This is a genomic window from Pseudomonas sp. SWRI18 (assembly GCF_014268345.1).
Classification (GTDB): Bacteria; Pseudomonadota; Gammaproteobacteria; order Pseudomonadales; family Pseudomonadaceae; genus Aquipseudomonas; species Aquipseudomonas cedrina.
Genome location: NZ_JACCQQ010000002.1, coordinates 400,522 through 456,684 on the forward strand (window position 1 = coordinate 400,522; position 56,163 = coordinate 456,684).

49 protein-coding genes and 1 riboswitch (2 of these 50 cut by a window edge) are annotated in these 56,163 nt (G+C 62.2%); of the genes, 36 read left to right on the top strand and 13 right to left on the bottom strand.

The annotated features are described in order from the left end of the window. The 8 genes from glnE to H0Z09_RS04460 all read left to right on the top strand — a co-directional run. Window positions 1-577, top strand: the 3' portion of a protein-coding gene (gene glnE / locus H0Z09_RS04425) for a bifunctional [glutamate--ammonia ligase]-adenylyl-L-tyrosine phosphorylase/[glutamate--ammonia-ligase] adenylyltransferase (protein WP_076951798.1). The gene continues 2,363 nt to the left of window position 1, outside the view; only the last 577 of its 2,940 coding nucleotides appear in the window; its start codon lies beyond the left edge, outside the window; its stop codon occupies window positions 575-577. Between the two features lie 215 nt (window positions 578-792). Further along, a complete protein-coding gene (gene waaF / locus H0Z09_RS04430) occupies window positions 793-1,827 on the top strand; it encodes a lipopolysaccharide heptosyltransferase II (RefSeq protein ID WP_186687781.1) in 1,035 nt (344 codons plus the stop codon). Between the two features lies 1 nt (window position 1,828). Continuing rightward, a complete protein-coding gene (waaC, locus tag H0Z09_RS04435) occupies window positions 1,829-2,890 on the top strand; it encodes a lipopolysaccharide heptosyltransferase I (RefSeq protein WP_186687782.1) in 1,062 nt (353 codons plus the stop codon). Continuing rightward, window positions 2,890-4,014 (top strand): glycosyltransferase family 4 protein, encoded by a 1,125-nt coding sequence (locus H0Z09_RS04440; protein ID WP_186687783.1) that lies wholly within the window; start codon window positions 2,890-2,892, stop codon window positions 4,012-4,014. The genes waaC and H0Z09_RS04440 overlap by 1 nt, the downstream gene beginning before the upstream one ends. After that, a complete protein-coding gene (gene rfaP, locus H0Z09_RS04445; RefSeq protein ID WP_076951802.1) occupies window positions 4,011-4,817 on the top strand; it encodes a lipopolysaccharide core heptose(I) kinase RfaP in 807 nt (268 codons plus the stop codon). Before H0Z09_RS04440 ends, rfaP begins: the two co-directional genes overlap by 4 nt. Next, window positions 4,817-5,551 carry a lipopolysaccharide kinase InaA family protein gene (locus H0Z09_RS04450; RefSeq protein ID WP_076951803.1) on the top strand — a complete coding sequence of 245 codons (735 nt, stop codon included), beginning with the start codon at window positions 4,817-4,819 and terminating at the stop codon, window positions 5,549-5,551. The genes rfaP and H0Z09_RS04450 overlap by 1 nt, the downstream gene beginning before the upstream one ends. Further along, window positions 5,548-6,303, top strand: a complete 756-nt coding sequence (locus H0Z09_RS04455) for a lipopolysaccharide kinase InaA family protein (RefSeq protein ID WP_186687784.1) — start codon at window positions 5,548-5,550, stop codon at window positions 6,301-6,303. Before H0Z09_RS04450 ends, H0Z09_RS04455 begins: the two co-directional genes overlap by 4 nt. After that, window positions 6,303-7,745 (top strand): lipopolysaccharide kinase InaA family protein, encoded by a 1,443-nt coding sequence (locus H0Z09_RS04460; RefSeq protein ID WP_186687786.1) that lies wholly within the window; start codon window positions 6,303-6,305, stop codon window positions 7,743-7,745. The genes H0Z09_RS04455 and H0Z09_RS04460 overlap by 1 nt, the downstream gene beginning before the upstream one ends. 228 nt (window positions 7,746-7,973) lie before the next feature. Here H0Z09_RS04460 and H0Z09_RS04465 read toward each other — a convergent pair whose 3' ends face one another. Together H0Z09_RS04465 and H0Z09_RS04470 are read right to left on the bottom strand one after the other, a co-directional pair. After that, complete coding sequence (locus tag H0Z09_RS04465; protein ID WP_186687788.1) at window positions 7,974-9,350, bottom strand: surface-adhesin E family protein; 1,377 nt, start codon at window positions 9,348-9,350, stop codon at window positions 7,974-7,976. 75 nt (window positions 9,351-9,425) lie between these two features. Next, window positions 9,426-11,507, bottom strand: a complete 2,082-nt coding sequence (locus tag H0Z09_RS04470) for a TonB-dependent receptor (RefSeq protein WP_186687791.1) — start codon at window positions 11,505-11,507, stop codon at window positions 9,426-9,428. Between the two features lie 174 nt (window positions 11,508-11,681). Here H0Z09_RS04470 and H0Z09_RS04475 point away from each other — a divergent pair, with 174 nt between their 5' ends. The 8 genes from H0Z09_RS04475 to H0Z09_RS04510 all read left to right on the top strand — a co-directional run bounded on the left by H0Z09_RS04475 (window position 11,682) and on the right by H0Z09_RS04510 (window position 20,234). Next, a complete protein-coding gene (locus H0Z09_RS04475) occupies window positions 11,682-12,020 on the top strand; it encodes a YceK/YidQ family lipoprotein (protein WP_083735284.1) in 339 nt (112 codons plus the stop codon). A 133-nt stretch (window positions 12,021-12,153) separates the two neighbouring features. Continuing rightward, entirely contained in the window at window positions 12,154-13,911 is a 1,758-nt protein-coding gene (locus H0Z09_RS04480) for a carbamoyltransferase (protein WP_076951814.1), read from the top strand. After that, window positions 13,895-15,025, top strand: coding sequence for a glycosyltransferase (locus H0Z09_RS04485; RefSeq protein ID WP_186687794.1), 1,131 nt, complete (start codon window positions 13,895-13,897; stop codon window positions 15,023-15,025). The genes H0Z09_RS04480 and H0Z09_RS04485 overlap by 17 nt, the downstream gene beginning before the upstream one ends. Continuing rightward, window positions 15,025-15,921, top strand: a complete 897-nt coding sequence (locus H0Z09_RS04490; RefSeq protein WP_076951816.1) for an antimicrobial resistance protein Mig-14 — start codon at window positions 15,025-15,027, stop codon at window positions 15,919-15,921. Before H0Z09_RS04485 ends, H0Z09_RS04490 begins: the two co-directional genes overlap by 1 nt. Next, on the top strand, window positions 15,918-17,309 hold the full coding sequence (locus tag H0Z09_RS04495) for a PIG-L family deacetylase (protein ID WP_186687797.1): 1,392 nt from the start codon (window positions 15,918-15,920) through the stop codon (window positions 17,307-17,309). The genes H0Z09_RS04490 and H0Z09_RS04495 overlap by 4 nt, the downstream gene beginning before the upstream one ends. Window positions 17,310-17,332: 23 nt before the next feature. Further along, a complete protein-coding gene (locus H0Z09_RS04500; protein ID WP_186687800.1) occupies window positions 17,333-18,289 on the top strand; it encodes a glycosyltransferase in 957 nt (318 codons plus the stop codon). 51 nt (window positions 18,290-18,340) lie between these two features. Then, window positions 18,341-19,102 carry a glycosyltransferase family 2 protein gene (locus H0Z09_RS04505; protein ID WP_076951819.1) on the top strand — a complete coding sequence of 254 codons (762 nt, stop codon included), beginning with the start codon at window positions 18,341-18,343 and terminating at the stop codon, window positions 19,100-19,102. A 46-nt stretch (window positions 19,103-19,148) separates the two neighbouring features. After that, window positions 19,149-20,234 carry a glycosyltransferase gene (locus H0Z09_RS04510; protein WP_186687806.1) on the top strand — a complete coding sequence of 362 codons (1,086 nt, stop codon included), beginning with the start codon at window positions 19,149-19,151 and terminating at the stop codon, window positions 20,232-20,234. On the opposite strand, the gene H0Z09_RS04515 is transcribed toward H0Z09_RS04510, so the two are convergent. Further along, window positions 20,223-20,828 (bottom strand): toluene tolerance protein, encoded by a 606-nt coding sequence (locus H0Z09_RS04515; protein ID WP_076951821.1) that lies wholly within the window; start codon window positions 20,826-20,828, stop codon window positions 20,223-20,225. The two genes, H0Z09_RS04510 and H0Z09_RS04515, sit on opposite strands and share 12 nt — an antisense overlap. A 110-nt stretch (window positions 20,829-20,938) precedes the next feature. Between H0Z09_RS04515 and H0Z09_RS04520 the strand changes: the two genes are divergently transcribed. The 6 genes from H0Z09_RS04520 (at window position 20,939) to H0Z09_RS04545 (ending at window position 27,840) form a co-directional block, all read left to right on the top strand. Next, entirely contained in the window at window positions 20,939-22,117 is a 1,179-nt protein-coding gene (locus H0Z09_RS04520; RefSeq protein ID WP_186687808.1) for an O-antigen ligase family protein, read from the top strand. A 9-nt stretch (window positions 22,118-22,126) separates the two neighbouring features. After that, window positions 22,127-23,935 carry a lipid A export permease/ATP-binding protein MsbA gene (msbA, locus tag H0Z09_RS04525; RefSeq protein WP_076951823.1) on the top strand — a complete coding sequence of 603 codons (1,809 nt, stop codon included), beginning with the start codon at window positions 22,127-22,129 and terminating at the stop codon, window positions 23,933-23,935. A gap of 152 nt (window positions 23,936-24,087) precedes the next feature. Beyond that, window positions 24,088-24,792: a sulfotransferase family 2 domain-containing protein gene (locus H0Z09_RS04530; RefSeq protein ID WP_186687813.1), complete on the top strand. Its 705-nt coding sequence runs from the start codon at window positions 24,088-24,090 to the stop codon at window positions 24,790-24,792. Next, a complete protein-coding gene (cysC, locus tag H0Z09_RS04535; RefSeq protein ID WP_186687817.1) occupies window positions 24,785-25,393 on the top strand; it encodes an adenylyl-sulfate kinase in 609 nt (202 codons plus the stop codon). Before H0Z09_RS04530 ends, cysC begins: the two co-directional genes overlap by 8 nt. Window positions 25,394-25,496: 103 nt before the next feature. Next, window positions 25,497-26,921, top strand: a complete 1,425-nt coding sequence (hldE, locus tag H0Z09_RS04540; protein WP_186687820.1) for a bifunctional D-glycero-beta-D-manno-heptose-7-phosphate kinase/D-glycero-beta-D-manno-heptose 1-phosphate adenylyltransferase HldE — start codon at window positions 25,497-25,499, stop codon at window positions 26,919-26,921. Then, window positions 26,914-27,840: an NAD-dependent epimerase/dehydratase family protein gene (locus tag H0Z09_RS04545; RefSeq protein WP_186687823.1), complete on the top strand. Its 927-nt coding sequence runs from the start codon at window positions 26,914-26,916 to the stop codon at window positions 27,838-27,840. Before hldE ends, H0Z09_RS04545 begins: the two co-directional genes overlap by 8 nt. A 137-nt stretch (window positions 27,841-27,977) precedes the next feature. Here H0Z09_RS04545 and H0Z09_RS04550 read toward each other — a convergent pair whose 3' ends face one another. The 4 genes from H0Z09_RS04550 to H0Z09_RS04565 are packed head-to-tail and all read right to left on the bottom strand — an operon-like array spanning window position 27,978 to window position 31,354. Next, window positions 27,978-28,937 (bottom strand): metal ABC transporter ATPase, encoded by a 960-nt coding sequence (locus H0Z09_RS04550; protein WP_186687826.1) that lies wholly within the window; start codon window positions 28,935-28,937, stop codon window positions 27,978-27,980. A gap of 41 nt (window positions 28,938-28,978) precedes the next feature. Beyond that, entirely contained in the window at window positions 28,979-29,791 is an 813-nt protein-coding gene (locus H0Z09_RS04555) for an aldo/keto reductase (protein ID WP_186687829.1), read from the bottom strand. Next, complete coding sequence (locus tag H0Z09_RS04560) at window positions 29,788-30,963, bottom strand: FAD-dependent oxidoreductase (protein WP_186687831.1); 1,176 nt, start codon at window positions 30,961-30,963, stop codon at window positions 29,788-29,790. The genes H0Z09_RS04555 and H0Z09_RS04560 overlap by 4 nt, the downstream gene beginning before the upstream one ends. Window positions 30,964-31,018: 55 nt before the next feature. Further along, complete coding sequence (locus tag H0Z09_RS04565) at window positions 31,019-31,354, bottom strand: multidrug efflux SMR transporter (RefSeq protein WP_057724331.1); 336 nt, start codon at window positions 31,352-31,354, stop codon at window positions 31,019-31,021. Window positions 31,355-31,457: 103 nt separating this feature from the next. Here H0Z09_RS04565 and H0Z09_RS04570 point away from each other — a divergent pair, with 103 nt between their 5' ends. Together H0Z09_RS04570 and waaA are read left to right on the top strand one after the other, a co-directional pair. After that, window positions 31,458-32,348 carry a LysR family transcriptional regulator gene (locus H0Z09_RS04570; RefSeq protein WP_186687833.1) on the top strand — a complete coding sequence of 297 codons (891 nt, stop codon included), beginning with the start codon at window positions 31,458-31,460 and terminating at the stop codon, window positions 32,346-32,348. 23 nt (window positions 32,349-32,371) lie between these two features. Continuing rightward, entirely contained in the window at window positions 32,372-33,649 is a 1,278-nt protein-coding gene (gene waaA, locus H0Z09_RS04575) for a lipid IV(A) 3-deoxy-D-manno-octulosonic acid transferase (protein ID WP_186687835.1), read from the top strand. Window positions 33,650-33,770: 121 nt separating this feature from the next. Here the strand turns inward: waaA and H0Z09_RS04580 are convergent, their stop codons facing one another. Next, complete coding sequence (locus tag H0Z09_RS04580) at window positions 33,771-35,210, bottom strand: TolC family outer membrane protein (RefSeq protein ID WP_186687837.1); 1,440 nt, start codon at window positions 35,208-35,210, stop codon at window positions 33,771-33,773. A gap of 195 nt (window positions 35,211-35,405) precedes the next feature. After that, window positions 35,406-35,511: riboswitch (TPP riboswitch) on the top strand. A 148-nt stretch (window positions 35,512-35,659) separates the two neighbouring features. Between H0Z09_RS04580 and thiC the strand changes: the two genes are divergently transcribed. Beyond that, on the top strand, window positions 35,660-37,564 hold the full coding sequence (gene thiC, locus H0Z09_RS04585) for a phosphomethylpyrimidine synthase ThiC (protein WP_186687838.1): 1,905 nt from the start codon (window positions 35,660-35,662) through the stop codon (window positions 37,562-37,564). Window positions 37,565-37,702: 138 nt separating this feature from the next. After that, complete coding sequence (gene cytX, locus H0Z09_RS04590; protein WP_186687841.1) at window positions 37,703-38,992, top strand: putative hydroxymethylpyrimidine transporter CytX; 1,290 nt, start codon at window positions 37,703-37,705, stop codon at window positions 38,990-38,992. Here the strand turns inward: cytX and H0Z09_RS04595 are convergent. Next, entirely contained in the window at window positions 38,961-39,707 is a 747-nt protein-coding gene (locus H0Z09_RS04595) for an RsiV family protein (RefSeq protein ID WP_076951837.1), read from the bottom strand. The genes cytX and H0Z09_RS04595 overlap by 32 nt on opposite strands. Window positions 39,708-39,899: 192 nt before the next feature. Between H0Z09_RS04595 and H0Z09_RS04600 the strand changes: the two genes are divergently transcribed. The 8 genes from H0Z09_RS04600 (at window position 39,900) to H0Z09_RS04635 (ending at window position 48,855) form a co-directional block, all read left to right on the top strand. After that, the gene (locus tag H0Z09_RS04600; protein ID WP_186687843.1) at window positions 39,900-40,517 is read left to right on the top strand and encodes an NUDIX domain-containing protein; all 618 of its coding nucleotides are present in this window, start codon (window positions 39,900-39,902) and stop codon (window positions 40,515-40,517) included. Next, window positions 40,508-40,957 (top strand): DUF1249 domain-containing protein, encoded by a 450-nt coding sequence (locus H0Z09_RS04605; protein ID WP_012721893.1) that lies wholly within the window; start codon window positions 40,508-40,510, stop codon window positions 40,955-40,957. Before H0Z09_RS04600 ends, H0Z09_RS04605 begins: the two co-directional genes overlap by 10 nt. A gap of 97 nt (window positions 40,958-41,054) precedes the next feature. Continuing rightward, the gene (cpdA, locus tag H0Z09_RS04610) at window positions 41,055-41,870 is read left to right on the top strand and encodes a 3',5'-cyclic-AMP phosphodiesterase (protein WP_186687846.1); all 816 of its coding nucleotides are present in this window, start codon (window positions 41,055-41,057) and stop codon (window positions 41,868-41,870) included. A 205-nt stretch (window positions 41,871-42,075) separates the two neighbouring features. Continuing rightward, window positions 42,076-42,684 carry a YqiA/YcfP family alpha/beta fold hydrolase gene (locus tag H0Z09_RS04615; protein WP_186687848.1) on the top strand — a complete coding sequence of 203 codons (609 nt, stop codon included), beginning with the start codon at window positions 42,076-42,078 and terminating at the stop codon, window positions 42,682-42,684. A 45-nt stretch (window positions 42,685-42,729) separates the two neighbouring features. Further along, window positions 42,730-44,634: a DNA topoisomerase IV subunit B gene (gene parE / locus H0Z09_RS04620; protein WP_076951843.1), complete on the top strand. Its 1,905-nt coding sequence runs from the start codon at window positions 42,730-42,732 to the stop codon at window positions 44,632-44,634. After that, window positions 44,634-45,629, top strand: coding sequence for an esterase-like activity of phytase family protein (locus tag H0Z09_RS04625; RefSeq protein ID WP_186687851.1), 996 nt, complete (start codon window positions 44,634-44,636; stop codon window positions 45,627-45,629). The genes parE and H0Z09_RS04625 overlap by 1 nt, the downstream gene beginning before the upstream one ends. 73 nt (window positions 45,630-45,702) lie before the next feature. After that, entirely contained in the window at window positions 45,703-47,967 is a 2,265-nt protein-coding gene (gene parC / locus H0Z09_RS04630; RefSeq protein WP_076951845.1) for a DNA topoisomerase IV subunit A, read from the top strand. A gap of 177 nt (window positions 47,968-48,144) precedes the next feature. Beyond that, a complete protein-coding gene (locus tag H0Z09_RS04635) occupies window positions 48,145-48,855 on the top strand; it encodes an ABC-type transport auxiliary lipoprotein family protein (RefSeq protein ID WP_186687854.1) in 711 nt (236 codons plus the stop codon). A 205-nt stretch (window positions 48,856-49,060) separates the two neighbouring features. Here the strand turns inward: H0Z09_RS04635 and H0Z09_RS04640 are convergent, their stop codons facing one another. Next, a complete protein-coding gene (locus H0Z09_RS04640; RefSeq protein ID WP_186687856.1) occupies window positions 49,061-50,566 on the bottom strand; it encodes an AhpA/YtjB family protein in 1,506 nt (501 codons plus the stop codon). A gap of 133 nt (window positions 50,567-50,699) precedes the next feature. Between H0Z09_RS04640 and serB the strand changes: the two genes are divergently transcribed. Beyond that, on the top strand, window positions 50,700-51,914 hold the full coding sequence (gene serB, locus H0Z09_RS04645; protein WP_186687858.1) for a phosphoserine phosphatase SerB: 1,215 nt from the start codon (window positions 50,700-50,702) through the stop codon (window positions 51,912-51,914). Window positions 51,915-52,048: 134 nt separating this feature from the next. On the opposite strand, the gene asd is transcribed toward serB, so the two are convergent. The 3 genes from asd to H0Z09_RS04660 are packed head-to-tail and all read right to left on the bottom strand — an operon-like array spanning window position 52,049 to window position 55,334. Beyond that, window positions 52,049-52,909 carry an archaetidylserine decarboxylase gene (gene asd / locus H0Z09_RS04650; RefSeq protein WP_186687860.1) on the bottom strand — a complete coding sequence of 287 codons (861 nt, stop codon included), beginning with the start codon at window positions 52,907-52,909 and terminating at the stop codon, window positions 52,049-52,051. A 15-nt stretch (window positions 52,910-52,924) separates the two neighbouring features. Further along, on the bottom strand, window positions 52,925-53,740 hold the full coding sequence (locus tag H0Z09_RS04655; RefSeq protein WP_186687862.1) for a rhodanese-like domain-containing protein: 816 nt from the start codon (window positions 53,738-53,740) through the stop codon (window positions 52,925-52,927). Between the two features lie 58 nt (window positions 53,741-53,798). Then, the gene (locus tag H0Z09_RS04660; RefSeq protein ID WP_186687864.1) at window positions 53,799-55,334 is read right to left on the bottom strand and encodes an HDOD domain-containing protein; all 1,536 of its coding nucleotides are present in this window, start codon (window positions 55,332-55,334) and stop codon (window positions 53,799-53,801) included. 166 nt (window positions 55,335-55,500) lie between these two features. Between H0Z09_RS04660 and motA the strand changes: the two genes are divergently transcribed. Then, window positions 55,501-56,163 carry the 5' portion of a flagellar motor stator protein MotA gene (gene motA / locus H0Z09_RS04665; protein ID WP_016976894.1) on the top strand. It continues 189 nt past the right edge of the window, so only the first 663 of its 852 coding nucleotides appear in the window; its start codon is at window positions 55,501-55,503; its stop codon lies beyond the right edge, outside the window.

Genomic DNA, 56,163 nt, shown 5'->3' on the forward strand with positions numbered 1-56,163 from the left:
TTCGCTCGGGGCGTTTGACCGCTATCAAAAAAATGAAGCCTGGACCTGGGAACATCAGGCCTTGGTTCGCGCCCGGGTGCTGGTGGGCAGCCAGGATGTGGGCCAGGCGTTCGAGCAAGTGCGCGCCAACGTGCTGGGGCAGGAACGGGACCTGGCGAAGCTGCGCCAGGAGGTCAGCGAGATGCGCGCCAAGATGCGTGACAACCTGGGTACCAAGGGCACGGCGGCCGGTACCGGCGCCAATGCCTTCGAAGCCACGGCGGCGTTCGACCTCAAGCAGGACGCCGGAGGTATCGTCGATATTGAATTTATGGTGCAATACGCAGCTTTGGCGTGGTCTGCACAACATCCATCGTTGCTGCGCTACACCGACAATATCCGCATTCTTGAAGGCCTGGAGCAGGTGGGGTTGATGCCCGCCGCCGATGCCCATCTGCTGCGCGAGGTGTACAAGGCCTATCGATCCGCCGCGCACCGCCAGGCCCTGCAGAACGAGGCCGGTACGGTGACGGGGGATCAGTTTGCCGACGAGCGGCGGCAGGTGATGCGAATCTGGAAGGAACTGGGTTTAAGCTGAAACTTGATTGCAAGGGAAGTGGGCTTGTGTGGGAGCTGGGCTTGCCCGCGATGCAGACGCCTCGGCATTCAGTCGTACCGAGGTGATGCCATCGCAGGCAAGCCAGCTCCCTCACAAGCCTGCTCCCACATAGCCGGTATTCAAATAAGCCCGCTCCTACAGTAATCATCGAGGCGGGGAGGCATAAGCCTCCCCGCATCGTTTGTGGAAACTACATGAATATTCTGATCGTTGGGCCCAGTTGGGTCGGTGACATGGTAATGGCGCAAACACTGTTTCAGTGCCTGCGCATGCGCCACCCAGACTGCCAGATCGACGTGCTTGCCCCCGAGTGGAGCCGACCGATCCTTGAACGCATGCCCGAAGTTCGCCAGGCCTTGAGCTTCCCGCTCGGCCACGGTGCCCTCGAGCTGGCGACCCGCCGGCGCATCGGCAAATCCCTGGCCGGCCAGTACGACCAGGCGATCCTGTTGCCCAACTCGCTCAAGTCAGCGCTGGTGCCGTATTTTGCCGGCATCCCCAAGCGCACCGGCTGGCGTGGCGAGTTCCGCTACGTGCTGCTCAATGACGTGCGCACCCTGGACAAGGCCCGCTATCCGCTGATGATCGAGCGTTTCATGGCCCTGGCCTATGAGCCGGGCGCCGAGCTGCCCAAGCCATATCCACGCCCGAGCCTGCGGATCGACCCGGTCAGCCGCGACGCCGCGCTGGCCAAGTTTGGCCTGGCGCTCGACCGCCCGGTCCTGGCGCTGTGCCCGGGGGCTGAGTTCGGCGAGTCCAAGCGTTGGCCGGCGGAGCACTATGCCCAGGTGGCCGAGGCCAGGATCCGCGAAGGCTGGCAGGTGTGGTTGTTTGGTTCGAAGAAGGACCATCCGGTGGGTGAAGATATTCGTCAGCGCCTGATTCCCGGCCTGCGCGAAGAAGCGGTCAACCTCAGCGGCGATACGTCGCTTGCCGAGGCCATCGACCTGCTGTCCTGTGCCGATTCGGTGGTCTCCAACGACTCCGGCCTGATGCACGTCGCCGCTGCCCTGAACCGCCCATTGGTGGCGGTGTACGGCTCGACGTCGCCTGGGTTCACGCCGCCATTGGCCGACCAGGTCGAAGTGGTGCGCCTGGGCCTGGACTGCAGCCCGTGTTTCGATCGCACCTGCCGGTTCGGTCACTACAACTGCATGCGCCAGTTGCTGCCGCAGCCGGTGAACGAAGCCTTGCAGCGGTTGCAAGGCTCCGTGGTCGAGGTTCGTTAGTTTGCGCGTCCTGGTAATCAAGACCTCATCCCTGGGCGACGTGATCCATGCCTTGCCGGCACTGACCGATGCGGCGCGGGCGATCCCCGGCATTCAATTCGACTGGGTGGTGGAAGAGGGCTTCGCCGAAATCCCCACCTGGCACCCGGCGGTGGACAAGGTGATCCCGGTGGCGATCCGGCGCTGGCGCAAAAACCTTTGGCAAACCCTCAAGAGCGGCGAGTGGCGACGCTTCAAGCAGCGCATCCAGTCGACCAAATATGACTTGGTGATCGATGCCCAGGGCCTGCTGAAAAGCGCCTGGCTGACCCGCTATGTGCGTGCCCCCATCGCCGGTTTTGACAAAAGCTCGGCGCGTGAACCGATCGCCGCGCGTTTCTACTCGCGGCGCCTGGCCGTGGCGCGCGGGCAGCATGCGGTGGAGCGCTTGCGCCAACTGTTCGCCGTGGCGCTGGGTTATGACTTGCCCAAAGGCCTGGGCGACTACGGCCTGAGCGTCGAGAAGCTGCTCGGCCTGCCACCGAAGAAACCTTTCGTGCTGCTGCTGCACGGCACCACCTGGGACACCAAGCATTGGCCCGAAGCCTACTGGCGCGAGCTGGCCGAACGCATGGGGCGCCTGGGCGTGGAGGTGAAATTGCCATGGGGCAATGCCGACGAAAAAGCCCGCGCCGAACGCCTGGCCCTAGGCCTGCCACACGCCGAAGTGCTGCCCAAGCTGAACCTGGCCGGTGTCGCCCGTGTACTGGCCGGCGCCCGCGCTTGCGTGGCGGTGGACACCGGGCTTGGTCACCTGGCCGCGGCGCTGGATGTGCCGACCATTTCGCTGTTCGGCCCGACCAACCCCGGACTCACCGGTGCCTACGGCAAGGGCCAGATCCACCTGGCCAGCGACTGGCCCTGCGCGCCATGCCTGCAGAAACACTGTACCTATCAACCGACGGCCGACGACCTGCGTCGGTTCGACGTCAAGCGCGAGTCGCCCCTGTGCTTCACGCGCCTGAACCCTGAGCGTGTGGCAAGCCGACTGAGCACGTTGTTACTGGCTGAGGAGCTGCACTGATGCAACTGGCTTTCGTGTTGTACAAATACTTCCCCTTCGGTGGTCTGCAGCGTGACTTCATGCGCATCGCCCTGGAATGCCAGCAGCGCGGTCATCGGATTCGTGTCTATACGCTGATCTGGGAAGGCGACATCCCGCCCGGTTTCGAAGTGCTGGTGGCGCCGGTCAAGGCGTTCTTCAACCACCGGCGCAACGAGAAACTCAGCGCCTGGATGGAGGCTGACCTTGCCAAGCGCCCGGTGGACCGCCTGATCGGATTCAACAAAATGCCCGGCCTGGACGTGTATTACGCCGCCGACGGCTGTTTTGAAGACAAGGCGCAAAACCTGCGGCACTCGCTGTACAAAAGCTTTGGCCGCTATCGCCACTTTGCCGAGTACGAGCGCGCGGTTTTCGCCAAGGACGCCAAGACCGAAATCCTGATGATTTCCGAAGTGCAGCAGCCGCTGTTCATCAAGCACTACGACACACCGCTGCAACGCTTTCACCTGCTGCCGCCGGGCATTGCCCAGGACCGTCGCGCGCCGCCAAATGCGGCCGAGATTCGCCAGGGTTTCCGCAAGGAATTCAACCTCGGCGATGACGACCTGCTACTGGTGCAAATCGGCTCCGGCTTCAAGACCAAAGGCGTCGACCGCAGCCTCAAAGCCGTGGCGGCATTGCCGGCTGAACTCAAGAAACGCACGCGCTTGTTTGTAATCGGCCAGGACGACCCCAAGGTATTCCAATTGCAAAGCGCCACGCTGGGCCTGGGGGATAACGTGCAGTTCCTCAAGGGGCGCAGCGATATCCCGCGTTTCCTGTTGGGCGCCGACCTGTTGATCCACCCGGCGTATAACGAAAACACTGGCACCGTATTGCTCGAAGCCTTGGTGGCCGGGTTACCGGTGCTGGTCTCGGCCGTGTGTGGTTATGCCCATTACATCGCCGAGGCCGACAGTGGCCTGGTGCTGGATGAGCCGTTCGAACAAACGCAGCTCAACGAGTACCTGGCGAATATGCTCACCGACACTGCACAGCGCGCGGCCTGGAGCCGCAATGGGTTGGCCTTCGCCGAGACGGCCGACCTCTACAGCATGCCGCAGCACGCGGCGGATGTGATTCTGGCGGAGCCAAAACGATGAAGTTGATTCTTGCCGAACCGTTCAAGACGTTATGGGCCGGGCTTGATGCCTTTGCCGAAGTCGAGAAACTGCAAGGCCAGGTATTCCGCGAACTGGCGGCACGTCGCACGTTGCGCACCGAGGTCGCTGGTCGTCCGTATTTCGTGAAGATCCACCGCGGCATCGGTTGGGCGGAAATTTTCAAGAACCTGATCACCGCCAAGCTGCCGGTGCTGGGCGCCGGCCTCGAATGGGATGCCATCCACCGCTTGCAGGAACTGGGCGTGCCCACCATGACCGGCGTGGCCTTCGGCGAGAAGGGCAGCAACCCGGCGGACCAGCATTCGTTCATCATCACCGAAGAGCTGGCGCCGACCATCAGCCTGGAAGACCTGACCGTCAACTGGGTGGCCGAACCGCCTGCGCCCGCGCTGCGCCACGCCCTCACGGCCGAGTTGGCGCGCATGGTCGGCGACATGCACCGAGGTGGCGTGAACCACCGCGATTGCTACCTGTGCCACTTCCTGCTGGATACCGCCAAGCCCATCGACGCCAGCGACATCAAGCTGTCGGTGATCGACCTGCACCGTGCCCAATTGCGTGCGCATTTGCCGCTGCGCTGGCGCGACAAGGATCTCTCGGCGCTGTATTACTCGGCGCTGGATATCGGCCTGACCCGTCGCGACAAGCTACGTTTTCTCAAGGGCTACTTCCGCCAGCCACTGCGCCAGATCCTGGCTGAGCAGTCGGCGTCGTTGAGCCTGATGCAGCGCAAGGCCGACAAGCTCTACGCGCGCAAGCAACGCTACGGGGATGCGATCTGATGGCGGGTTGGAACCTGGAACCTGCGTACGCGAACCTGGCGGATGATTTTGGCAGTCTCGAGGCGGTCTTCGCCCTGCAAGGCGAGCGGCTGACCCGCGACCCGCTGTCGGAAGTGATCCGAGTGGAGCGCGGCGGGGTCAATTACTACGTCAAGCGCTACGTCGGCGCCGGCAAGGGCTTGCGGCGTTACCTGGGCAAGCCGCGGGTGAAGTCCGAATGGCAGAACCTCAAGCGGTTCGCCAAGTGGGGCATTCCCACGGCCGACGTGGTTGCCTGGGGCCTGGAACGCAAGGGCCTGGCCTACGACCGTGGCGCGATGATCACCCGCGAGTTGCCCAGGACAGAAGACCTTTCGGTGCTGGCCGAGCGTCACGATGCACGCCTGCGTGACCCCAAGTGGGTCAATGCGGTGAGCCGCCAGCTCGCCGAATACACGCGCACGATGCACGATCATCGCTTTACCCATAATGACTTGAAGTGGCGCAACCTGCTCATCGATGATCAGGCGACGCTGTACCTGATCGATTGCCCCAATGGCGATTTCTGGCGCGGTTTCTGGCTCAAGTACCGCATCACCAAAGACCTGGCTTGCCTGGACAAGGTGGCCAAGTATCACTTGTCCGCCACCCAGCGCCTGCGTTTCTACATGCAGTACCGTCAGCGCCGGCACCTCAGTGCAGCGGACAAACAGCGTATTCGCCATGTGGTGAAGTTTTTCGAGGGACGTGAATGAGTGATGATTTCCTGGCGTCTGAAGACCGTGCGCTGCTGGAGCGCAACGGTCTGGCGACGTTCGACGCCCTGTGGGCCAGGCAACTGGATGCGGTCGACGAGCCCAATACCAGTCGCGGCGGCTGGAGCAGTGTGTTTCGCCTGGAGCTCGACGGCCACGGTTACTACCTCAAGCGCCAGAGCAATTACCTGACGCGCAGCCTGCACCGGCCTTTTGGCGAGCCGAGTTTCTCCCGCGAATTTCGTAACATCAGCCGCTATCGCAAGCTCGGTGTCCCGGCGTTGCAAGCGGTGTTCTACGGCGAGCGCAAAGTCGCGGGTGAACACCGCGCGATGCTGCTCACGCGCGCGCTGGACGGCTGGAACGACCTGGATTCGCTGCTGGAACAATGGCCTGCGCTGAGCGATGCCCAGCACCGTGCGATCCTGCTGGCCTGCGGTCAACTTGCCCGTCGGTTGCACAGCGTCGGCCAGGTGCATGGCTGTTTTTACCCCAAGCATATTTTCCTGCAGGCGACCGGCGACGGTTATGCCGCGCAGTTGATCGACCTGGAAAAAACCCGCCCGCTGCTGTTCGGCTGGCGGGACCGGGTCAAGGATCTGGAGCCGTTGCTGCGTCGCGCGCCCCAATGGTCCGACGTGCAGGTACGCCAGCTGTTGGCGGCGTATCTGCAGCAGCCGGCGGACGGTACGCTGGTCGATATGTGGTTCCAGCGCCTGAATACCCGTCGTAGCCACAAGGAAAACCGCTGATGCGTTTGTCTGAGCTGAAAACCGCCGGTCGCACTCCGGATCTGCCCCTGACCCTTGAGCTGGCCGATGCGGCGGGCCCAGGTCAATTGCAACTGCTGAGCCTGCTGCGCGTACTGCCGGGCGAGCGCTACGTAGGCGCTGCGGTATGGCGCGGGCGTCCGGTGCTGGCCAAGTTGCTGGTGGGCAGCAGGGCGGCGAGACAGTTTCAGCGTGAGCTCAGCGGTGTGCGCCTGCTCGCCGAGCAAGGCCTGACCACGCCGTTGTTGTTGGCCGATGGCTTGCAAGAGGGCGAGGGCGGCTGGCTGCTGTTCGAATTTATCGAAGGCGCCGAAAGCCTGGCCGATGCCTGGCATGCCGTCGAAAATCTGCCGCCGCTGGCCGATGAGCAAACGGCGGTGCTTGCCGAAGCGCTGGGCGCGATTGCCCGGATGCACGCCAAAGGCCTGTGGCAGGAAGACCTGCACCTGGACAACTTGCTGCGTCAGGACGGCAAGCTGTACTTGATCGACGGCGCCGGAATTCGTGTGGAAGAGGCGGGCAAGCCACTGTCGCGCAACCGCGTGCTGGAAAACCTAGGGGTGTTTTTCGCCCAGTTGCCGAAGAACCTCGAACCGTTCAACGAGGAGCTGCTGGTGTATTACCTGCTTGGCAACGGCGAACATGCCCTGCCGATGCAAGCGTTGGAAAAGCAGGTGCGCAAAGTCAGTGCCTGGCGCCTGAAGGATTTTCTCAACAAGGTCGGCCGTGAATGCACCCTGTTCAGTGTGCTGCGCGGGCCGTTTGCACTGCGTGCCATCCGTCGCGAGGAAGAAGCCGCGATGCTGCCGGTGCTTGAGCAGGCTGACGCGTTGCTCAGCCAGGGCCATCTCTTCAAGACCGGTGGTGCCGCCACGGTGGCCAAGGCCGAAGTGGCAGGGCGCTCATTGGTGATCAAGCGCTACAACATCAAGGGGATCGCCCATTGGCTCAAACGCTTCTGGCGCCCGAGCCGCGCCTGGCATTCCTGGCGCGAAGGCAATCGCCTGATGTTTCTTGGCATCGCCACGCCCAAGCCACTGGCGGTGCTGGAAAAGCGCTTTTGCTGGCTGCGCGGCCGCGCCTATCTGGTAACCGAACTCATCACCGGGCCGGACATCATCGAGCGCTTTGCGCCCTATGTTGAAAAGGGTGATGCGCCGGAAGACGAACTGCTGGCCCTGGACCATCTGTTTGCCGAGCTGATCCGCGAACGCATCAGTCATGGTGATTTCAAGGGGCATAACCTGTTCTGGGACAAGGATCGCTGGTCGCTGATCGACCTCGACGCCATGCGCCAGCACAGCTCCGACGCCAGCTTCGCCCCGGCGTTTGCCAAGGACCGGGCGCGGTTCATGCGCAACTGGCCTGAAAGCAGCGCGTTGTATCAACTGATCGATCAGCGCCTGCCTAAACAGATCGCCTGAGCTTTGCCGGCTTGCACATTATGTAGTGAGCGGGCTCGCCCCGCGCTGGGCTGCGAAGCGGCCCCAATAAAGACACCGCCGAACTCCAGATAGAATCAGGCCGCCTGGATTGGGTCGGCTTCGCCGCCCAACGCGGGGCGAGCCCGCTCACTACAAATGTCGAGTGGGCGACCGGTGTGCTGACCTTCAGCTTTGCCGGTCGGCGCCTGCTGGCGCTATTAGTCGAGGCTATTGTGCGTTGACCAGTGCCGTACGGGTTTTGTATTTGCCTTGGATGACGTCCTGGGTGGTAAAGAAATATCCGTAGTCCTGCAGGTACATGACGGTACTGGTGGCCTGGTAGTTATCACCCGTGGCTATGCAGTTGAGCTCCTTCGCATTGCCACTCAGCGCCGAGTTGATGTTGCTGGCCGGCAGTTCGCGCGCCACGACGCAGGTCGAATCGCGGGACAGCACGCGATCCTCTTCGGCGGTGTTGCGATTGAGCTCCTTGAGTTTGAACCCCAGCGTTGCACCGATCGGCATCTGCTTCCAGTCGCCGGTAAAGCTCAGTTGCTCAACATTGCTGGCGGCCGAAACTTTCATCCCGTGCAGTTCGAAATCGCTTTGAAAAGTCAGGCTGAACAATCCTCGGAATGTGGTGATGCGGGTGCTCGAAAACTGGGTGACCCGGCGGATTTTAAGCGGGCCGTTCCCAGCCGCAGGCTCAATGAACACGTCAGTGCGCAAGCTGGAAGAGTCCAAGTCGCGCTTCTCCATAAGATGACGCAGAGGCTTGGCTGCCACGGGCATTCTCAGTGCGGCAATCGCCTCTGTCACCGCTGCCGGGACAGGGGCGGGTGTCAGGGATTGCTGGAGTTTGGTACGCGCAACGGCGACCGGCAACTGCGCGGTTGTCGGTGAGCACGCGGCCTTGAGCAAGGTCTGTGTATCCGCCTCGGCGCTGCTGAAGGGCTGGTCTACGGGAATGGCGACTACGTTGCCGAAGGTCACCGTATTTTTCGGGGTCAGGCTGAAAGCGGCCAGGGTGCGATAGGTCTGGCGGCTGCAACTCACCTCCCAGTGCATGCGTGTCTGGGCATAGGGCATCTTCTTGGGTTTGTTGATCAGGATAAGCGGCTCATCGTAGGCGCCCCAGAACTCCACTTTGTCGCCCACGCTCTTGAGGCTGGCACGGTCGATCAACAATTGGCGTTGGGTGCCCGTAGTGCTGACGAGGCGCCAATCCGGGCGCGGCGTGCGGGCGCAGGCGTCGGTAAAGCTGGCGTTCTGTTGCAGCTCGCCAACCACGGCCGGCGTCAGGTTGCGCATGACGGTAATGCGCGTGGGTTGGCCATCGGGCTGCGGGGCACCGGGGGCCTCCATATACAGCAGGCTCCCGCCCGGGGTGGTGCAGGACGCTTGTATTTGCGCGATATCCGGCACGGCGGCATTGTCGGTCAGCGTGACCTGAACCTGGTAACTGAGGTCGTCGCCATCGCGCATGATCGAGTCGGCCATCAGCGGCTTCTTGAGCATGTCTTTATACGGGGCGTCGCCCTTGATGCCTTGCACGCCGCAACCACTGAGCAAGCCCAGGGCTGCGATAACCGCGATGTGTTTCATGTGCGTTCCTTGCAGGCTGGAAGTTTGATCAATCCTTTGGACCGCCCGCATCAGGTTTTGTGCGAGGCACGCTGATCAGAATGTGTACTGCGCGCCTGCGCCTGCATACCACGAGCGCCCTGGCGCTGCTTCGTAATAGCGGTTGTTGCCGTCGCCGACGATGACCGAGCCGACGTACTGGCGGTCCAGCAGGTTGTCCAGGCGCAAGGTTTGGTGAAAGGTCCAGTGTTCAACGTTCTGCTCGAAGCGCGCACGCCAGTTGAATACGCTGTAGGCCGGTGCGGCGTGCTGGTTGTTGGTGTCCTCGACGTAGACCTTGCTCCGGTAAATCCCTTCGATGGCGGTGCTGACCCAGTCGCGGGGTTTCCAGTTCAGTTCGGCGAACACTGTGGTTTGCGGCACGCCGGGCAGGTAGTTGCCCTTGTCGACGGTGGTTGCGCCGCCGCTGACAAAGTCACTGTCGTAGGTGGCCTGCAGGCGGGTGAAGGCGAGGTTGGAGGTCCAGTGTTCGCTGAGCTGGCTCTCGATGCCCAGTTCGAAGCCGCGGCGCAGGGTGCGGCCGGCGTTTTGATAGCTGGTGCGGCCGCCCAGGGATTGATAAACCACCAATTCATCCTCGGTGGTGATCTGGAAAACCGCGGCGTTGATTCGCGTGTTGTCGAGCTGGGCCTTGAGTCCCACCTCGTACTGGGTGCTCTGCGAGGGTTTCAGGCCAAAGTTGAAGCCCTCGACACTGCCCGGCGCATAGGCCAGTTCGGCCTGGGTCGGTGTTTCGAAGCCTTTGCCGGCGCTGACATAACCATGCAGTTGCGGCGTGAAGGCGTACATCAGGCTCATCGATGGGGTGTTTTTTTGATAGGTCTTGTTGCCGCTGGAATTGCCGTTGCTGAGGAATTGGTCGTCCACGTCCAATTCCATGGTGCTGTGGCGAATGCCGGCTTGCAGCGTCCAGCGGTCCAAGGCCCAGTTGGCTTGGATGTAAGGGTCGAGGCTGCGCGCGGTGTCAATTTCATCACGACGTAGCTGGCCTTTTACGCCAAGGGTGTTGCCGCTGTAATTCTGGTAGCCGTGGCGACTGTCTTCGCTCTGGTCGAAGTCCAGGCCGGTGATGAGCGTCAACTCGCCCGGCGCGCTTTCTACGGGCTGCATCCAGCGCACGCTGGCGCCGTAGAACTTGCGGTCGAATTGCACCACGCCGCCGCCGCGTTCGTTAGCGGGCGTGCCTTTGGGTATCGACAAGTACTGAATCACGCTCCGGCGCCCCGTATACGCATTCACCTGCAGCGTCGCATCGCCGATGTAGCGCTCGTAATTCATCCCCACTTGCTGATGATCGATGCTCTTGCGCGTGTTGTAGGTCAGCGCATTCGCACTCACCGAGCGTGGGTCGGCCTTGTACGCCGCCCAGGTCTGCCCCAGCGGGTCCTGCGTGCCGTTTTGTTCCAGGCTGCTGTAGATCAGCGCCAGCTTGCTGTCGTCATCCGGCTGGACGTTGAGCTTGGCGAAAGTCTGGTCGCGGCGCGCGCTGCTGTGGTCGCGGTAGCCGTTGGTGTCCATGCGTGAGGCGTCGAGCACGAAGCCTGCGCCATGCGCTGCGCCCTCGGCGGTCACGTGGTGCTTGCTCAAACCGTCGCTGCCCACCAGGGTTTCGGCGCCGATGCGCGGCGGGCCTTCGCCATCGCGGGAGAACATCTGGATTACCCCGCCGGCATTGCTGCCATACAGCGTGGCGGCCGGGCCGCGCAGCACTTCGATGCGCTCGGCGGTGTCGAGGTTAAAAGTGGCCGCCTGGCCTTGGCCGTCCGGGGTGCTGGCGGGAATGCCATCGGCGATCAGCTTGATGCCGCGCACGCCGAAGGCCGAACGGGCGCCGAAACCACGGGAAGAAATCTGCAGGTCCTGAGCATAGTTCTGGCGGTTCTGCACCACCAGGCCGGGTACACGGGCCAGGGCTTCGGAAGCGTTGATGCCCAATTGACCCTCACTGATCTGCTCGCGGCTGATGCCGTCGACCGAGTAGGGCAGGTCGAAGGTCGGGCTGGCGCTGCGCGAGCCTGTGACCACGCTGGGGTCGAGGACCAAGGGCGCGTCATCGGCCAGGGCGGTGCTGCTCAGGCCCAGCAGCAGAGCAAGGCAAGTGGGTGCGGATGTGTTCATCAAGAAGCCGGTTCTGAGGCGCTACGCGAGTGATAGCGTCTACGCAAAAAAACCGAGTTTAACGGCTCATCCCTTCTTTTGCCGAATAAGAACCTTCCTACGCTTTTTTGGGCTGCGGGCGTCTGCCAGCGGTCGCGCTTGGTGGTAGGTTTTCAGTTTTGCGAAGAGATGACGATGAAAGCCAAAAAAATGCTGAGGTGGCTGGCCGTGATGGGAGGTGTTCTGGCTCTGGGCGGCTGCGGTACTGTGACCACCGTCTTGCGTGAGGATAGCGCCACGGTTCACTCACTCAAGGCGAAAAAAACCTATTGCCAGTCTGTTCCGCGTATTTACAGTGGAGTGGCCTATGACCTTTGCGTACTGCATGGGCCGCCGAATTCCGGCAGCGGGGTATCGTTGAACGACGTTCCATGGGCGTTTATCGATGTTCCAATCTCCGGTGTTCTGGACACGCTCGTCTTGCCCTACACGATCTACCAGCAAAGCGTCAACGGCAGCATCGAGCTGCTCTAGTCCCTTGCCGCTAGCAGCTTCCTCCTGCTTTTAAGCTATAATCCCGCCCTTTAGCTGTTTCCTGCCCAGGCGGGAAGCACACTTTTTTCAGGCGTAACCCGCCTGCATGCAGACTAAAAGAGGCTAGACCCCTGTGGCATTGACGATTCTTGGCCTGTCCGGCGCCCTTAGCCATGATCCTTCCGCAGCCTTGTATATCGACGGCAAGCTGATCGCGGCCGCCGAAGAAGAACGCTTCGTACGCGACAAACATGCAAAGAACCGCATGCCCTACGAATCGGCGAAGTTCTGCCTGGAACAGGCCGGCATCAAGCCCTCCGACGTTGACGTGGTCGCGATCCCTTTCGCGCCGATCAGCCTGTTCGGCGAGGCGCGCTGGCACTACGCCAAGCGTTACTGGTACGCCCCGGACCGCGCCCTCGACGCGATCCTGATGGGCAACCGTCGCTACAAACGTTATCGCAACAAGATCGTCTGGTGCCTGGAGCAACTGGGCTTCGATCCGAAGAAAATCAAGATCGAACCGGTTGAACACCACCTGGCCCACGCTTCCAGTGCCTACCACTGCTCGGGCTTTCAGGAGAAAACCGCGATCCTGGGCATCGACGGTAAAGGCGAGTACGCCACCACGTTCTTCGGCTACGGCGAAAACGGCAAGATCCATAAGATCAAGGAATTCTACGATCCGGATTCCCTCGGCGGCCTGTATGGCGCGATCACCGAGTTCCTCGGTTTCGAGATGCTTGACGGCGAGTTCAAGGTCATGGGCATGGCGCCGTACGGCGATGCCAGCAAGTACGATTTCTCGCGCCTGGCCTCTTTCGAGAACGGCGAGTTGGTGATCAACACCGACTACGCCAACGTGATCGGCTTGCGCCGTTATAAAGAGAAGGGCAAGGGTTTCTACTTCTCGCCCAAACTGATCGAGTGGCTGGGGCCCAAGCGCGAAGGCGACATCGCCGACGAACCATACATCCACTACGCCGCCAGCATGCAGGCGCTGTTCGAAAAGTTGGCCCTGCAGATGATCGACCACTACCTGGGCGACATCCTCAAGGACACCGGCAAGCTGGCCTTCGCCGGCGGTTGCGCGCTGAATGTGAAGCTGAACCAGAAGATCATTGCCCGTGACGACGTCAAGGAGCTGTTCGTGCAGCCGGCGTCCGGCGATGCCGGTACTGCGGTCGGTGCGGCGGCCTACGTGTCCCACGCCCGTGGGGTGCCGGTCGAGAAGATGGAGCACGTCTACCTCGGCCCGTCCTACAGCAACGAAGACGTGATCGCCGCCTGCGCCAGACATGAGAGCAAGCCGAACTGGCGCAAGATCGAAAACATGCCCCAGCGCATCGCCAAAATCATGGTCGACGGTAACCCGGTAGCCTGGTTCCAGGGCCGCATGGAGTTTGGCCCGCGTGCCCTGGGCGGTCGTTCGATCATCGGTTGCCCAAGCGCGACCGGCGTGGCGGACCGCATCAACCACCAGATCAAGTTCCGTGAGCGCTGGAGGCCTTTCTGCCCGTCGATGCTCGACACCGTCGCCCCGCAGATGATCAAGGTCGATCACCCGGCGCCGTTCATGACCTTCACCTTTGAAGTGTCTGAAGAGTGGAAGACCCGCGTGCCGGAAGTGGTGCATGAAGACGGCACTTCCCGCGCCCAGGTGCTCAAGCGCGAATACAACCCGCGCTACTACGACATGATGAAAGAACTCGAAGTGCTCACCGGCAACGGCGTGTCCCTGAACACCTCGCTCAACCGCCGTGGCGAAGCGATGATCTGCTCGCCGACCGACGCGTTGAACATGTTCTTCGGCTCCGACCTGCAGTACCTGATCATGGAAGACATCCTGGTCGTCAAAGACGGCGTGGACCCTTATGACGCGCTCGGCTGACCGCCACGTCCTGCAGTTCTGCCACGGCTATGACGGTCCGTTTCTCGATTGTGCGCGGCAGTACGCCAGCCTGTTCGCAGGCTCGGGCTACAAGGTGACCACGGTGTTCCTCACCGGGGTCGCCGACCCTGAGGTGGCGGCCGGTTGCGCCAGTGATGAAGTCTTGTTCATGGAGTACAGCTCGAAGGCCATTCGTGGCCTCAAGCTGGGCGCCATCGCCGAGATGCGCAAGATTGCCGCCTCGCGCCATTTCAGTTTCTGCATCGCGCACCGGGCCAAGCCGATCTACATTGCGCTGCTCGCCACGCGGTTGCAGGTGATTGGCGTGCATCACGCCTTTGGTGACTACCAGCGCCGCGGCCGTCGGCTGTTTGCCTCGATTTTCCACAAGCGCCTGAGCTTGCTGGCGGTGTCCGACGCCGTACGTGACGACATCCGGCGCTGCCTGCCGAAATGGCCGCAGCCGCGTATCCAGACTTTGTATAACCGCATCGACGTCGAGGCCCTGCAAGCGCTGCAGGTCTCCAGGGATGAAGCGCGCGACGCCCTTGGGTTGTCACCGGATGAATGGGTGGTCGGCAATGTCGGCCGCCTGCACCCGGACAAGGACCAGGCCACGCTGCTCAAGGGATTTGCCCTGGCAGTGGCGCAGTTGCCGGCTGAAAGCCGGTTGGCGATCCTCGGCACCGGGCGCCTGGAGCAGGACCTGAAGGCACTGGCCCGCGAGCTGGGGATTGCCGACAAGGTGCTGTTCCTTGGCCAGGTGCCGGATGCGCGCCGCTATTTCCGCGCGTTTGATGTGTTTGCATTGAGCTCCGACCACGAGCCCTTCGGCATGGTGCTGCTTGAAGCGATGGCGGCCGGCGTCCCCTTGCTCGCCACCGCCTGTGGCGGCGCGCGCGAAGTGGTCGAAGGCGTGGGCATCCTGTTTCCCTTGGGCGACGCCGAGCACCTGGCCCAAGGGCTGGGACACCTGGCCGCGATGGATCAGCAGCAGCGACGCCAGTGTGCCGAGCTGATGCTGGAGCGCCTGCATGCACGATTCTCGGATCAGGCGGTACGCGCTGCCTTCTGGCAATTGCCGCCTGTCATTGAACTGACTGCGAGGGCTTGATGCTCAATCGATTCCAAGGCTGGCGCGAGCGCGGCTGGTCCGTCGTCGATGCGCCGGCTTACAGCGAGGCCTGGCAACGTTTTGGCGGCAGCGTCGCGACGCATCCGCAGGTGATCGAGCGCCTGGCCGGCCTGGCGCAGATTCCGGTGCGTTACCTGGCCTGGGAGCAGGCCGGTGAACTCAAGGCGTGCATCGCCACCTGGGGGCGCGACTTGGCATTGTCCAAGGATGTGCTCAAGCGAAGCGGCAAGAAAGGCCTGTTCGACCTCGGCAACGCCGAGCTGATCCTGCCGGCCGCCGCCGATGCGCAGGCGCCGCTGCGCCAGCGTGCGCGCTACCTGTCGGCGTTGAACGAGGGCCGTTTCAGCGGCCTGAAGCTTCAGGCCGAGCAGTTGGCCATGGCGCGTACCCCCGAAGAACTGTCGAAAAAGTTTCGCTACAACCAGCGCCGCGAACTGCGCTTGCTGGAAGAAGCGGGCGGCCTGGTGCGGCCTGTCAGTGAGTTTTCCAGCGTGGAGTTGGCGTCCATCTACTGCGACCTGTTCCTGCGTCGCTGGGGCTTCACCGCCACGGGCGCCGAGCGCATGGCCGAGGTGATCGAACTGATGCGTGAATGGTTGATCGGCTCGGTGATTTTTCTCAACGACGCGCCCATCGCCATTCAGTTGGTGTACCGGGTTGAGTCGCCGCAGTGGATCAGCGTGGAGTACGTCAACGGTGGGGTTGACCCCGAAACCCGCGCCTTCAGCCCAGGCAGTGTGTTGAGTTTTATCAACACCCAGAGCGCCTGGGAGCAGGCACGCGAAGCCGGCAAGCCACTGCGTTTCTCCTTTGGCCGCGCCGACCGCGAATACAAGGACCGTTGGTGCAACCCCGTGCAGGTATTCAGCGTATGACCCGCAAGCAGCAATTGCTCAAGCGTCACCGGCGCAACAAGCGCACGGCGTTGATGGTCGGCGTGTTGCTGCTGGTGGTGGTCGGCATCCTGGTCGCCTGGTGGCTGCCGTTGCTGTTGGCGGTGCTGGCCTGGGTCGCCCATGAAGCCTGGTTTGCCGATCACCTGTTCTACGCGCCCAACGAAGATTATCAATACCGTTTCTCGGCAGAGGCCGAGCTGGCAGGTGTGCGCCTTGATGGCGACCGCTTGCTGCTCGATCAGCCGTTGGCGCTGGAGGCAGGCGCGACGCTGGTGCTGGCGATCAAGGTCAAGAGCACCTGGTTGGGGCGTTTTCTCGACCCTTGCGTCGAACTGGCAGACGACCGGCAAACCTTCGAACGCGGGGTCAACGGCGTTCGGTACCTGAACCTCAGCGGTCTGGCGCCGATGTTGGCGGCAGGTGAGTTGCGTCTGCGCGGGCGGCATTGCCGATTGCTCGGCTCACCCCGCCTGTGGGCCTGGTCCCATCCGGATTACCGCGCACAACGGGTGATGGTCATCGCCCCGCATGCCGACGACGCCGAATTGGCCGCCTTCGGCCTGTACAGCCAGGCTGAAAAACCCTGGATCGTCACTCTGACGGCGGGGGAGATCGAAGCCGAGCATTATGAGCGGATGGGCCTGGATGCGGTCGAGGCCTCGCGCATCAAGGGCCGCCTGCGCGCCTGGGACAGCATCGCCGTGCCGCTTTGGGCCGGTGTGCCGCAGGCCCATTGCGTGCAACTGGGCTACTTCTGCCTGCAATTGCAAGCGATGCAGGCCGCGCCGGACCTGCCGTTCGCCTCCCGTGAAGCAGAGCTGACCGACGTTCGGCCTTTTCGTCGGTTCAATCCGTTCCCCTTACCGTCGGACAGCGACGGCCTGCCCACCTGGAACAATTTGCTGGCCGATCTGCGCCACGTGCTGTTGATGGCGCGCCCGGAAGTGATCGTGTTGCCGCATCCGGTGCTGGACCCGCACCCCGATCATGTCTGTGCGCAACAAGCGGTGCTGCAAGCCTTGCAGGGCCTGGAGTGGCAGCCGACCACCGTGTTGGGCTACGCCAATCACCTGCATGACAACGACCGCTGGCCCATGGGCGACGCCGGTGCCGGCATTGCATTGCCGCCGCTGTTCGACGCCACTGAAGAGCTGATCCCCTGCTGCCTTCCCCTGACCTTGGCGCAGCAGCGCGACAAGGCCATGGCGCTGGGCATGATGCATGACCTGCAACCGGAGGCGCCGTTCAAGCGGCGTGTACGGCGTTGGCTGCAGCGGATGTTGGCGGGGCGTGCGCGGTCGCCTTATGGTGAGAACGAGTTTTTCCGCAAGGCCGTACGACGGCATGAGTTGTTCTGGCGTTTGTGAATGCATTGGTGAAAGGGAATGTAATGAAAGTCTTGTTTCTAGTGCAGAAAGAACAGCGCGCTATTCTGGATCGCTTGTACGAAGGTGTGGCCGAACACTGCGACTGTGACATTCGTTGGTTGAGCAGCGATGAGCAGCGCAACCTGCGCGGTTACTTCCGGCGCGAGGTCGACGTGACCCGTTACGAGCGCATTGTGTTTTTCCTGCGCTTTAAGCAAGAGATCCGCCAGGCCGGGTTTATCCGCACCCTGCCGAACCTGGTGATTCTCGAGCACGACGCTTACCAGAACTACATTCCCTGCAAATACACCGGCAAGTTCAGCGCCCATTACCGTCGGCTGCCCTGGGCGCGGGTAATCAGCTCGGGCTTCATGGTGACCGAACGCCTGCGCGCCGAAGGCTTTGATGCGGTATTCGTGCCCAAAGGCTATGACCAGTCCCTGTTGCAGCCCCAGGACCGTGAGCGGGATATCGAACTGGCGTTTGTCGGCAGTACCAACAGCGTGGCCTATAGTGGTCGCAAGGCATTGCTCGATGAGCTGGCACGGGTTGAACCTTTGGTGGTGACGCGCACCAAATCCGGTGAGGAATATTGTGCGACCCTCAACCGGATTCGCTTTTTTGTCAGCGCCGATGTGGGCATGGGCGAGTACATGATCAAGAACTTTGAAGCCATGGCGTGTGGCTGTGTATTGCTGGCGTTCGATCAGGGGGCCGAGGAAAACGCGGCCTTGGGGTTCGAGGACATGGTCAATGTGGTGTTCTACAAGGACATCCCGCAGTTGCAGGAAAAACTCGCCGTGCTGCGGTCCAACCCGCAACTGGCAGCAGATATCGCGCGTAGTGGGCAAGCGCTGGCAGTCAGCCAGTTCAGCTTTGCGCGTATCGGCCAGCGCATTGTCGAAGCCCTCGAGGCGCCGCTGCGGCCCCGTGCTCCCTTGAACGTGTTGGAAAGGTTGCGTCTGAAGTTGGGCGTTTGATACGGGCCAAATGGCCACAAATGATGGCTATATGATATTATCGAGGCGTTAATGCAATTCTCCGATCAAAGCGACATAACGCTCGTGGTGACCAGTTGCGGTCGCTTCGATTTGTTGAAACGCACGCTCGAGAGCTTCGATCTGTTCAATACGGCGGCGATACGTGAAGTCTTCATTACCGAAGACTCCGGCGACGACGCCGTGCGCCATGCGGTTCCGGAGCACTGGCACAGTCATTGCACTTTCCTGATCAACCGCCCGAAACTTGGGCAGTTGGCGTCCATCGACCTGGCTTACGAGTCGGTCAAGACCCCCTACATATTCCATTGCGAGGATGACTGGGCGTTTTATCGACCGGGCTTTGTCGAGGACTCCAAGACGGTGCTGGAGCAGCGGCCCGATATTTTGCAGGTGTGGCTGCGCAACTATGTTTATGACTTGCAGGTGCACAGCCCCTATATCCATTTGGGGCCGCGTGAAGTGATTGGCGGGGTGCCGTGTTATCCCCTGCTGTCCGACAAGCCTGAGTGGCAGGGGTTTTCGCTGAACCCCGGGTTGCGACGCATCAAGGAATATCGCTTGTGCGCGCCCTATGCCGGGTTCGGAGGAGAGAAGGGGTTATCCAAGCGTTACGCGCAGCTGAACCTGGCGGCCGTGACTCTGGAAGGCGATGCGGTTTTGCATACCGGTTTCGGTTTGCATGTGGCGACGGCGGAAGAGCGCTTGACCAAGGCGCGGCGCAAGCGGCGAGAGCGGATCAAGCTGGCGGCCATGCTGGTACTGGGTGTCGGTATAGGCTGGCTGATCCATTAAGTAACTACGACAAGCCTTCACAACGCCGCAAAAGGTCATTTTTTCGATGAGTATCCTCAATATCATGTGGGCCGGTGGTTCTGCATTCGCCTCAGTGCAGAAGGTCCACCAGCAGATACTTTCCCACGCGGTTTGCCGTGCACCGATCACTACTTGGTTGCTTCAAGGTCGCTCACAGGAGAGTGAGCCGGCAGTGGAGTGGAACCTCTCTTCCGCCCGACTCAAGGGCAGGCATCTTTGGAAGTTATTGATGCCCTGGATGCGCGCGCGTTTCCAGAAGGCGTTGCCGGACGATCTTGAAGTTGTCTTACTCGACGGCGTAGGCGTGGCCCGGGTGATGTTGCCGGTGCTCAAGCACTTGCCACATGTGCGCGCCGTGGTTGTGTTTCATGGCGTCACACGCATGCGCCGGGCGGACCAGAAGCTGTTTGCGCAGTTTCCGGCGGCGCAACTGACCCTGGCGGCCGTGTCGCAAACCTTGGCTCACTCGATCGAGCGTTTCCTGCAACGGCCCGTGACGGTGCTGCGCAGTGCGTTTGACCCGGTGGCGTTTCGTGCCGCCGCGCTATCCCGGGCGCAGGCGCGCGCTCGCCTGGGCCTGCCGTTGGAAGGCTCGCCCGTGCTCGGGGCGGTTGGCCGATTGGTCGACGGCAAGGGGTTTGGTTGTTTGCTGGACGCGTTCGCCGCTGTGTCGGCGGATCAACCGGACGCGCGCCTGGTCATTATCGGCGAAGGAGACGCGCGGCCTGCGCTTGAGGCGCGTATCGCACAGCTTGGCTTGCAGGACAAAGTTTCGCTGCCGGGTCATCTGCCGGACGCGGCGACGCTGTACCGGGCTTTTGATTGGGTGGCCATTCCGTCGACGCAAGAAGGTTTGGGGTTGATCCTGCAAGAGGCGGTAATGGCCGGGGTTCCGGTGCTGACCAGCGAATTGGCCGTGTTCCGCGAGCAGTTGGCGGACGCCGGCTGGTACGCCCCTTCCGATGATGCGCAGGCTTGGGGTCGTCTGATGGAGCGTGCGTTCGCCACGTCTGTCGAGGGCGTGCTCGAGGCTCAGTCACGTGCATTGGCGCCGGAGCAAGCCTGGAAGGACTTCAGCGAAACCTCCCAGCGCCTGTTTTCATGCCGCTAGCAGCGCTTGCTCCAGTGCTTGCATTGGAAAGCGTTCGTTCAGCTTCTCGCGCGCAATATAACGTGCGAAATGTTGCAAGTTACGCCGTGCGAGCTCCGGGTTAAGCGGTGCGCGCAAAAAGCGCATGTCCGCGACGTCAATCAGCCCCATTTCGTTATCAGGTGTGACAACGATATTGCCCAGGTGCAGGGAGCGGAAGTAAATTCCCGCGCCATGCAGGCGGCGGATCAGCGCCACCAGCGGGTCGAGGTTCGATAACCAGTCAAAGCCTTCCTGGTTGGAAATCTGGCGCAGCGTCTCGCCCGGCAGCGGGCGATACAGCACGGCAGTCATGCCGGGTGCAGCCAGTTGAAAGAACGCGAGGACGGTCAAGGTGGGGATGCCGCGCTGTTGCAGTTGCGCCACGTTGTCGATGAAACGCTTGGAGTAGGGGCGAAACAGCGCCGAGGAGAACAGGCGCTTGCGGCGAAACAGTTTGAGGATATTCCCGTCGGCCAGCAGGTAGACTTTGGGGCCGTAGCTGTCCTTTTCGAGGATTCGGGCACCTTCAATCATCGCGTTTAAATCGGCTTGGGGAAGCCTTGAACATTGCATCGTCGGAAAGCCTTGTGGGGAGTCGCGGGCACAGTGATCGGTAATAATGCCGAAAGTTTTGGGTTTTAACCATGCCGGGTTGGCAGGTTGCACGTATTCAGGAGCGGGTGATGCAAGCAAGTCGTTGGGCGCAGGTATGGATGATTTTCGGGTTACTTTGGTTTTTGCTGGCAATTGCCTTCGCGCCGACCAACAAGATTTATCAACAAGGCTTGACCCTGTTTCTGTGGTTGCCGGCCATGGTGTTTGCCTGGTCGGCCCGTGAACGCCTCAAGGAAGTCTGGCGTGAGCAGCGCTGGATCTGCCTGATGGTGGCGGCGTTGGCCATCTGGGGCGCAATCAGCCTGCTGTGGACCAACGCCCAAGACCCGTCGCGCGAGGCCAAGCGCCTGCTGTATATCGGCGTGTTCCTGCTGTTTTTTCCTGTGTTTGCTTGCGGGCGCACCGAGCAAGTCATCCGTGTGATGCAGTGGGGTGGTTTCGGCCTGGCCCTGTCTTCGCTGGTGACGATCATCAAGTTCTATGGCCTTGAACATAACGTCTGGTATGCGCGCATCGAGGGCTTGGGGCAGTTGTCCCATCCGATCCTGGGCGCCTATGTGATTGGCCTGGCCGCCGTCTGGTTGCTGCACTGGCTGCCGCGTGGGCGCTGGATGCAGGTGGCGTGGGCAGTGTCAATCGCGCTGCTCGGGCTCTTTGTGGTGCTCAGCCAAAGCCGCGGTGCCGCGCTGGCCTTGCTGTTGACTGTCGTGGCGATGCCGGCCTGGTGTCGTGACCGCCGTACCGCGGTGATTTCAATCGGGGCGGTGATTGCCGCGCTGGCGGTGTTCTTCGCCATGCAATCGCTGGTCATGTCTCGGGGTGTCTCTTACCGACCGCAGATCTTCATGGCGGCCGTCCAGATGATTTCCGAGCGCCCGTGGACCGGCTTGGGCCTGGGTGGCGACTACAAGGTGTTTGCCGACGGCATTTATTTCGACCACGCCCACAACCTGTTCTCCCACGTCGCGATCGAGCTGGGCCTGCCCGGCCTGCTGTTGTGGTGCGGGCTGTGGTTCGGCGTGTTGTGGCAAGCCTGGAAGGCCCGCGACACGCTCTACGGCAAGGGCATCATCGGTATGTGGGTGTTTTCGTTCCTGGCCATGCAGTTCGACGCGGCCAGCCTCACGGGCACCCCTCGGGCCGAGTGGTTTATCTCGTGGCTGCCGATTGCGCTGGCCAGTGTCTTGGTCTGGGCTCGGGCCAACCCCGACGCATGTGATAAAGTTCGCGTCCTACCCAATCAGTGAGCTCGACACATGAGTGACGCACCGCCCAAAGCGGACCAGGAATCCAGCCTTAAAATTTATTTGAGGCTGCTGGGCTATGTGAAACCTTACATCGGCATGTTCATGCTGAGTATCGTGGGCTTCGTGATCTTTGCTTCCACCCAGCCGATGCTCGCCGGGATCCTCAAGTACTTCGTGGATGGCTTGAGCAACCCCGACGTGGTGTTCCTGCCCAACATACCGTTGTTCAAGGACCTGAAGCTGCTGATGGCCGTGCCGCTGCTGATCATCCTGATCGCCGCGTGGCAGGGCCTCGGCTCGTTCCTGGGCAACTACTACCTGGCCAAGGTTTCCTTGGGCCTGGTGCATGATCTGCGCGTGCAGTTGTTCAACAAGCTGCTAGTACTGCCCAACCGTTATTTCGACACGCACAATTCCGGGCACCTGATTTCCCGCATCACTTTCAACGTGACCATGGTCACCGGCGCCGCCACGGATGCGATCAAGGTCGTGATCCGCGAAGGCCTGACGGTGGTGTTCCTGTTCGGCTACTTGCTGTGGATGAATTGGAAGCTGACCCTGGTGATGCTGGCCATCCTGCCGCTGATCGCCGTGATGGTTGGCAGCACCAGCAAGAAATTCCGCAAGCAGAGCAAGAAGATCCAGGTGGCAATGGGCGACGTCACCCACGTGGCCTCGGAAACGATCCAGGGTTACCGCGTGGTGCGCAGCTTCGGCGGCGAAAGCTACGAGGAACGCCGTTTCGCCGCCGCCAGCCAGAGCAACACCGAAAAACAGATGCGCATGACCAAGACCGGTGCGGTTTACACGCCAATGCTGCAGTTGGTGATCTACACCGCAATGGCCGCCCTGATGTTCCTGGTGCTGTTTTTGCGCGGAGACGCGACGGCGGGCGACCTGGTGGCCTACATCACCGCCGCGGGCCTGTTGCCAAAGCCGATCCGCCAGTTGTCGGAAGTCAGCTCGACGATCCAGAAAGGCGTCGCCGGTGCCGAGAGCATCTTCGAGCAGTTGGATGAAGAGCCGGAAGTCGACAGTGGCACCGTGGAGCGTGATCGCGTCAGCGGTCGCCTGGATGTGCGCAACCTGAGCTTCACCTATCCGGGTACCGAACGCGAAGTGCTGAAGAACATCAGCTTCACGGCCGAGCCTGGGCAGATGATCGCCCTGGTCGGGCGCTCAGGCAGCGGCAAGTCCACGCTGGCCAGCCTGATCCCGCGTTTTTACCATCACGAAACTGGCGACATCCTGCTCGATGAAGTGGAGATCGAAGACTACCGCCTGCGCAACCTGCGCCGGCATGTGGCCCAGGTCACGCAGCACGTCACGCTGTTCAACGACACCGTGGCCAACAACATCGCCTACGGCGACCTGGCGGATGCCCCGCGCGCCGACATCGAAAAAGCCGCCACCGATGCCTACGCCATGGACTTCATCGCCGAACTGCCCCATGGCCTGGACACTGAAGTCGGTGAAAACGGCGTGCTGCTGTCCGGCGGCCAGCGCCAGCGCTTGGCCATTGCCCGTGCACTGCTCAAGAATGCCCCGCTGCTGATCCTGGATGAAGCGACTTCGGCGCTCGACACCGAGTCCGAGCGTCATATCCAGGCCGCGCTGGACAAAGTCATGAAGGGCCGCACCACCTTGGTGATCGCGCACCGACTGTCGACCATCGAGAAAGCCGACATGATTCTGGTGATGGACCACGGTGAAATTGTCGAGCGTGGTACACACGTGCAACTGCTGGCCATGGGCGGCTATTACTCGCGCCTGCACGCCATGGGCCTCGATGAGCCAGTAACGGCCAACATCACCTGATGGGCCGGGGCGCGCAAAGCGCCCCGGATTTTGTATCAAGCCCCTTACAGGCTTGACCAAAGCCAAATAATTCCCAGCCTGGCGTTTGTTATGTTGGCCTTCTCGATTCGAATGACGAACGAGAGGGCTAACCTTCTTGCGTGGGTAATGGAATGCTGCAACGTCTGTTCTGGAAACTCCTTCCCAAACCCCAGCGGGTGTTTCTGCTGGGGCGATTGCCCGTGGTGGATCGCCAGGCGGTGAATAAATCCCTGTCTGGCGTGATCGCGCTTCCCCGCGCGTTCGAACGGCACCAATGCGTATTTATTCACGTGCCAAAATGCGCTGGCAGCAGCGTCTGCGCGGCGTTGCTCGATGGGCGCTGGCCGGGCCACCTGCCGTATTACTGGTATCAGCAGCAATTTCCCGAACACTGCGCACGCAGCTTCAAGTTTGCCTTCGTGCGTGACCCGCTGGAGCGAGCTTACTCGGCCTATACCTACTTGCGCAGCAACAATATGGGCGCCCGCGACCTGCACGCCCAGGCATTGGTGTGCAGCTACCGCGACTTCGATCATTTCGTCGCCGGCTGGTTGCACTCGGACAACCTGCGCCGCCAGCTGCACTTTGCTCCCCAGACCGACTTCCTGGTTGATCACATGGGCGCCATGGCCATGGATTTCCTGGGCCGCCAGGAATCCCTGGCGCAAGACTTCGCACGGTTGTGCGAACGCCTCGGCGTGACGTCGTCGCTGCCCCATCTCAACGTTTCACTCGGGCGGCGCAGCGAGCCGGTCAGAAACTTCTGCACCCTGCGTACGCGTCGCCTGGTCCGGCGTGCCTATCAGCGTGACTACGAGGTCCTGGGTTATGAATAATCCGTCGCTCTCCCAGGCTGGCGCGTCCATTCGGCCCTTTGCCCTATCGCTGCCCGTGGCCGCGCGGGCGGCGCTCAAGCACCAGCAGCCTTGCTGCCTGTGGCTGACGGGGTTGTCCGGGTCCGGCAAGTCGACCCTGGCCAATGCACTGGAAGTGCAGCTCAATGAGCAGGGCCGGCACACCTTCGTGCTCGATGGCGATAACGTGCGCACAGGGTTGTGCAACGACCTGGGCATGAGCGATGCGGCACGCAAGGAAAACATCCGGCGTATCGGCGAAGTGGCGCGGCTAATGGTCGACGCGGGATTGATCGTGATCGTCTCGGCGATTTCTCCGTTCAGCGCCGACCGCGCGACGGCCAAGGCACTGTTCGCTGAAGGACAGTTTCTTGAGGTTTACATCAGCACCCCGTTTGATGTGTGTGCGCGGCGCGATCCCAAGGGCTTGTACCGCGCGGCGCTGGACGGACGCATCAAGGCCTTCACCGGGCTCGACAGCCCCTACCAGGCGCCGCTTGCAGCCGATTGCGTGATCAACACCGATGAGGTGGAGCTGGCGGATGCAGTGGCGCATGTCCTGGGGGCTCTGTTCAAAAAATGAGCAGATTTTTCGTCTGATGCATCCCGGATAAAGCTCTCGAACTAGGCGGCGCTCACCCTGTGCTAATATCGCGCCCCTGTTCATTTTGTATGTGGGTTGCTCCATGAAGTTGTCCATGCCGCGATTCGATCAAGCCCCTGTCTTGGTGGTCGGCGATGTCATGCTCGACCGTTACTGGCATGGTGGTACCTCACGGATTTCCCCTGAGGCGCCGGTACCGGTAGTCAAGGTCGAGCAAATCGAAGACCGTCCAGGTGGCGCTGCCAACGTTGCCCTCAATATTGCCGCCCTTGGCGCCCCGGCCTCACTGGTCGGCGTGACCGGCGACGACGAAGCCGCCGACAGCCTGGCCAACAGCCTGCGCGGTGCCGGCGTGCGCGCGCTGTTCCAGCGCATTGCCCATCAGCCGACCATCGTCAAGCTGCGGGTCATGAGCCGTCACCAGCAATTGCTGCGTATCGATTTCGAAGAACCCTTCGCCACCGACGCCCTGGCCCTCAGCGGTCAGGTCGACGAGTTGCTCGAAGGCGTCAAGGTGCTGGTGTTGTCCGACTACGGCAAAGGCGCCTTAAAGAATCACCAGATGCTGATCCAGGCCGCCAAGGCTCGCAACATTCCGGTATTGGCCGATCCCAAGGGCAAGGACTTCTCGATTTATCGCGGCGCCAGCCTGATCACGCCGAATCTCAGCGAGTTCGAAGCCATCGTCGGCGGTTGCGCCGATGAGCACGAACTGGTGACCAAGGGCGCCGCGCTGATGGCCGACCTCGACCTCGGCGCCTTGCTGGTAACCCGTGGCGAACACGGCATGACCCTGCTGCGCCCTGGCCACCCGGCGATGCACCTGCCGGCACGCGCGCGCGAAGTGTTCGACGTCACCGGCGCCGGTGATACCGTGATTTCCACCCTGGCCGCTTCGATTGCGGCCGGCGAAGAACTGCCCCACGCCGTGGCCCTGGCCAACCTGGCGGCGGGCATCGTGGTGGGCAAGCTGGGGACCGCGGCCATCAGCGCGCCCGAGCTGCGCCGTGCGATCCAACGCTCCGAAGGCTCGGAGCGCGGCGTGCTGACCATCGAGCAATTGCTGCTGGCGATTGACGATGCCCGCGCCCATGGTGAAAGCATTGTGTTTACCAACGGCTGCTTCGACATCCTGCACGCCGGCCACGTGACGTATCTGGAGCAGGCCAGCGCCCAGGGCGATCGCCTGATCGTGGCGGTCAACGACGACGCGTCGGTCAGCCGCTTGAAAGGCCCCGGCCGCCCCATCAACAGTGTCGACCGGCGCATGGCGGTGCTGGCGGGTCTGGGCGCGGTGGACTGGGTGATCAGCTTTTCTGAAGCGACCCCGGAAAACCTGCTGGCCCAGGTCAAGCCGGACGTGCTGGTCAAGGGTGGCGATTATTCCGTCGACCAGGTCGTCGGCGCGGACATCGTCAGCGCCTACGGCGGCAAGGTCAAAGTCTTGGGTCTGGTCGAGAACAGCTCGACCACCGCCATCGTCGAGAAGATCCGCAACCATGAGTAAATGGGTGCTGATCACTGGCGGCGCGGGCTTTATCGGCTCGCACCTGGTCGATGCGCTACTCGCCAAGGACTACGGCGTACGGGTGCTGGATAACCTGTCCACCGGCAAGCGCGGCAACCTGGCGTTGGACAACCCGCGCGTCGAGCTGCTGGAAGGTGATGTGGCCGATGCGGCACTGGTGGCCCGTGCCGCCGTCGGTGCAACGGCGGTGGTGCATCTGGCGGCGGTGGCTTCGGTACAGGCCTCGGTGGATGACCCGGTCAGCACGCACCTGAGCAATTTCGTGGGCACCTTGAATGTCTGCGAAGCCATGCGCAAGGCCGGTGTCAAACGCGTGGTGTACGCCTCCAGCGCAGCGGTGTATGGCAACAATGGCGAAGGCGCTTCGATTGATGAAGAGACCGTCAAGGCACCGTTGACGCCTTATGCATCCGACAAATTGGCCGGTGAGTATTACTTCGACTTCTACCGCCGCCAGCATGGCCTGGAGCCGGTGGTCTTCCGCTTCTTCAATATCTTCGGGCCGCGCCAGGATCCCTCATCGCCGTATTCCGGCGTGATCAGTATCTTCAGCGAGCGCGCGCAGCAGGGCGTGCCGATTGCCGTGTTTGGCGATGGCGAGCAAACCCGTGATTTCATGTACGTTGAAGATCTGGTGGATGTGTTGGTGCAGGCTATTGAAGCGCCAGCGGCGCCAGTGGGCGCAATCAATGTAGGCTGGAACCGTACCACCACGCTCAAGCAGGTGCTGCAGGCGTTGGAAGAAATAGTCGGTACGTTGCCGGCGGTGACTTATGGGCCGGCGCGCTCTGGGGATATCCGGCATTCGCGGGCGAACAACCAGCGGTTGCTTGCCAGCTTTACGCTGCCCGAGCCTACCCCCCTGAAGGTGGGCCTTGAGCGCTTGCTCAAAGGCTGAACGCAATTAAATGTGGGAGCGGGCTTGCTCGCGAATGCGGTGTATCAGTCACTGAATACTTGGCTGACCGACCGCCTTCGCGAGCAAGCCCGCTCCCACAGTTGGATCGCGGTGTGTCAGGTTATAAGCAAGCGGCTTCAGGCCTTGGCTTTCTTCTTCGGCACAATCTTGCGCAGCACCCGCTGTGCCAGGCGCTTGAGTTTCGATTCCTTCTCCGGCGCTGCCAGGCCTTGCTGGCGCAGCCAATCCTTCCAGCGAATCCGCTCCTCCCGCACCAGCCAGCCTTCCTGCCGGGCGAAGCTTTCCGCCAGGTACAAACCCCGTGTGCTCGCCGGGTACAGCTGGTCTTTCTTGACGGTGTACAGCTCGGCCACGGGTTGGCCGTCTTTGAGCGGCATCAGGTACAGGTCCGGGCGCTGGCGGTCCAGGCGCGCGACCAGTTGGTCACCCTCCAGGCGCTCGTCCACATGGAACAGGCTCAGGGATTTGGCTTCCTTGGGCACTTCCAGGCGCAGATCGTAGATCAATTGCAGCGATGCGGTAGGCAGGTGCACATAGGCGCGTGGGCGTTCAATCAACTGCGTGGTGGCGCATCGCACCGGGCGGGCCGCACCCGACAAGGGGCTCAGGCGAAAGGGCAGGGCTTCGCGGTAGTGCAGCGCAGCGGAGTAGGGCGCCGGCAGCCAGGTGTCGTTGAAGCGCCCGCCGAGCCAGCCTTCCGGGGTTTCCAGCAGGCACTCTTCGGCGATTTCCTGGATGGCGGTGTGCAGCGGCAGGTTCAGTTCATGGGCAGGCACATAGCCGGAGATCAGCTTGAGCACCACATCGCCACGGTCCTGGCGGCGCTGGCGGACCAGCACCCAGTAATCGCGGTTCTGCCAATGCAGGGTCAGGCGCACCGACACCCCGAGATTGGCCAGTTCCAGGGCGAAACGCTCGGGATCGGCGACGTCCACCGGCTTGCGCCGTTGCAGGGTCTGGGCAAAATTGAGCGGCATGCCGACGCTCTGGTAACTCAGGCCTTCCGGGGTGGCTTCGACGTGCAGCGGCAGTGTCTTGAAGTTGCTGGGGTTCTTTCTTATGAGCGTTCGCGGCATGTCGGCTCCTTTTTGCGACGGGGTCGGCCGCGTCGGCGGCATCAGAGTTGACGGATGACCTTGGCAGCGGTCGCCACGTTATGGGCCAGGTGCAGCGGATTAATGGTCCCGACAATAGCACTGGCGACGCCCGTTTGCGCAAACAACAACATGAAACTGGCTCGAATTGGATCCACTCCGGGTTCCAGGCAAACGTGACCGCTGGCCAGGGCTTTTTTCACCAGGATGCCCTTGCCGTGCGCCGCCGCATATTCAATGACGGCTTTCTCGGTCTGTTCGTTCAAATTATAGGTAACCATCGCGCAGTCGCCTTGTTCCAGGGCCTTCAGCCCGCCTTCGACGGTCTTGCCGGAAAAGCCGAAGCCGCGGATCTTGCCTTCCTGTTTCAACTCGGCCAGGGTCTGGTAGACCTCACAGTCGTCAAGGATATGCAGGTCGTTGCCGTCGGAGTGCACCAGCACCAGGTCGATAAAATCAGTTTCAAGTCGTTTCAAGCTGCGTTCGATCGACAGGCGGGTGTGTGCCGCGCTGAAGTCGTGGCGGGACACGCCGTCTTCGAACTCTTCACCGACCTTGCTGACAATCACCCAATCCTTGCGCTGGCCACGCAGCAGTGGCCCCAGGCGTTCCTCGCTCATGCCATAGGCCGGCGCGGTATCGATCAGGTTGATGCCCAGTTCGCGGGCCTGGCGCAGCAGCATGCGGGCTTCGTCGTCACCGGGAATCTGGAAACCGCTGGGGTACTTCACCCCCTGGTCGCGGCCCAGCTTGACAGTGCCCAGGCCCAGTGGCGAAACGCGCAGGCCGGTGCTGCCCAAATCGCGATGCAGGTCGTGCAGGGTGGGCAGGCTCATGGCAACAGTTGCTCCCAGACAGGTACGCCGAGGGCGGGTTTTGGCAAGTCCGGCAATGGCCCGCTGGCACTCGGGTGGATACCGTCACGTTCCAGGCTGTTGATCACCCGGTCGGCGAAATCCGGCGCCAGCGCCAGCTTGGTCGGCCAACCCACCAACAAGCGGCCCTGTTCAGCGATAAAGGCGTTGTCGGGGCGGCTGAGGCCCGACTGCAGCGGCTCGGCGCGGTCAACGCGCAGGGTGGCCCACTGGGTCTGGCTCATGTCGATCCACGGCAGCAATTGCGCCAGCTCTTTCTGGGCGGTGGCGATCTGTTCTTCCGGCGTGCGCGCCACGCCATCGGCTTCGGCAATGTCGCCGCCCATGTACCAGACCCAGTTGCCATCGGCCGCAGGGTGAGTGGTGACGGTGATGCGCGGCTTGGTGCCGCCGCCCAGGCAGTGGGCATACAGCGGCTTCAGGCCGGGGCCTTTGGCGATGATCATGTGCAACGCACGCTTTTGCATGGCCGGCTGGCTCAGGCCCAGCGCGCTCAGCAGGTCGGCCGTGCCTGCGCCGGCACTCAACACGATGCGCTGGGCGCGGATCTCGCGACCGTCCACCTTCAAGCCCACCAACGCGTCGCCTTCGCGCAGCGGTTCGATCTGCTGCCCGGCGAGCAAACCATCGCCGGCCAGTTGCGCCAGGCGTTCGATCAGGCTTGGTACATCGACGACCAATTCCGCCAGGCGATAGACCTTGCCCTTGAAGCGACGGTCTTGCAGCGCCGGGGGCAGGTCATCGCCCTTGACCTGATCGACACGGCCGCGCACGGCCTTGCTGGCAAAGAAGCTGGTGAGGTTGCCGGCGAGGGTACCGGGCGACCACAGGTAATGGGCCTCGGACAGTAGACGTACGCCGGACAGATCCAACTCGCCCTGACCCGCCAGCGCTTCACGCCAGCGGCGCGGCATGTCGGCAATGGCTTCGGAGGCGCCGGTGAGCGCGCCGTGCAGGGCGTATTTCGCACCGCCGTGAATGATGCCCTGGGATTTCACGCTTTGCCCGCCACCCAGGCTGGCGCTTTCCACCAGCACCGTGGAGAACCCCTGGCAGCGCAGGCGCGCATTCAGCCAGAGGCCGGCAACCCCGGCGCCGACAATCAGAACGTCGGTGGAAATAACGGATGGCATGGGCGACCTCAGTGTTCAAGACAAGGGGCGCAGTATACAGCCTGTTGACGGGTGGTCAGTGCCCGGCGGTTTTCGAGAACAATTGGATCACCACCACGCCCAGCACAATCAGGCCCATGCCCAGCATCGCCGGAATATCCAGCTTCTGCCCGTAGATGAACAGCGCCGCGATGCTCACCATCACAATGCCCATCCCGGCCCACACCGCGTAGGCCACGCCGACCGGCACGGTGCGCACCACCAGCGTCAGCATCCAGAACGCGATGCCGTAGCCGACGATCACCAGCAGCAGCGGGATCGGCGTGCTCCAGCCCTTGATGGCTTTCATCGAAACGGTGGCGATCACTTCCGAGCAAATGGCGATAGCCAGGTAGCAGTAGGCGGCGTTCATGGGTCAATCCTCGGGGTGAAAGCATTCAGATAAGGCCTGCATTCTAGAGTTCTTTCAGATGGGGTAAAGTCATTACCTATCCGAATCGGAGATAGGTTGAGCCATGAGTGTGCAATGGGATCTGGAGCAGATGCGCTTGTTTGTCAGCGTGGCCGAGCAGCGCTCGTTTTCGGCGGTGGCGCGCCAGCAGCGCAAGGCTCAATCGGCGGTCAGCAATGCGATAGCACTGCTGGAGGCGGACCTGGGCGTGAGCCTGTTCGAGCGCAGCAGCGGCCGCCAGCCTCGGCTGACCGAAGCCGGCAGCGTGTTGCTCGAAGAGGCACGCGAAGTGCTGCGCCAGTGTGAACGGCTCAATGGTCGGGCGCTGTCACTGACGCGTGGCGAAGAGGCTTGCCTGCGCCTGGCCCAGGATGAGGCGATGCTGTTCCAGCCGGTACTCGATAGCCTTGAGGCGCTGGCGGTGCGGTACCCGCTGCTGGAAGTGCAATTATCCAGCGCCGCCCAGGGCGATGTGGCGCGCAAGCTGGTGGAGCGCAAGGCGGACCTGGGCCTGTTGTTCTATCACGACCAGATCCCCGAAGCCCTGGAGCGGCGGGTGGTCGGTAGCGTGGAGATGGTCACGGTATGCGGTGTCAACCACCCGCTGGCCAAGGAAACGTACGTGACGTGCCAGCACCTGGCGCAGTTTCGCCAGTTGCTGATGTCGACCCAGACCAGTGTCTACCCCGGCAGTGAAGCCGCCAGTCCGCTGGTGTGGCGTGCGGACAGTTTCTACGTATTGGCCGAATGGTTGATGAGTGGCCTGGGCTGGGCCTGGCTGCCCCGGCATATCGTGCAGTACCCGACCTACCAGCAACAGATGGTCGAATTGCGCAGCGAGTGGACGCCGCCGGCCCTGGTGGTCGAGCTGGTCTGGCGGCGCGACGAGCATCTGGGGCCTGCCGCGCGGTTCCTGGCCAAACGATTTGCCGAGTGCTTGCAGGCGATCGACTGAAAAAGCCGATAAACTCCGCCGCCATGAATAGAACTCTCTACAGCTGTCTGTTTTACCTGGCGCTGCCCCTGGTGGCTTTACGTCTGTGGCTGCGTGCGCGCAAGGCGCCGGCCTATGCCAAGCGCGTCGGCGAGCGCTTCTCCTATGGCTTGCCGCCGATGCAGCCAGGCGGAATCTGGGTGCATGCGGTGTCCGTGGGCGAAAGCATCGCTGCGGCGCCGATGGTGCGCGCGCTGCTCGAGCGCTATCCGCAGTTGCCGATCACCGTGACCTGCATGACCCCCACCGGTTCCGAGCGCATCCAGGCCTTGTTCGCCCATGAGCCGCGCATCCAGCACTGCTATCTGCCCTATGACCTGCCGTGCGCGGCCAGGCGTTTCCTTGATCGCGTGCAGCCCAGACTGGCGGTGATCATGGAGACCGAGCTGTGGCCCAACCATATCCACGCCTGCGCCCAGCGCGGTATTCCCGTGGCGCTGGCCAATGCGCGGTTGTCGGCGCGCTCCGCCAAGGGCTATGCACGTTTCGCCAAGCTGACCGCGCCGATGCTGGCGCAGATGAGCCTGTTCGCCGTACAGACGCAAACCGAGGCCCAGCGCTTCCTGAGCCTGGGGGCCCGGCCCGAAACCGTCGACGTCACCGGTTCGATCAAGTTCGACCTGAGCATCGACCCGCAATTGCCCGTGCGTGCCGCCGCGTTGCGCGCGCAGTGGGGCGCCAGCGAGCGGCCGGTCTGGATCGCCGCCAGCACCCACGAAGGCGAAGATGAAGTGGTACTGGCGGCCCATCGCCAATTGCTCGAGAGCTATCCCAACGCGCTGCTGATTCTGGTGCCGCGCCATCAGGAACGCTTCGGGCCGATGTTCGAACTGTGTGAGCAGCAAGGCTTTGCCACGGTGCGGCGTTCCAGCGGCATGCCTGTCAGCACGCAAACCAACGTGCTGCTCGGCGATACCATGGGTGAGTTGCTGTTTCTCTACGCCTTGGCCGACAGCGCCTTCGTCGGCGGTAGCCTGGTGGCGACCGGTGGGCATAATCCATTGGAGCCGGCAGCGTTGGCCCTGCCCGTGATCATGGGGCCACATGTGTTCAACTTCCTTGAGATCACCGCGATGATGCGCGAAGCCGGGGCGTTGCGACAGATCGATGACGCCGAGGGGCTGGCCGAAGCCGTGCGCCAGCTGTTCGAACTGCCGCAGGATGCACGCCGGATGGCGCAGGCGGGGCTGAAGGTGATGCAGGCCAATCAGGGGGCTTTGAAGCGTTTGCTGGAGGGTTTGAACAAGCTGCTCAACCACTGACAACACAAAATCAAATGTGGGAGCGGGCTTGCTCGCGAAAGCGGTGTATCAGTACCAGATGTACTGGCTGAAACTCCGCATTCGCGAGCAAGCCCGCTCCCACAGGGGATTTTCGGTGTTATCAGTTATTCGGCCGGGCCTTGAGTTGCTCGGCGGCGGCCTTGGCCAGGTCCGGCGGCAGGAAGTCGCGGTCCGGGTTGTAGTCGGCCTTGAGGTAACGCGCCAGGTCCTGCAAATCCCCTGGGTTCAAGGTGCCGGCCGCCTGCTTCAGGCGCAGGTTATCGAGGATGTAGTCGTAGCGGCTGTTGTTGTAGTTGCGCACCGAGGCATAGAGCTGGCGCTGTGAGTCGAGCACGTCGACGATATTGCGCGTACCCACCTGATAACCGATTTCCGTGGCCTCCACCGCGCTCTGGTTAGAGATGATCGACTGGCGGCGCGCCTGTACCTGCTCCACATCAGTGTTCACCGCGCGGTGCAGGTTGCGCGTGTTTTCCACCACCTGGCGGCGCAGGCCTTCGCGTTGCTGCTCGGTCTGGCCCAGGCGCGAGTAGGATTCACGCACCTGCGAGCTGGTCAGCCCGCCGCTGTAGAGCGGGATGTTCAAGCGCAGGCCGATGGTGCGTTGTTCCACGTCACCTCGGTAAGGCGTGCCGAAGGCATTCGGGTTGCTGAAGCCGAGGGCGTCGTTGTCGCCTTTTTCGTACTGCGCCACGGCGTCCAGGGTCGGCGCATGCCCGGCCTTGCGCTGCTTGAGGGTCTCTTCGGCGGCGGTGACGGCGTAGTTGCTGGCGAGCAGGTTCAGGTTCTGGCGGCCGGCGGTTTCAACCCAGGCCTTGGCGTCGTTCGGCAATGGCGGTAATACGGGCAGTGTGTGCACGATGCCCTGGATCGAATTGTACTGGCGGTTGGTCAGGGTGATCAGCGCCTCGAACGCGTCTTCCACCTGACGCTGCGCCAGGATCCGGTTGGCGCGGGCGGTGTCGTAGCTGGCCTGGGATTGCAGCACGTCGGTCTTGTCCGACAGGCCCACGTCGAAGCGCTCGTTGGATTGGTCCAGTTGGCGCTTGAAGGCGTTTTCTTCGGCCTTGGTCGACGCCAGGTTGTCCTGGGCGCGCAGCACGGCGAAGTAGCTTTCGGCGCTTTGCAGGATCAGGTTCTGTTCGGTGGCCGACAGTTGCAGCGCGGCCTGCTCGTTAGTGGCTTCGGCCGCCTGCAACTGGAACCAGCGGTCGGCGCGGAACAGCGGCTGGCTCAAGGTCGCGCGCCAGGAATGGGCATCGCGGTTGGCGGTGGCCGCCGGCGTGTCGATCTGGGTGCGCACGTTATTGATATCGGCACCGCCCGACAGGTTAGGCAGCAGCCCGGCTCGGGCCTGGGGCACCACTTCCTTTTGCGCGCCGTATTGGGCGCGGGCGGCCGCCAGGTCGGCATTGTTGTCCACGGCTTCCTGGTAGACGCTGACCAGGTCGGTTCTGGCGGACAAGGGCGCTTCAGCTGCCCAGACCAGTCCGTTGGTCGCACAAGACACGGCAACAGCCAGTGAGAGTTTGCGCAGCATGAGGCGATCCCTGAATTAATATTACGGCTATAATTTATCGGCCAAGGCTACGGTGACGTATTAAGAGCGTCAAGCCTTGAGGCAGCTGGGGAGTGTAGTGGCGCTTATCCCGCGCAACAATCCTGTAATCACGCCATTCATCACGCTGAATGCACCGCTATTGGCAATTTGCCCGCGCCATGGTCTAGACTGGCCACGTTCTTGTCGGGGTGCCTTGTTGGAAGGCTGAGATCGGTAAATACCGGATCCCGTTGAACCTGATCAGGTTAGCGCCTGCGTAGGGAACAAGATTTCTCGTCACCCGGCGAGTCCTCTTGTGCTTCGTCCGGGATGCTGTTCGGCCATCGAACAGCCCTCGTGCACCGAGCACAGCACTGGTTCCAGTGCGTCCATCCGTCCCAGGTTCGCTCCGACAAAAATCCACCGCCTGGATAGTTGGAGAGCCCGTGATGAGCACAGAACTAAAAAATACAAAGCTGAAAAACACCGTGCACCTGAGTGAATCGGCCAAGGTCGACGCTGGCTCCGTGCAGCCCTTCACCCGTTCGCAGAAAATTTATGTGCAGGGCACTCGCCCGGATATCCGCGTGCCGATGCGTGAAGTCAGCCTGGACGTGACGCCCACCGATTTCGGCGGTGAGATCAACGCCCCCGTGGTGGTCTACGACACCTCCGGCCCGTACACCGACCCCAACGTAATCATCGATGTGCGCAAAGGCCTGGGCGATGTGCGCTCGCCGTGGATCGAGTCCCGTGGCGACACCGAGCGCCTGTCCGGCCTCAGTTCGCACTTCGGCCAACAGCGTCTGAGCGACGCCGAGCTTACCGCGCTGCGCTTTGCCCACGTGAAGAACCCGCGCCGCGCCAAGGCCGGCGCCAACGTCACGCAGATGCACTACGCGCGCAAAGGCATCATCACCGCCGAGATGGAATACGTCGCCATCCGCGAAAACATGAAGCTCGAAGAGGCCCGCGCCAGCGGCCTGCTCGACCAGCAACACGCCGGCCACAGCTTCGGCGCCAGCGTGCCGAAAATCATTACCCCGGAATTTGTGCGCGAAGAAATCGCCCGTGGCCGCGCGATTATCCCGGCCAACATCAACCATACCGAGCTGGAACCGATGATCATCGGCCGCAACTTCCTGGTGAAGATCAACGGCAACATCGGCAACAGTGCCCTGGGTTCGTCCATCGAAGAAGAAGTGGCGAAGCTCACCTGGGGCATTCGCTGGGGCTCGGACACGGTGATGGACCTGTCCACCGGCAAGCACATCCACGAAACCCGTGAATGGATCATCCGCAACTCGCCGGTGCCGATTGGGACCGTACCGATCTACCAGGCCCTGGAAAAAGTCGGTGGCGCCGCCGAAGACCTCACCTGGGAATTGTTCCGTGACACCCTGATCGAACAGGCCGAGCAGGGCGTCGACTACTTCACCATCCACGCCGGCGTGCTGCTGCGCTATGTGCCGCTGACCGCCAAGCGTGTAACCGGCATCGTGTCCCGTGGCGGCTCGATCATGGCCAAATGGTGCCTGGCGCACCACAAAGAGAACTTCACCTACACGCATTTCGACGAAATCTGCGAAATCATGAAGGCCTACGACGTCAGCTTCTCCCTCGGCGATGGCCTGCGCCCGGGTTCGATTGCGGACGCCAACGACGCCGCACAGTTCGGCGAGCTGGAAACCCTCGGCGAACTGACCAAGATCGCCTGGAAGCACGACGTGCAAACCATGATCGAAGGCCCTGGCCACGTGCCGATGCAGTTGATCAAGGAGAACATGGACAAGCAGCTCGAATGCTGCGACGAAGCGCCGTTCTACACCCTTGGCCCGCTGACCACCGACATTGCGCCGGGCTACGACCACATCACCTCCGGCATCGGCGCGGCGATGATCGGCTGGTTCGGTTGCGCGATGCTGTGCTACGTCACGCCCAAGGAGCACCTGGGCTTGCCGAACAAGGATGACGTGAAGACCGGGATCATCACCTACAAGATCGCCGCGCATGCCGCCGACCTTGCCAAAGGCCATCCCGGCGCGCAGATCCGCGACAACGCCTTGAGCAAGGCGCGGTTCGAGTTCCGCTGGGAAGACCAGTTCAACCTCGGCCTGGACCCGGACACCGCGCGGTCGTATCACGACGAAACCTTGCCGAAGGACTCGGCCAAGGTCGCGCATTTCTGCTCGATGTGCGGGCCGAAGTTCTGCTCGATGAAGATCACCCAGGAAGTGCGTGAGTACGCGGCCAACCAGCGGATTGACGCGGTGGACGTGGATGTGGCCAAGGGCCTGGCCGAGCAGGCGGAGCGGTTCAAGCAGGAGGGGAGTCAGCTTTACAAGAAAGTTTGATCCGGGATTGCGGGCGCCTGTACCGGCCCCTTCGCGAGCAAGCCCGCTCCCACATTTGAAATGCATTCCAAGTGTGGGAGCGGGCTTGCTCGCGAAAGCAATTTACCAAACAACAAGTGTTCCTCAGAGATATCCCCCTTGAGCATTCAACCCAGCACTTATTCCCCTGATATCGCGGTACCCGCCGACAAACGCGTCTTCGGCGCCCGCGATCTGTTTTCCCTGTGGTTCTCCCTCGGCATCGGCCTGATGGTCCTGCAAACCGGTGCTTTGCTCGCGCCTGGCCTTGGCCTGTCCGGCTCATTGCTGGCGATCTTCCTCGGCACCCTGGTCGGCGTACTGCTGTTGGCGGCGGTCGGCGTGATCGGCAGCGACACCGGCCTGTCCGCCATGGCCGCCCTCAAACTCAGCCTTGGCGCTAAAGGCGCGAGCCTGCCGGCGCTGTTGAACCTGCTGCAACTGATCGGCTGGGGCTCATTCGAGATCATCGTGATGCGCGACGCCGCCAGCCTGTTGGCCACGCGGGCGTTCGGCGACGGCAGCCTGCTGAACAGCCCATTGCTGTGGACCCTGTTCTTCGGTGGCCTGGCGACCCTGCTTGCCGTCAGCGGCCCACTGACCTTTGTGCGCCAGATCTTGCGCAAATGGGGTATCTGGCTGCTGCTCGCCGCCTGCCTGTGGCTCACCTGGAACCTGTTTGCCAAAGCCGACCTCGCCGCGCTCTGGGCCCAGGCGGGTGACGGTTCGATGCCGTTTGCGGTGGGGTTCGATATCGCCATTGCCATGCCGCTCTCGTGGCTGCCGCTGATCGCGGACTACTCGCGCTTCGGCAAACGCGCAAAAAACGTGTTCGGCGGCACTGCGCTCGGGTTCTTTATCGGCAATTTCTGGCTGATGAGCCTGGGCGTGGCCTACACCCTGGCGTTCGCGCCGAGCGGTGAAGTGAACGCGCTGCTGCTGGCGCTGGCCGGGGCCGGCCTGGGGATTCCGCTGCTATTGATCCTGCTGGACGAGTCGGAAAACGCCTTTGCCGATATTCACTCGGCGGCAGTCTCCAGCGGGATATTGTTGCGCTTGAAGGTCGAGCACCTGGCATTGGCGATCGGCGTGATCTGCACCCTGATCGCCTGCTTTGCGCCCTTGGCCCAGTACCAGAACTTCCTGTTGCTGATCGGCTCGGTGTTTGCGCCGCTGTTTGGCGTGGTGCTGGTGGATCACTTCATCCTGCGCCGCCGTGGCCAGGGTGTGATCGCCAACCTGCGCTGGCCGGCGTTGTTGGCCTGGCTGGGCGGCATCGCCACCTATCATCTGCTGGCCAATTTGTATCCGGAGGTCGGCGCAACCCTGCCGGCACTGGTGCTGGCAGGGCTGCTGCAGTTGCTCCTCGGCCGGGCCTTCAGCGGCGCGCGGGCACCAGCTCAGGCTTGAGGATGCCGTCGAGGCGCGAGTAGGGAATCTGCAATTCGACGTGGCCCAGGGCGTACGGTGCGATGGTGCTGGTGGGGTACTTGAGGATCACGGCGCCGTAGGTCAGCGCCACGTTCGGGGTTTTCTGGAAGGGGTAGGTTTTCACGAACTCCGGCTCCAGGCTCAGGCGGGTGCTGATCAGCCAGCTGTTGTGGGCCACCTGGGCGGCTTTCCAGAACGCGTCTTCTTTGCCGGGCAGGAGCATGTCGGTCAGCGACAAGGCTTTTTGCTGCTGGCGCGAATAGTTGATGAACGCGCGGCCCGGCTCGCCGTGGGTGGCGCCCTGGTCGAGGTAGCTGGACAGTTCGATGATCACCAAGCCGTCATGCTGCTCGCGTACCTTGGCCTGCAAGTACATGCTGTTGCGCGGGGCGGCGGTGCGCAGGAACTGCTCGCTGTAGCTCGCAAGGCTGGTCGGCAGCGGGTCGCTCGGGGAGGTCTGGGTCATTTCCAGCAGGCGCTGTTCGATCAAGGCGTCCAGCTTGGGTTCCTTGGCGAAATGCACAGTGTCGATATTCACCAGCGGGCAATCGGCGCTGGCGCAGCCCGGCTTGCTTTGCTCGGTGGCATCGCGGGTGGCTTCCAGAGGCGTGCGCCAGTTGGGTTGGAACAGGCTTTGGCAGGCACCGAGGGTCAAGGCGATGCAGGCCACGGAGGCAATTTTTAACAGCGACATGGATGTCCTTCGTCTAACGATAAGAGCGAAATTGTGCAGCTTCGACTACCGGCAAGGCAGTCAGTTCGCCACTAAGCTCATTAGAGTGAGTTTGAGGTCCGCCGTCTATCCCGGCAACCGGAAAGAGGCTGCATTAACGGGCATGAGCGCGTTAGGATGGCGCGAAATGCGCAGGCTCAACGAGGACAGGATATGACGGACTTTGCAAGATCGACGCCGGGCAAGATCGAAATTGTGCAGCGCGACAATGCTTATACGGGCTTCTACAAGCTGGATCGCGTGCAACTGCGCCACGAAAAATTCGATGGTGGCATGAGCCGGGTGATCAACCGCGAAGTCTTTGTACGTCATGATGCCGTATGCGTGCTGCCCTACGATCCGCAGCGCGATGAAGTGGTGTTGAACGAACAGTTTCGCGTGGGCGCCATGGGCCGCACCGACAACCCCTGGCTGATCGAGATGGTCGCCGGCCTGATCGACAAGGACGAGCAACCCGAGGAGGTTGCACACCGCGAAGCCGAAGAGGAAGCTGGGCTGACGTTCTCCGCGCTGTGGCCGATCACCAAGTATTTCCCATCGCCCGGCGGCAGTACCGAATACGTGCACTTGTACCTGGGCCGTTGCGACAGCGCCGGCGTGGGTGGCATCCATGGATTGGAAGAAGAAGCTGAAGATATCCGCGTCACCGTCTGGGCGTTCGAAGATGCCCTGCAAGCGGTGCGTGACGGCAAGATTTCCAACGCAGCCAGCATCATCGCCCTGCAATGGCTTGCGCTTAATCGCGCGGAAGTGAGGGGGTTATGGCAGTAAAGGCACGGGAACGTTATCGAGTCGACCTGATCGGGCTGCAAGCGGCCTGCGAGGCCAACTATGCGCGGCTGATGCGCCTGCTGCCCGACATGCGTCACGCCCCCGAGGCGCGGCGCATCGGTGTGACCCATGGCGACCAGATGCTCGGCGTGCTGGCGCTGGAAGTCATCGTCAACTGCCCGTACACCACCACCTTGCGTGTGCGCCAGGAGCACAGCCTGCCCTGGCTGCCGGTGCCGCAACTGGAGGTGCAGGTGTACCACGACGCGCGCATGGCCGAAGTGATCAGCGCCGAACATGCACGCCGCTTTCGCAGCATCTATCCTTACCCCAACGTGTTCATGCACCAGCCCGATGAGAAAGCACAACTCAATGTGTTCCTCGGCGAATGGTTAAGCCACTGCCTGGCCCTGGGTCACGAGTTCGAAGCTGTTCGGTAGATGTGAACTGCGTCGGGTTCCTGGGTTTCCTCTTTGTGTCCTGCCCCAGCATAATCACGCCAAACGTCCATTCCTGTGATTGCCTTGGGAGAGCGCCTTGCCGAGCGTATCCACCGTGAGCCCCGATGCACCGGTATTGCTGGTGCAACTGTCCGACAGCCATTTGTTTGCCGAGGCCGATGGCGCGCTGCTGGGCATGAACACCCGCGAAAGCCTGCGACAGGTAATCGAGTTGGTGCGCGCGCAGCAGCCCTGGATCGACCTGGTACTGGCCACGGGTGATCTGTCCCAGGACGGCACGCTTGAGTCGTACCGGCAATTTCGCGACATGACTACGCCCTTGGGGGCTGCGACGCGCTGGATTCCGGGTAATCATGACGAGCCGCCGATCATGGCCCGGGCCGCCGCGCACAGTGATCTGCTGGAACCGGTGGTCGATATCGGCCACTGGCGTGTCACCCTGCTTGACTCCGCCGTTCCCGGTTCCGTGCCGGGTTACCTGCAAGACCAGCAACTGCAATTGCTGGCCCAGGCCTTGAGCGAAGCGCCGAACCGTCACCACCTGGTGTGTTTTCACCACCATCCGGTATCCATCGGTTGTGCCTGGATGGAGCCCATCGGCCTGCGCAACCCCGACGCCTTGTTTGCCGTGCTCGACCGTTTCCCCCAGGTGCGGGCGGTGCTCTGGGGGCATGTGCACCAGGAGATCGACCGCGAACGCAACGGCGTGCGCCTGCTGGCGTCGCCATCCACCTGTATCCAGTTCGCGCCGGGCAGCGAGGATTTCAAGGTCAGCGAGCAGGCGCCGGGTTATCGCTGGCTGCGGTTGCATGCCGACGGGCGGTTGGAGACGGGTGTGGAGCGGGTGCAGGATTTTGCGTTTACGCCGGATTACGCCAGCAGCGGCTACTAAAAGCTGCAAACACGGTTTGAAAAGGTGGGAGCTGGCTTGCCTGCGATTGCGGTATGCCAGTTAACACCTCTGTGACTGAAACACCGCCATCGCAGGCAAGCCAGCTCCCACACAAGTTATTCAGTGTCTGGTGGTCCGGGGAACTCACACACGCCCCCGATCCCTGTAAACTGCGCCCCTTTGGCAGAGTCACGGAGAGCCCGGCATGTCGGCTTCGATCCTGTATATCCACGGTTTCAACAGCGCGCCGGCGTCCAACAAGGCCAGCCAGTTGATCAGCGTGATGGACAACCTCGGCCTGGCCGACCGCCTGCGGGTCCCGGCGTTGCATCACCATCCCCGTCAGGCGATTCCTCAATTGGAGGAGGCCATTGCAGAACTGGGTCGGCCACTGCTGGTCGGCAGCTCACTCGGCGGCTACTATGCAACCCACCTTGCCGAACGCCATGGCCTCAAGGCGCTGCTGGTGAACCCGGCGGTCAGCCCTCATCGGATGTTCGACGGTTATCTGGGCACCCAGAAGAACCTCTACACCGACGAAACCTGGGAACTGACCCACGATCACGTCACGGCGCTGGCCGAGCTGGAAGTACCGGCGCCCCAGGATGCCGCGCGTTATCAGGTGTGGTTGCAGACCGGGGATGAAACCCTGGATTATCGCCTCGCCCAGCACTACTACCGGGCCTGTGCCTTGCGCATCCAGGCCGGTGGCGACCATGGTTACCAGGGTTTTGCCCGCCAACTGCCGGCGTTGTTGAGCTTCGCCGGCTTTGGCGCAGATCAGTACCAATCCTTCGATTTTGCAGCACTGTAAACATCGCAGGTTACTTTTTAATCGAACGACTCACGACGAGACACCATGGCCACTCCCAGCGCTAGCTCTTATAACGCCGACGCCATCGAAGTCCTCTCGGGCCTCGACCCGGTGCGCAAACGCCCCGGCATGTACACCGACACCAGTCGGCCGAACCACCTTGCCCAGGAAGTCATCGACAACAGCGTCGACGAAGCCTTGGCCGGGCATGCCAAATCGGTGCATGTCATTCTTCATGCGGACCATTCCCTTGAAGTGTCCGACGACGGTCGCGGCATGCCGGTGGACATTCACCCTGAAGAAGGCGTGTCGGGCGTCGAGCTGATCCTCACCAAGCTGCACGCCGGCGGCAAGTTCTCCAACAAGAACTACCAGTTCTCCGGCGGCCTGCACGGTGTGGGTATTTCGGTGGTCAACGCGCTGTCGAACCATGTGCGGGTCAAGGTCAAGCGCGACGGCAACGAGTACGAGATGACCTTCGCCGATGGCTACAAAGCCACCGACCTGCAAGTGATCGGCACCGTTGGCAAGCGTAACACCGGCACCAGCGTGTATTTTGCGCCGGACCCCAAGTACTTCGATTCGCCGAAATTCTCCATCAGCCGCCTCAAGCACGTGCTCAAGGCCAAGGCCGTGCTGTGCCCGGGCCTGCTGGTCACCTTTGAAGACAAAGGCACCGGCGAGAAGGTCGAGTGGCATTACGAAGACGGCCTGCGCTCCTACCTGGAAGATTCCGTCAGCGACTTCGAACGCCTGCCCAACGCGCCGTTCTGTGGCAGCCTGGCCGGTAATAAAGAAGCCGTCGACTGGGCACTGCTGTGGTTGCCGGAAGGCGGCGACAGCGTGCAGGAAAGCTACGTCAACCTGATCCCTACCGCCCAGGGCGGTACCCACGTCAACGGTTTGCGCCAGGGTTTGCTGGATGCCATGCGCGAGTTCTGCGAATACCGCAGCCTGCTGCCGCGCGGCGTCAAGCTGGCGCCGGAAGACGTGTGGGAGCGCATTGCGTTCGTGCTGTCGATGAAGATGCAGGAGCCGCAGTTCTCCGGCCAGACCAAAGAGCGCCTGTCGTCGCGCGAAGCGGCGGCGTTTGTCTCCGGCGTGGTCAAGGACGCGTTCAGCCTGTGGCTCAACGAGCATCCCGAGCTGGGCCTGGCCTTGGCCGAGTTGGCGATCAACAACGCCGGCCGTCGTTTGAAGGCCAGCAAGAAGGTGGAGCGCAAGCGCATTACCCAGGGCCCGGCACTGCCCGGCAAGCTGGCTGACTGCGCCGGGCAGGACCCGATGCGTTCCGAACTGTTCCTGGTCGAAGGTGACTCCGCCGGCGGTTCCGCCAAACAGGCACGGGACAAGGAATTCCAGGCGATCCTGCCGTTGCGCGGCAAGATCCTCAATACCTGGGAAGTCGATGGCAGCGAAGTCCTCGCCAGCCAGGAAGTGCACAACATCGCCGTGGCCATCGGCGTCGACCCCGGCGCGGCGGACATGAGCCAGCTGCGCTACGGCAAGATCTGCATCCTCGCCGACGCCGACTCCGACGGCCTGCACATTGCCACGCTGCTGTGCGCGCTGTTCGTCCAGCACTTCCGCCCGTTGGTGGATGCCGGTCACGTCTACGTCGCCATGCCGCCGCTGTACCGTATCGACCTGGGCAAGGAGATTTTCTATGCCCTGGACGAAGCCGAGCGCGATGGCATCCTCGACCGCCTGGTGGCCGAGAAGAAACGCGGCAAGCCACAGGTCACGCGATTCAAGGGCCTGGGCGAAATGAACCCGCCGCAACTGCGCGAAACCACCATGGACCCGAACACCCGGCGCCTGGTGCAGTTGACCCTGGAAGACTACGCCGCCACCTCGGAAATGATGGACATGCTGCTGGCGAAGAAACGCGCGCCGGACCGCAAGTCCTGGCTGGAGTCCAAAGGCAACCTGGCCGAGGTGCTGGGCTGATGCGCACAGGTTTCGCCCTGGCGATCCTGATGTTGTGCGGGTTGGCGGCCACCCAGGTGGCTGCTGCGCCCGTGGCTGAGCTCAAGCTGATCTCCGAGCATCCGGTGGACGGCATGCGCGGCGGTAACCTGTCGGGCCTGGCCGTGTGCGGTAACGCGTTGTGGACGGTTTCCGACCGCGACGACGACCAGATCTACCGCTTGGATACGCATGCGCCGACCTGGCAAGCTGAGGCAGTCAGGATCGACGTGCCGCCGGTGCCCGAATCCGGGTTGCCGTGGGGGCTGCGTTCGCGCACCAAGGCTGCCTCGCTCATTCGCGGTGGCGACCTGGATTTTGAAGGCATCGCCTGCGATGCCGTCGGCAACCGCTACATCGTCAGCGAAGCCCACGCCGCAGTGCTGAAAGTGCCGCTGGCGGGCGCGCCGCAATGGTTGAACATTGCCCCGGCGATGGTGCGTGAAGCGCGGGCCGGCGGCATGTTGCTGCACTTCAACGCGTTGTTTGAAGGCCTGGCGATCAGCCCCGAGGGCAACCAGATCTGGCTGGCTGCCGAGCGTGAGCGGCGCGGGCTGGTTTCGATCAAGTCTGCGCAGGGCCTGTGGGGCTGTGATGGGCCCTGTGTGCTGATGAGCGAGGTGGGCCGGCAAGTGCAGCCGGCCAAGTTCACCGATGCCAAGGCTGTGTCCAAGGATTTCGCCGACCTGGCGCTGTTCAACGGCAAGCTGTTTACTCTGGAGCGCAATGCGTTCCAGATTTGCCGACGCGATCCCGCCACGGCCCAGGTGGAGTTGTGCTGGTCGTTTGCCGACGAAACCCTGACGCCCCAGCGACGTTACCCCCAGCCCTACGGCCTGGCTGAAGCCCTGGTGGTGGACGCCGAAGGCGCCTGGCTGGGTATCGATAACAATTTCGGCCCGCGTGCCGATGGTGAAAAGCGCCCCATGGTCTATCGTTTCGCCGCCCCTGCCGGTGGCTGGAGCGCCCGGCCATGAGCCCCTGTTTTTTTGACTTGACCCGGTGCAGCGGCAGTTCCGCTGCGCCTTACCCGACCATGATGAGGCCCGCATGAGTGACATCCTCGCAGACAGCTTAGACGGCGTAGAGCGCCGGTCGCTGGCTGACTTCACCGAAAATGCCTACCTCAACTACTCCATGTACGTGATCATGGACCGTGCCTTGCCGCATATCGGCGACGGTCTGAAACCCGTGCAAAGGCGCATCATCTACGCCATGAGTGAGTTGGGCCTGGATGCCGACTCCAAGCACAAGAAGTCGGCGCGTACCGTCGGTGACGTGCTTGGCAAGTTCCACCCCCACGGTGACTCGGCGTGCTACGAAGCCATGGTGCTGATGGCCCAGCCGTTCAGCTACCGCTACACGCTGGTGGACGGCCAGGGCAACTGGGGGGCGCCGGATGATCCCAAGTCCTTCGCCGCCATGCGATACACCGAGGCGCGCCTGTCGCGTTACTCCGAAGTACTGCTGAGTGAGCTGGGGCAGGGCACTGCGGACTGGGGGCCGAACTTCGACGGTACACTCGACGAGCCGCTGGTGTTGCCGGCACGTTTGCCGAACATCCTGCTTAACGGCACTACGGGCATTGCGGTCGGCATGGCCACTGACGTGCCGCCGCACAACCTGCGCGAAGTCGCCACGGCCTGTGTGCGTTTGCTGGATGAGCCTAAAGCCACGGTCGAGCAGCTCTGCGAGCATATCCAGGGCCCGGATTACCCGACCGAAGCTGAAATCATCACGCCACGCGCCGATCTGCTGAAGATGTACGAAACCGGCAAGGGCTCGGTGCGCATGCGCGCCGTGTACCACATCGAGGATGGCGACATTATCGTCACGGCGCTTCCGCACCAGGTGTCCGGCGCCAAGGTGCTGGAACAGATCGCTGCGCTGATGCAGGCCAAACCGTCGAAATTGCCGCAAGTGGCCGACCTGCGTGACGAGTCCGACCACGAAAACCCATGCCGCATCGTGATTATCCCGACCAACAGCCGGGTCGACCACGAAGTACTGATGCAGCACCTGTTTGCGAGTACGGAGCTTGAGTCCAGCTACCGGGTCAACATCAATATCATCGGCCTGGACGGCAAGCCGCAGCTGAAAAACCTGCGCAACCTGCTGGTGGAGTGGCTGGAGTTCCGGGTGAACACCGTGCGCCGTCGCCTGCAATTCCGTCTGGATAAGGTCGAGCGTCGTCTGCACCTGTTGGACGGCTTGCTGATTGCCTACCTCAACCTGGATGAAGTGATCCATATCATCCGCACCGCGGAGCACCCCAAAGCCGAGCTGATCGCGCGTTTCGAGCTGAGCGAGATCCAGGCTGACTACATCCTCGACACCCGCTTGCGCCAATTGGCGCGTTTGGAAGAAATGAAGCTGCGCGACGAACAGGACGCGCTGCTCAAGGAACAAGCCAAGCTGCAAGCCTTGCTGGGCAGCGAAGCCAAGCTGAAGAAGCTGGTACGCACTGAGCTGATCAAGGACGCTGAAACCTATGGCGACGACCGTCGCTCGCCGATCGTCCAGCGTGCCGAAGCGAAAGCTCTGACAGAAACAGAGCTGCTGCCAAATGAGAAAATTACCGTCGTTTTGTCGGAAAAGGGTTGGGTTCGCTCCGCCAAAGGGCATGATATTGATGCAACCGGGCTGTCGTACAAGGCTGGCGACGGGTTCAAGACCGCCGCGGCCGGGCGTTCCAACCAGTTTGCGGTGTTTATCGATTCCACCGGGCGCAGTTATTCGGTACCGGCCCACACGTTGCCGTCCGCACGGGGGCAGGGCGAGCCGTTGACGGGGCGCCTTACGCCGCCGCCGGGTGCGAATTTTGAATGTGTGCTGCTGCCGGACGACGACGCGCTGTACGTGATCGCCTCCGACGCGGGCTACGGTTTCGTGGTCAAGGGTGAAGACCTGCAGGCCAAGAACAAGGCGGGCAAAGCGCTGCTGAGCCTGCCGAATAACGCCAAGGTGATCCTGCCGCGGCCGGTGGATGACCGCGAGAGCAATTGGCTGGCGTCGGTGACCACCGAAGGGCGCTTGCTGGTGTTCAAGATCAGCGACCTGCCGCAGTTGGGCAAAGGCAAGGGCAACAAGATTATCGGTATCCCAGGGGAGCGCGTGGCCAGTCGCGAAGAGTACGTGACCGACATTGCGGTAATCCCGGAAGGTTCTACCCTGGTGCTCCAGGCCGGCAAGCGCACGTTGTCATTGCGCCCTGACGACCTTGAACACTACAAGGGCGAGCGTGGTCGACGCGGTAACAAACTGCCTCGGGGCTTCCAGCGGGTGGATGCTTTGTTGGTGGAAACGCCTGCGTAAGGCGTATTAGAGCCCTCGATCTACGATTTAACGCGTAGATCGACGCTTTGGCGCTGGAGTCATGGCGCATATTCACGGATGATATGGCCTTTCCAGCGCCGGCGTGGCCGAGCGTGTTTAGGTTGTTTTTAAGTATTACATTGTGGTTTGCCTTGTGGCAGCCACCTGGATGGGATGATGACTGCTCCACGCCTTCCTTTTATTTTCATGCTCGCTGGCCTTTTGGGGCTGGCGGGTTGCAGCACGCATCAGCCGGTGTCGCTGTACCAGCTGGACAGCGGAAGTCCGGCTCAACCCGCTCAGACCGCCGGCATGGCCGTCTTGTTGGGCCCGGTGGTGGTAGCCGACTACCTGCAACGCGAAACCCTGCTGCAACGTCAGAACGACGGCAGTTTGCAAGGTTCCACCGATGGTCGTTGGGCGGGCAGCTTGTCCTCTGACATCAACCAGCTGATGTTGCGCCAAGTGGCGGGTCACCTGGACAGCCAGCGCGTTGTGCTCGCACCCGCACCCACCGGCTTTACCCCGGATGTGCAGGTGTTGTTGACCATTACCCGGCTCGATTCGGGTAAATCGCAACCGGCGATCCTCGATGCACAGTGGCGCTTGATCGACCGCCGTGGTCAGGTGCGCGATAACCGCATCGTGCATTTGCAGGAAGAGCACGCCGGCACCACCGCCTCCCAGGTCCAGGCCCAGGGCGTGTTGTTGCAGCACCTGGCGGAACAGTTGTCGGTGGCGCTCAAGCCATTGGCCAACCAACCGCCGATTGCCGAATCGCCACGCAAGCAAAGCGCCCCGGTGCAGGCCAAACCGACCGAGCCGCAGAAGCCAAAAATGCCGATGGCGACGCCGATCCGTACGGATATGGAAGTGTTCAGGTTCTGATCTGAATAACACGCAAACAAAAGGCCCGCTGACTCAGCGGGCTTTTTTGTTTGTACGCAATTTGAAGGACACTGAAGATCCCTTGTGGGAGCGGGCTTGCTCGCGAAAGCGGTGGGTCAGCCGGTACATCTGGTACTGATACACCGCATTCGCGAGCAAGCCCGCTCCCACACAAGCCCGCTCCCACAGGGTCCTGCATTGTTCATCAGGGCTTGGCGCGGGTCTCATGCATCCGCGCCAACTGGCGCTCCAGCATCGACGGGTACGGCTCCATCAAGCGCTCCACACAACTGGCGCCTTCAGGGCTGGCAATCGGGCGAATACGTGCGCGCTGACGGATCAGCGTATCTTCGCTGATCTTGCGCTCCACCAGCAGCAGGTTGCGGCTGTGTTGGGACAGGGCCAGGGCATCCTGGGCGATCTCGGTCAGCAACAGGTCGATCTGGCTCATGCCAAACAGATCGTCGCCTACCGTCAGGCCCAGCTGCAATTGCAGGGTGATGCCGCTGTCGGCCACTTCGATTTGCAATTCATGGCCCAGGGCGCGCAGCAGCTCACCGCAGCAGATGGCGTTGGTCAGGTAGTCTTCGCCGCTGTCTTCGCTGTGGAACAGCATCAGGGTGCTGCCGTCATTAAGGGTGTGCAATTCACTCTGGTACAGCGACGCGGCCTGGTCGAGGCAGTCACGGTAGCGTTCCAGCAGTTCGGTCAGGCGCGCGCGCGGCAGGCGACGCAATTGGTCCTGGGCGCCCAGTTGCACCGCGAGTACGGCACTGTACTGGGGTTCGGTGCTTCTGAGCGGGGCCGGTTTCGGGGCGACGGCCGGGGTGCCGTCCGAAGTGTCGCGCAGGTCGGCGAAAGGGTCTTCGTCGTCCAGTTCGTCTTCTTCGGCGATGAACGCCTTGCGGGTCGCAGGCTTCAAGCCGGCCACCGGCGCTTCTTGCACGGCAAATTCCGGTTCGTCGTCGTAGTCGGTGTCGTCGAACTCAGGCTCGGGCTCGGCTTCGCGCACTACCGGTTCCGGGGCGAAGCTGGCGTGCAGTTGGCGGGCGAGGTCGCCGATTTCATCCTGGCGGTCGGTGGCCGGGGTGTGCTCGTCAATGTCGCGCAGCCAGATGCGCAGTTGCATCAACGGCGTGGAGATATGCCGGCCCAGGCGCAGGCTCAAGGCCAGGGCCAGCGCCAGCAGGATCGCGCTCAAGATGCCCATGCTTTGCAGGCTGATGGTCATCGGCTGCTGGAATTGCTGCATATCCAGGCTGATGCGCAGTTGGCCGGCCTTCACATCCTGAAACGTGATATTGCTCTGGTACAGGCCTTCGGCTTCGCCCAACAGGCCGTTTTTCGGGCGCTGCCCGGCTTCGGCCATGATCCGGTTGTCCACGCTATAGATGGCGGCGTGGGCCACCAGCGGGTTTTTGGTCAGGTTGTTGAGCAGCACGTTGAGGCTGAGGATGTCGTTGGACACCAGCAGCTCGGTCGCCGACGTGGCGGTCTGGGTGGTCAGGCTTTCGCCCAGGGCGTCGGCCTGCTCGTGCATGGCCTGCTTGAACTGCAAACCCATCACGCAGGCGTAGATCACCAGTGCCAGGGCGACCAGGATCACGTTATGGCTGGCGATGCGTAATGCGATCGGTACACGGCGGTGGCGCAGTGCCCGGAAGATCAGCAGGAAGAAGTTGTCGGTTTTTACTGGCGTAGGCCGGTTCACTTGAGCTCGGCTCTTGGTCCGTGAAGTTGACGCGCAGTATAGCGACAGCCCTAGAACCGGCAAAGCGCTGGCTGTGCCCGATGGTCACTGAAAGTGGGTAGAATGCGGTTTTTTTCCAGCCTGGGGGTGCGCCTTGCGCGAAATTGTCCTGATAAACATCACCGGTGTTGACCGACCGGGTCTCACCGCAGCCATTACCGGTGTTCTGGCCCAGGGTGGTGTAAACATTCTCGACATCGGCCAGGCGGTGATCCACGACACACTGTCGTTCGGCATTCTGGTGGAGATCCCGAGCACTGAACAGGCGTCCTCGGTGCTCAAGGACATCCTGTTTACGGCGTACAAGCTGGACCAGCAGGTGCGTTTCACACCCGTGTCCGAAGCCGATTATCAGCATTGGGTCGCCGGCCAGGGCAAGAAACGCCACATCGTGACGCTGCTGACCCGCAAGGTAACCGCCGAGCAGTTGCAGCGCGTCAGCTCGATCACCGCGAAGTATGGCTTGAACATCGACCACATTGACCGTTTGTCGGGTCGCATGCCGCTGGATACCCCCGCCGACAAGCGTAAAGGCTGCATCGAGTTTTCCGTGCGCGGCGAGCCGGCCGACCCGCAAGCCCTGCGCGCCGAGTTCCTCAGCGTGGCCCAGGAGCTGAACGTCGATATCGCCTTCCAGGAAGACTCGCTGTTCCGCCGCAACCGCCGCCTGGCGGTGTTCGATATGGACTCGACGCTGATCGAAGCCGAAGTCATCGACGAATTGGCCAAGGCCGCGGGTGTAGGCGAGCAGGTTTCGGCGATTACCGAGCGTGCCATGGCCGGCGAATTGGATTTCCGTGCGAGCTTTAAAGAGCGCCTGGCGCTGCTTAAAGGCCTGGACGTGAGCGTGCTGGACTCCATCGGCGCATCGCTGCGCCTGACCGAAGGCGCCGAGACCTTGTTCGCCGAGCTCAAGCGCCTGGGCTACAAGACCGCGATCCTGTCCGGTGGCTTCACCTATTTTGCCAAGCAGTTGCAGGCCAAGCTGGGCATCGACTATGTATTCGCCAACGAGCTGGAAGTGGTGGACGGCAAGGTCACCGGCGTGGCCGTGGAGCCGATTGTCGACGCACAGCGCAAGGCGGATCTGCTCAAGGAATTGGCGCACAAGGAAGGTTTGCGTCTGGAGCAGACCATTGCGGTCGGCGACGGCGCCAATGACTTGCCGATGCTGGCGATTGCCGGGCTGGGCGTTGCGTTCCGCGCCAAGCCGTTGGTGAAGCAGTCGGCCAAGCAGGCGATTTCGACGTTGGGGCTTGATGGTGTGTTGTATCTGCTGGGCTTGCGCGACCGCGACGGGCAGCTCTAAACCCCCGATACCACTGCAGAAATGGGATCAAAATGTGGGAGCTGGCTTGCCTGCGATAGCGGTGTTGGATTCACCACTGTCATCGCAGGCAAGCCAGCTCCCACATTGATTTACAGCTTGAAATCTGCTGGGGATCAGGCTTTGGGTAAGCCGATGCCCTGGCCCATCTGCACCGGCGAACCCGCAACAAATTCTTCCGTCCACTTCACCTGATCCGGCCCGAACAGCACGATCGCCGTCGAGCCCAGCTTGAAGCGGCCCAATTCCGCACCTTTTTCCAGGTGGATCGGCGCCCGCGCCGCTTCGTCGTAGCGGAACGTCTTCAGCTCACGCTTGGGCGGCGTGACCAGGCCGGCCCACACGGTTTCAATCGAGGCCACAATCATCGCGCCCACCAATACCACCGCCATCGGGCCGCGTTCGGTGTCGAACAGGCAGACAACCCGCTCGTTACGCGCAAACAGTTCCGGCACGTTTTCGGCGGTGGTCTGGTTCACCGAGAAGATCCGGCCCGGCACGTAGACCATCTCGCGCAAGGTGCCGGCCAGTGGCATGTGCACGCGATGGTAGTCCTTCGGCGACAGGTAGATGGTGGCGAAGTCGCCGCCCATGAACGGCGCCGCTACGGCTGCATCGCCGCCGAGCAACTCCAGCACGCTGAAGCTGTGGCCCTTGGCCTGGAACACCCGACCATGCTCGATCGGACCGAGCTGGCTGACCGCGCCATCGGCTGGGCTCAAGACTGCGCCTGGGGTTTGATCCAGCGGGCGAGCGCCCTCCTTGAGGGCCCGCGTGAAGAAGGCGTTGAAGTGCTCATAGGCGGTCACGTCTTCAACCAGGGCCTGGGACATGTCCACTTGATAGCGCTTGGCGAACCAGGTGGTGAAGGCATTCTTGAACCAGCGCACGCGGCACTCGGCAATGCAGCCGGCCAGGCGCGACAGCAAGTGGTGCGGCAGCAAGTACTGGCTGAGGATAAACAACTGCTTTTTCATAACTGTCCTTAAACCTTAAATCTCGACGGGGGTGTCGGGGTGGTTGCCCCATTCGCCCCAGGAACCGGCATAACCTTTGACCCGCGGATAACCGAGCGCCTTGGCCACCAGGTAGGTGAAGCCAGAGCGGTGGTGGGTCTGGCAATGGGTGATGATTTCTTTGTCTTTGGTCAGCCCCAGGCCTTCGAGGATCTGCGGCATGTCGCGGCGGATGCGCAGGTTGCGCGCCTGGTCCATGCCGGCGGTCCACTCGAAATTCACGGCGCCGGGAATGTGCCCACCTTTGGCGGCGAGCACCTTTTCACCGGAGTACTCCAGCGGACCCCGTGCATCCCAGATGCCCAGGTCGGCCGCGCCCAGGCGGCTTTGCAGGTATTCGCGGGTGGCGGTGGGGCCATCGTGCAGCGTCAGGCTGACCGGGCCGCCGACGGGCGCGGACACATCGGTGGAGACAGGGTGTTTTTCTGCCAGCCAGGCCGGCAGGCCGCCGTCCAGGTAGTGGTATTTCTGGTGGCCGATCACGTCGAGCAGCCAGATGAAGCGCCCGGCCCAGCCGCCGCCTTCGTCGTCGTAGACCACGTAGGTCGCGTCCGGAGTGTGGCCCAGTTCACCGAACAGGGTTTCCAGGTCAACTTTGTTGGGTAGCAAGCCCGGAGCAGGCGCCTGGCCCAATTGGGTGCGCTTGGGGTCAACGAAATGCGCGCCGGGGATATGCCCTTCGGCGTAGCGGGCGGCACTGGTGAGGTCCACCAGGATCAGGTGTTCGGCCTCCAGGCGACCGAGCAGGTCGCTGGGTTCGATCACCAGCGGCAAGCCAGAGAAGTCAGGCATGTGAGGTCTCCTGGGCACAAAGGTTGGCGATAAAAGAGGGGCGATTGTAGCGCAAGCATCAGGTGCTGCGGTTGGTAAAGCAGTGCAGGGCCTTCTCGATGCATTGGGCGGTTTTGCCGAAGGCTTGCACCGTGGTTTCCGAGAACGGCCCGCCGCCCTGGTCAGCCACCATCAGCATCACCACCTTGCCGTTGCAGCTCAGCGAGCGCAGCAGCAGGTGTTCGCCGGTAAACAGGCGACGCAGGATCGGCGGCAGCAAGGCCGAGAACTGCGCATGGTTGTCAGGGTTGAGACGCACCTGGGCGGACTTTTCCAATAGACGCTGCAGCAGCGTGCTGTTGGTCACGTCCAGGCTGAGGTTGGCGGCGTCCTTGGGCAGGCCGTCGACCTGATGCACGCGCAAGGTGCTCTGGGCGCGATCGGTCATCAGCAGCATGACCCGCTGCATGCCACTGGCCACCAAGGCCTCCTTGGCGCAGGTGGTCAGGTGCATGGCGTTGGCAAAGCGGCTCGGCTCCACCAGCAGCTCGGTGCAGCGCTTGCGCCACACGGCCAGGGACTCGGCGGTGGGCGGCGGCGCCGGCAGCAGGCCGCGATGGATCTTCTGCACGTGCCACGGCCAGATCAGCGACAGCGCCGGGTGCCACAGGTCGGGCATCAACGTGGTGCGGGCGTTGGTGACGGCTTGTTGGTGGACCTGTTGCTGAACGTCGCCCAAGGGTTGTTGCAGGTACAGCGCAGTCAGGTACTGCCAACGCTCGGTGTGCGGGCAGGTCCAGGACTCCTGAGCCGACATCGCCAGGCCGTTGGCCAGCAACACGGTGTTGGCCGGCTGGTTCAACCAGCGGCGCAGGTTGGGTTCGGCATCAAGCAGCTGTTGATGACGCAGCGGGTCATCTTCGCGGGCGATATGCAGTGCCTTGACCAGCAGGCGTTGTTCGCTCAGCAGCAATTTATAGCCTTGGGATACCCAGATTGGCAGGTGCCAGGCTTCAGTCAGGCCGACGCACAGATCCAGCAGGCGCACGCCGAACAATTCCTGCTCGACCTCGCGGGCCGGCTGGTTCTTGTGGATAACCCGCAGTTCCCATTCTTCCAAGAGTTTGGGGTAGGCAACCGCCATCGGCCACATGGGTGAAAGAAACAGCAGGCTGCCCCAATGAATGTCCTGCCACAGCCGCGCCAGGCGGCTGCCAAACAAACCGTTGGCTTGCTGCGAAGCATGCTGGCTCACCAGCAGCAATTGGCGCAACGCCACCGGAATCTCGTGGGCCGGTACCGCAGGCAGGCGCGCCAGCAGTTCTTCGGCGCGCTTGAGGCCCAGCCGGTTAAGCGCCACTTCGAGGTTTTCCGCCGGTTCCGCCAGGCTGCCATGGGTGTGGCTGTTGGCCTCGCGCATTACGCTGAGCACGAGGGCCGGGCTGTCTTGCATCAGCTCGGCAATATCTCGCAACGAGCTGCGGCTGTCGCGGATGCCTTTGCACACACGGTCGTGGCTGGCCTGGGGAACAGGCAGCAGCACCTCATCCAGGCGCTTGATCCAAGCGGCGAGAGAAGTGGGTTTTGCAATTGGGACTGTCGTTTCATTGGCCATGGTTGGGGCGCGATCATCACTTGCTGTCAACACGCCCGGAGCGGGCCGAACTGGCTTTTCGCCTTAACGGGCTATAGTCTGGCGCAGTTTTGCCGATAAGAGGAACAAGAGTTTTCAGTTCCCCCCAATATGTCCATGAACCCGACGGCGCAAGTACTCATCTCCTATGGCTAAAATTATCGGCATCATCGTCGTCATCGCAAGCGTGCTTGGTGGCTACGTCCTGTCCCACGGTAAAATTGCTGCGCTGATCCAGCCCTTCGAAGTGCTGATCATCGGTGGTGCGGCGTTCGGCGCTTTCTTGCAGGCGAACCCTGGCTACATGACCATGCACGTGGTCAAGAAGTCGCTGGGCATGTTCGGTTCGCGCTTCACCCACACCTTCTACCTGGAGGTGCTGGGCCTGGTCTACGAGATCCTCAACAAGAGCCGCCGCGAAGGCATGATGGCCATCGAGGCCGACATCGAAGACGCCGCTGCCAGCCCGATCTTCGCCAAGTACCCGGCCGTGCTCAAAGATGAGCGCATGACCGCCTATATCTGTGACTACCTGCGCATCATGTCCTCCGGCAACATGGCCCCCCATGAGCTGGAAGGCCTGTTCGACATGGAACTGTTCAGCCTTAAAGAAGAGCTGGAACACCCTTCGCACGCCGTGACCGGTATCGCCGACGGCATGCCCGGCTTCGGTATCGTAGCGGCGGTACTCGGTATCGTGGTGACCATGGCGTCGCTGGGCGAGGGCGACCAGGCCGCGATCGGCATGCACGTGGGTGCGGCGTTGGTGGGTACCTTCTTCGGTATTCTCGCGGCCTACGGTTTCTTCGGG

What these genes read in the sequence shown, in the direction of transcription:
- waaF (WP_186687781.1), top strand. Translation starts at nt 793, where the DNA reads ATGAATATTCTGATCGTTGGGCCCAGTTGGGTCGGTGACATGGTAATG.
- H0Z09_RS04440 (WP_186687783.1), top strand. Translation starts at nt 2,890, where the DNA reads ATGCAACTGGCTTTCGTGTTGTACAAATACTTCCCCTTCGGTGGTCTG.
- rfaP (WP_076951802.1), top strand. Translation starts at nt 4,011, where the DNA reads ATGAAGTTGATTCTTGCCGAACCGTTCAAGACGTTATGGGCCGGGCTT.
- H0Z09_RS04450 (WP_076951803.1), top strand. Translation starts at nt 4,817, where the DNA reads ATGGCGGGTTGGAACCTGGAACCTGCGTACGCGAACCTGGCGGATGAT.
- H0Z09_RS04455 (WP_186687784.1), top strand. Translation starts at nt 5,548, where the DNA reads ATGAGTGATGATTTCCTGGCGTCTGAAGACCGTGCGCTGCTGGAGCGC.
- H0Z09_RS04460 (WP_186687786.1), top strand. Translation starts at nt 6,303, where the DNA reads ATGCGTTTGTCTGAGCTGAAAACCGCCGGTCGCACTCCGGATCTGCCC.
- H0Z09_RS04465 (WP_186687788.1), bottom strand. Translation starts at nt 9,350, where the DNA reads ATGAAACACATCGCGGTTATCGCAGCCCTGGGCTTGCTCAGTGGTTGC.
- H0Z09_RS04470 (WP_186687791.1), bottom strand. Translation starts at nt 11,507, where the DNA reads ATGAACACATCCGCACCCACTTGCCTTGCTCTGCTGCTGGGCCTGAGC.
- H0Z09_RS04475 (WP_083735284.1), top strand. Translation starts at nt 11,682, where the DNA reads ATGAAAGCCAAAAAAATGCTGAGGTGGCTGGCCGTGATGGGAGGTGTT.
- H0Z09_RS04485 (WP_186687794.1), top strand. Translation starts at nt 13,895, where the DNA reads ATGACGCGCTCGGCTGACCGCCACGTCCTGCAGTTCTGCCACGGCTAT.
- H0Z09_RS04490 (WP_076951816.1), top strand. Translation starts at nt 15,025, where the DNA reads ATGCTCAATCGATTCCAAGGCTGGCGCGAGCGCGGCTGGTCCGTCGTC.
- H0Z09_RS04495 (WP_186687797.1), top strand. Translation starts at nt 15,918, where the DNA reads ATGACCCGCAAGCAGCAATTGCTCAAGCGTCACCGGCGCAACAAGCGC.
- H0Z09_RS04500 (WP_186687800.1), top strand. Translation starts at nt 17,333, where the DNA reads ATGAAAGTCTTGTTTCTAGTGCAGAAAGAACAGCGCGCTATTCTGGAT.
- H0Z09_RS04505 (WP_076951819.1), top strand. Translation starts at nt 18,341, where the DNA reads ATGCAATTCTCCGATCAAAGCGACATAACGCTCGTGGTGACCAGTTGC.
- H0Z09_RS04510 (WP_186687806.1), top strand. Translation starts at nt 19,149, where the DNA reads ATGAGTATCCTCAATATCATGTGGGCCGGTGGTTCTGCATTCGCCTCA.
- H0Z09_RS04515 (WP_076951821.1), bottom strand. Translation starts at nt 20,828, where the DNA reads ATGCAATGTTCAAGGCTTCCCCAAGCCGATTTAAACGCGATGATTGAA.
- H0Z09_RS04520 (WP_186687808.1), top strand. Translation starts at nt 20,939, where the DNA reads ATGCAAGCAAGTCGTTGGGCGCAGGTATGGATGATTTTCGGGTTACTT.
- msbA (WP_076951823.1), top strand. Translation starts at nt 22,127, where the DNA reads ATGAGTGACGCACCGCCCAAAGCGGACCAGGAATCCAGCCTTAAAATT.
- H0Z09_RS04530 (WP_186687813.1), top strand. Translation starts at nt 24,088, where the DNA reads ATGCTGCAACGTCTGTTCTGGAAACTCCTTCCCAAACCCCAGCGGGTG.
- cysC (WP_186687817.1), top strand. Translation starts at nt 24,785, where the DNA reads ATGAATAATCCGTCGCTCTCCCAGGCTGGCGCGTCCATTCGGCCCTTT.
- hldE (WP_186687820.1), top strand. Translation starts at nt 25,497, where the DNA reads ATGAAGTTGTCCATGCCGCGATTCGATCAAGCCCCTGTCTTGGTGGTC.
- H0Z09_RS04545 (WP_186687823.1), top strand. Translation starts at nt 26,914, where the DNA reads ATGAGTAAATGGGTGCTGATCACTGGCGGCGCGGGCTTTATCGGCTCG.
- H0Z09_RS04550 (WP_186687826.1), bottom strand. Translation starts at nt 28,937, where the DNA reads ATGCCGCGAACGCTCATAAGAAAGAACCCCAGCAACTTCAAGACACTG.
- H0Z09_RS04555 (WP_186687829.1), bottom strand. Translation starts at nt 29,791, where the DNA reads ATGAGCCTGCCCACCCTGCACGACCTGCATCGCGATTTGGGCAGCACC.
- H0Z09_RS04560 (WP_186687831.1), bottom strand. Translation starts at nt 30,963, where the DNA reads ATGCCATCCGTTATTTCCACCGACGTTCTGATTGTCGGCGCCGGGGTT.
- H0Z09_RS04565 (WP_057724331.1), bottom strand. Translation starts at nt 31,354, where the DNA reads ATGAACGCCGCCTACTGCTACCTGGCTATCGCCATTTGCTCGGAAGTG.
- H0Z09_RS04570 (WP_186687833.1), top strand. Translation starts at nt 31,458, where the DNA reads ATGAGTGTGCAATGGGATCTGGAGCAGATGCGCTTGTTTGTCAGCGTG.
- waaA (WP_186687835.1), top strand. Translation starts at nt 32,372, where the DNA reads ATGAATAGAACTCTCTACAGCTGTCTGTTTTACCTGGCGCTGCCCCTG.
- H0Z09_RS04580 (WP_186687837.1), bottom strand. Translation starts at nt 35,210, where the DNA reads ATGCTGCGCAAACTCTCACTGGCTGTTGCCGTGTCTTGTGCGACCAAC.
- thiC (WP_186687838.1), top strand. Translation starts at nt 35,660, where the DNA reads ATGAGCACAGAACTAAAAAATACAAAGCTGAAAAACACCGTGCACCTG.
- H0Z09_RS04595 (WP_076951837.1), bottom strand. Translation starts at nt 39,707, where the DNA reads ATGTCGCTGTTAAAAATTGCCTCCGTGGCCTGCATCGCCTTGACCCTC.
- H0Z09_RS04600 (WP_186687843.1), top strand. Translation starts at nt 39,900, where the DNA reads ATGACGGACTTTGCAAGATCGACGCCGGGCAAGATCGAAATTGTGCAG.
- H0Z09_RS04605 (WP_012721893.1), top strand. Translation starts at nt 40,508, where the DNA reads ATGGCAGTAAAGGCACGGGAACGTTATCGAGTCGACCTGATCGGGCTG.
- H0Z09_RS04615 (WP_186687848.1), top strand. Translation starts at nt 42,076, where the DNA reads ATGTCGGCTTCGATCCTGTATATCCACGGTTTCAACAGCGCGCCGGCG.
- parE (WP_076951843.1), top strand. Translation starts at nt 42,730, where the DNA reads ATGGCCACTCCCAGCGCTAGCTCTTATAACGCCGACGCCATCGAAGTC.
- H0Z09_RS04625 (WP_186687851.1), top strand. Translation starts at nt 44,634, where the DNA reads ATGCGCACAGGTTTCGCCCTGGCGATCCTGATGTTGTGCGGGTTGGCG.
- parC (WP_076951845.1), top strand. Translation starts at nt 45,703, where the DNA reads ATGAGTGACATCCTCGCAGACAGCTTAGACGGCGTAGAGCGCCGGTCG.
- H0Z09_RS04635 (WP_186687854.1), top strand. Translation starts at nt 48,145, where the DNA reads ATGACTGCTCCACGCCTTCCTTTTATTTTCATGCTCGCTGGCCTTTTG.
- asd (WP_186687860.1), bottom strand. Translation starts at nt 52,909, where the DNA reads ATGAAAAAGCAGTTGTTTATCCTCAGCCAGTACTTGCTGCCGCACCAC.
- H0Z09_RS04655 (WP_186687862.1), bottom strand. Translation starts at nt 53,740, where the DNA reads ATGCCTGACTTCTCTGGCTTGCCGCTGGTGATCGAACCCAGCGACCTG.
- H0Z09_RS04660 (WP_186687864.1), bottom strand. Translation starts at nt 55,334, where the DNA reads ATGGCCAATGAAACGACAGTCCCAATTGCAAAACCCACTTCTCTCGCC.